Raw genomic sequence first — 57671 nt, 5'->3', positions numbered from 1 at the left:
GCACCAGCGCCGGGCCGGGCGCTGCGCACGCACGACGCCCCGGCGCAGGGAGCGCTGCCGCGTCACACGGCCACGCCCCGGTGGACCTCGATGATCCGGGCGACCGCGGCCCTGCAGCCGCCGCAGCCGGTGGAGGCTCGGGTGGCGCAGCCGACCTCCTCGACCGTGGACGCGCCGCCGTCCACGGCGTCGGCGATGCGGCCCATCGTCACGCCGGCGCAGTGGCACACGGTCGCCTCGGGGCTCGGCTGCGCCGGCTCGTTGCCGGCGTCCGGGCCGTCCAGGCGCAGCAGCACGCTCGGGTCCAGCGGCACCGGCTCGCCGCGGTCGTGGAGCAGGCCGATCCCGGCGGCCGCCCGAGGCAGGCCCAGGACGATGTAGCCCTCCAGGGAGCGGTCCGGGCCGAGCACGAGCTTGGCGTAAGTCCCGGCCGAGCCGTCGGCCCACTGCACCACGGACCCCCCGTCCGGGCGGGGCTCCCACGGTGCTCCCCCGACCGCGCCGGCGCAGGCGAGCTCCACCTGGTGGGCCTTGAGCCGCACCGCTCCGGCCGGCCCGCTCGTCAGCGGCGCCAGCACCGCCGTCCCACCCTCGGCAACGGCCTCCAGCTCGGCGCGGAAGCGGGCGGCGAGCCACTCCGCCTGCCGCCAGCCGGGCCCCACGAGACCGGACGGTCCCAGTCCTTCCCGGCCCGGGCAGACCTGGCAGGAGGGGTCCTTGCACAGCACCTCGGCGCAGTCCCCGATCGCGAACACGCGCTGCTCGACGTCGGCCTCGAGCTCGTGGTCGACCACGATCCCGCGGGCCGTGCGCAGTCCCGCCCCCTCGGCGAGGCCGGTGCGCGCGGTGACGCCGATCGACAGCAGCAGCAGCTCGCCCGGCACCGTCCGGCCGTCCTCGAGGAGCAGGCCCCGGAAGGCGAGGTCGTCGTCCAGGAGGACCTCGCGGGCCGGCACCCCGGAGATCACGCCCACGCCGGCGGACGCGAGCGCCCGCCCGACCAGCGCGCCGCCGGCGGCGTCGAGGGAGCGGGTCATCACCCAGGGGGCGTGGTGGACCACGGTCACGGGGCAGCCCGTCTCGCTCGCGGCGAGGGCGGCCTCGAGGCCGAGCACGCCGCCGCCCAGCACCACCACGCGGCCGCGGCGCTCGACGACCTCGCGCACGGCCTGCGCGTCGCGTAGGTCCCGCAGGGCCGTGACGCCGGCCGGGAGGTGCTCGTAGGCGTCGGGGTCCGGGTTGATCCCGCGCAGCACGGGCAGGTTGGGGCGGGCACCGGTGGCGAGGACTAGGCGGTCGTAGCCGAGTTCCTGGACGGCTCCGCCGGCGCGCTGCGTGAGGCGCAGGCGCCGGCGGGAGCGGTCGATGCGGGTGACCTCGGTGCCGAGCAGCACGTCGATCCCGGCGCCGGCCAGGGCCGCGGGGTCGGCCAGGGTCATCCCGTCGAGCTCGGCCCGGCCCATCGCGTGCTCGCCCACGAGCACCCGGTTGTAGGCGGGCTCGGTCTCCGCGCCGACGACGGTGAGGCGGATCGTGCCGTCGGCGGCGAGGTCGGCGACGTCGTCGACGAAGCGGGCGGCCACGGGGCCGAACCCGATCACGACCACGTGCTCGCCGGGGCGCATCGGGGTCCCGGTCGAGCGGGGCGGGCGGTGCACGGTCATCGGGTCGTCTCCTCGGGGTCGATCGCGCGGACGGTCACGGCGCCCGCCTTGAACTCGGGCATGGACGAGATCGGGTCCACGGCGGTGGAGGACACCAGCTTGTTGGCGGTCTGCTCACCGGCGTAGTGGAAGGGCAGGAAGACGGTGTCGGGGCGGATGTCGGAGGTCAGCTGGGCGAGCGCCAGGGCGCGGCTGCGGGCGCTGGTGAGCTCCACCGCGGCCCCGTCCCGGATGCCGAGCGAGGCGGCGGTGGCGGGGTGGATCTGCATCATGGCCTCGGGTCGGGCCGCGTGCAGCGAGGGCACCCGGCGGGTCTGGTTGCCGGACTGGTAGTGCTCCAGGTACCGCCCGGTGATGAGGGTCAGGGTGCCGGGCGCGTGCAGCCGCTCGCGACGGTTCGCCCGCGGGCTCGGGTCCACGGCCCGGCCGGCGGCGCGCGGGGTGACCGGGACGAGCACGGCGCGCCCGTCCGTGTGGCCGAAGCGGTCGAGGAAGACCCGGGGGGTGCCCGTGGCCGCGCCGGCCGGATACGGCCAGTAGCACGGCTCGTCCGCGTCCAGGGCGGCATAGCTGATGCCCGAGTAGTCCGCCTTGCCCCCGGCGGAGGCGGCTTGCAGCTCCTCGAAGACCTCCTGCGGGTCGGGGCTGAACGTCCCGGGGGCTTCGAGCCGGCGGGCGAGCTCGGCCATGATCCACAGCTCGTCGCGGGCCCCGGGCGGCGGGTCGACCGCGCGGCGGCGGCGCAGCACCCGGCCCTCGAGGTTGGTCATGGTGCCCTCCTCCTCGGCCCACTGCAGGACCGGCAGCACGAGGTCGGCGTACTCGGCGGTCTCGGAGAAGAAGAAGTCGCACACCACCAGGAAGTCCAGCGCCTGCAGCCCGCGGGTCACGGCGTCGGCGTCCGGGGCGCCGATCACCACGTTGGAGCCGTTGACCCACAGGCAGCGGACCCCGTGCTCGGTGCCGAGGGTGGTCAGCAGCTCCACGGCGGTCAGCCCGGCGCCGGGCAGGTCGGCCGGGTCCACGCCCCACACGGCGGCGACGTGCGCGCGCGCGGCCGGGTCCGTGATGGTGCGGTAGCCGGGCAGCTGGTCGGCCTTCTGCCCGTGCTCGCGCCCGCCCTGCCCGTTGCCCTGGCCGGTCAGGGTCCCCCAGCCGGAGCCGGCGACGCCGGGCAGCCCCAGGAGCAGGGCCAGGTTGATCGCCGCGGTCGCGGTGTCCGTGCCGTCGACGTGCTGCTCCACGCCCCGGCCGGTCAGCACGTAGGTGCCCCGGCGCTGCTGGGCGAGCAGGCGGGCGGCGCGGCGGATCTGCTCCGCGGGCACGCCCGTGACCTGCTCGACCCGCTCGGGCCACCAGGCGTTGACGCTCGGGACGAAGGACTCCAGGCCCCGGGTGCGCCGGGCGAGGTAGTCCCGGTCGGCGAGGCCCTCGTGCAGGACCACGTGGGCCAGGCCCAGGAGCAGCACGAGGTCCGAGCCGGGGGTGGGCTGCAGGTGCAGCCCGCCCCCGTCCTCGGTCATCCGTGCCGTGGCGGAGCGGCGGGGGTCCACGACGACCAGGCCCCCGTGCTCCTGCGCGTGCTGGAGGTGCTGGACGAACGGGGGCATGGTCTCGGCGGGGTTCGTGCCCAGCAGCAGCACGGTGTGGGCGTCGTCGAGGTCGGTGACGGGGAAGGGCAGGCCGCGGTCCAGGCCCAGCGAGCGGTTGGCGGCGGCCGCGGCGGAGGACATGCAGAACCGCCCGTTGTAGTCGATCCGCGAGGTGCGCAGGGCGACCCGGGCGAACTTCCCGAGCTGGTAGGCCTTCTCGTTGGTCAGCGACCCCCCGCCGAAGATGCCCACCCCGTCGCGGCCGTAGCGCTGCTGGGCCGCCCGGAACTGTCCGGCCATCCGGTCCAGGGCCGCGTCCCAGGGGACCTCCTGGAAGGCCCCGTCCGGGCCCCGCAGCAGCGGCGCGGTGAGCCGGGACGGGCTGGCCAGCAGCTCCGACGACGTCCACCCCTTCCGGCACATCCCGCCCCGGTTGACCGGGAACTGCCGGGCCCGGACCTCCGGGAAGCCCTGCTCGGCGGCGGTCCGCGAGCCCGTGTCCAGGGTCATGGCGCACTGCAGGGCGCAGTAGGGGCAGTGGGTCGCCGTCGTCGCAGCCATGGGTCTGCTCCTTCCGGGGAAGTGGGGTGGGCGGGTGTGTCAGATGTGGCTGTCGCCCATCTCGGTGCCCCTGCGCAGGTAGCAGAACCAGGTCACGAGCAGGGCCGCCACGTAGAACGCCACGAAGCCGTAGAAGGCCGCGCTGTAGGCGCCCGTGGTGGTGTTGGAGAGGTTCAGCGCCTGCGGGATGAGGAATCCGCCGTACGCGCCGACCGCGCCGATCAGGCCGAGGGCCGCTGAGGCTTTGCGCTCGGTGGAGACCGCGGCGTCCTGCTGGTGGCGCAGCCCCAGCACCCGGTAGATCGAGGGGATCATCCGGTACGTGGAGCCGTTGCCCATGCCCGCGGCGGTGAACAGCAGCAGGAACAGGCCGAGGAACAGCCAGAAGTTCGCCAGGGGCAGGGTCAGCACCACGGCGAGCGCGAGCAGGGCCATGACCGCGAAGACGGTGACCGTCATCGGGGCGCCGCCGAAGCGGTCGGCGAGCTTGCCGCCGTAGGGGCGGGCCACCGATCCGACCAGCGGGCCCAGGAACGCCAGGGACAGCGCCGCGGCACCCACGCTGAAGGAGGAGAACTCCGGGAAGGTGTCCTGGATGAGCTTCGGGAACACGCTCGAGAAGCCGATGAAGGAGCCGAAGGTGCCCACGTAGAGGAAGGACATCACCCAGAAGTGCGGTTCCTTCACCGTGGCCAGGGACCCCGTGACGTCCCCCTTGGCGTGGGAGAGGTTGTGCATGTGCTTCCGGGCGCCCCAGGCGGCGAGGAGGATGAACGGCACCCAGATCCACCCGGCGAGGGGCAGGTCCAGCGCCCCGGCGGCGAGCACGGTGATGGCGATCGGGACCACGAGCTGGGCCACGGCGGTGCCGAGGTTGCCGCCCGCCGCGTTGAGCCCGAGCGCGTAGCCCTTCTCCCGCACCGGGTAGAAGAAGGTGATGTTGGCCATCGAAGAGGCGAAGTTGCCGCCGCCGAAGCCGGCCGTGGCCGCCAGGAGCAGCATCACCCAGAACGGGGTGGCGGGGTCGGCGACCGCGAGCGCGAGGCCCACCGTGGGCACCAGCAGCAGCAGGGCCGAGACGACGGTCCAGTTCCGGCCGCCGAAGCGCCCGACCATGAAGGTGTAGGGGATCCGCAGCGTGGCCCCGACCAGGGACGGGATGGAGATCAGCCAGAAGATCTGGGAGCTGCTGAAGGTGAACCCCGCGGCCGGCAGGAAGACGACGGTGATGGCCCACAGCTGCCAGACGGCGAAGCCGAGGAACTCCGCGAAGATGGACCACGTGAGGTTGGTGCGGGCGATCGGGCGCCCGGTGCTCTCCCAGAACGCGGGGTCCTCGGGGCGGTAGCCGTTCAGCCAGCGGCCGGGGCGCTCACGCAGGGCGAGCGGCGGGGTCGTCGCCGAGACCGTCCGGGACGGGTCGGGAAGCAGTTCTGAACTCACGGGTGACCTCCTGCTGGCGGGGTGGTGCACGGCGACGACGGCGTGCGATGCGCTCAGCGTAGGAAGCCCGTGTTTCGCGTCCTGACGGCGGGGGTAACGGCTCGGTGCACTTCCGCTCACACCCCCGGGCTGGAGCTGTGAGGGTTTTCCCGGCGGCCCTGGTGCGCCGACGCCCCACCCACCGGCCGCCTTGGTGCGCCGACTCCCCAGGGTGCTCGCGATCCCCCACGCATGATCGTGGGGGAACGGCGCCGCTGTGGGGACTCGGCGGGACGGGGTGGACGCGGGACGGTGCGGAGGCGGGGTGGGGTGGACGCGGTGCGCCCGGCGGGTCAGGCCGCGGAGCGGTAGCGGGCGACGATCACGTCCACGAGCTCGGCGGGCACCTCGCCCTCCGGCACGACCAGCGGGTCCGTGTCCACGTCCGCGCCCGCCCGGTGGGACAGGTCCAGGAAGTACCCCGGCGCCAGCAGGTAGTTGGCCACGACCACGCGCCCGCCCTCGGCCAGCCCGGCCCGGGCGGCGGAGACCGCCTCGGGCACCCGCGGCCGCACCGCGGCGAGGTAGGAGACGGTCACCGGCCGGCCCAGCTCCTGGGCGAGCTGCTCGGCAACCACGGCGCAGTCGGCCACAGCCCGCTGGTCCGAGGACCCGGCGGTGGCCAGCACCACGGCGTCGCGCTCCCCCAGCGGCGCCCCGGAGCGCTCGCACGCCTCGTGCACCCGCCGGGCCAGCAGCCGGGCCAGCGCCGGGTCGGGACCGAGCGCGGGCGTGGCGGAATGCTCCTCGTCCGCGGCGGCCGCCCGCGCGACGTCCACGTAGACGTGGTAGCCGGCGGAGAGCAGCAGCGGCACGACCACGGCCGGCCGCCCGGCGAACTGCTCGGTGCGCTCCACGAGGTCCGGGGTCTGGACGTCCACCCACGTGGGCACCACCTCGGTGCCCGGCAGCCGCGCCGCGACCGCCTCGACGAGCCGGGCCACGGCCGTGCGCCCGGCCGGTGAACGGGTGCCGTGGGCGCAGGCGAGCAGGACGGGGGCCTCGGGTGCGATCATGGGCACTACCCTACGATCGTGTCGCCGCGCGACGTCACCACGTCACGCGGCGTCATCGGGCAACCGACCGGAAACACCGGTGCCCCACCCTGGAAACGGCGACGCCCGACCCCGTGCGCCACCCGCCCCGTACGCCCCCCTGGAGGACCGCATGTACCTGACCGCCGATCTGACCGACGTCCCGGTGCTGGTGCTCGGCGATCCGCACGGTGCCCGGCGCGCGCTGCGCCGGTACGCGGCGGCCGGGGCGAGCGTGCGCTCCGTGCCCGCCCCCGAGCAGCTGGGCCCGGACGACGTCCGCGGGGCCGCGCTGGCCGTCGTGGTCGGGGACGGCGCCCGCCGGTGGCGGGAGGTCCTGCACGACCTCGGCGCCCGCGTGCCCGTGGCGTTCGAGCCCGCCGCGCAGGACGTGGGCCGGGTGACGCTCGTGGGCGGGGGCCCGGGCGCCGACGACCTGCTCACGGTGCGCGCCGTGCAGGCCCTGCAGGGGGCCGACGTGGTCCTCGTGGACCGGCTGGCCCCGGCCGGGGCCGTGGCGGCCGCCGCCCCGGGCGCCCACATCATCCCCGTCGGCAAGACCCCCGGCCACCACCCGGTCCCGCAGTCGCGGATCCAGGAGGCCATGGTCGAGCACGCCCTGGAGGGCCGGTCCGTGGTCCGGCTCAAGGGCGGGGACCCCTACGTCTTCGGCCGCGGCGGGGAGGAGCTCGCGGCGTGCGCCGCCCACGGCATCCCGGTCGACGTGGTCCCCGGCGTGACCAGCGCCGTCTCCGTCCCGGGCGCCGCCGGCATCCCCGTGACCTTCCGCGAGGTGAGCCGGATGTTCACCGTCGCCTCCGGGCACGTCCCGTTCTCCGAGCAGGAGCTCGCGCACTTCGCGGGTCTGGGTGCCGCGGGCGGGACCCTCGTCGTGCTCATGGGCATGAACACCCTCCCCCACCTGGTCGCTGGCCTCGTGCGCGCCGGGGCCGACCCCGCCACGCCCCTGGCCGTGGTGGAGAAGGGCTTCACCGACCAGCAGCGCTCGACCGTCACCACGCTCGCGGACGCGGTGGCCGACATCACCGCGGCGGGCTGCGGCTCCCCCGCCGTCGTCGTCGTGGGGCCGGTGGTGCGCCTGGCGTCCGCGGAGCGGGACGCGTTCCTCGCCGAGGTGACCGCCCATGGCTGCTGAGGACCTGCCCCTGGCGGGCCGCGTCGTGGGCGTCACCGCCCACCGCCGCTCCGAGGACCAGATCGCGGTCCTGCAGCGCCGCGGGGCTACCGTGATCCACGCCCCGGCGCTGAAGGTCGAGCCGGTCGGCGAGGACGCTCCGCTCGCCGCCGCCTCGCGCGCCCTGTTCGACGCCCGCCCCGACCTCGTGCTCATCACCACCGGCTACGGCCTGCGCCGCTGGCACGACGCCGCCGAGGCCCAGGGCTTCGACGGGGACCTGCTGCTGTGCCTGCGCGAGGCCGCCGTGTACGTGCGCGGCCCCAAGGGGCGCGGCGCCGTGCGCGGTCTGGGTCTCGAGGACGCCGGCATGGCCGCCGACGAGACCACCCAGGGCCTGGTGGACCTCGTGCTCGCCGAGCACGGCGGGGACCTCACCGGCCGCACGGTCGGGCTGCAGCTGCACGGCATCGCCGACGTCGCCCAGCGGCGCCGGCTCACCGACGCCGGGGCGACGGTGCTCACCGTGACGCCCTACCGGTGGGCTCCGGCCGACGACGCCGGTCAGGTCCCCGTGCTGGTGCGCGAGGCCGCCGCCGGACGCGTGGACGCCATCACGTTCACCGCCGCCCCGGCCGTCGACGCGCTGTTCAGCACCGCGGAAGAGCTCGGCCTGCACGAGCAGCTCCTGGAGGCGTTCCGCCGCGGGATGCTCGCCGCCACCGTCGGCCCCGTCACGGCCGCGCCCCTGCAGGAGTTGGGAATCGAGCCGCTGGTGCCCGAGCGCTTCCGGATGGGCGCGATGCTCAAACAGCTCACCGACGCCCTGTCCTGATCCACCGACGTCCTCACGGCCCCGCGGCGGGAACGCTGCGGGGCCGTGCTGCTGTGGGCGCTCCTGTGCAAGTTAGCTTTCGCAACAGAACGTCACCCTCGCCCAGAAGGGCCCGGAACCTGTCCGCAGACGGGGGGACAGCGCCGCCCGAAGCTGTCCCCACTTTTCTCGACGCATTTCACAACAGCACATCCGCGGCTTGGGAGTCTTGTCACGAAGTCGCGTCCTGACCTGCGCGGATGCATGCAGGATGTTCTTCCACCCCCATTCAGCGGAAGGGCCGCCCCACTGTGAGCAATTGCAAATTCCTGGGAGCATTCAAGTACTTGGCCGTTCCCGGGGGGGAACCGCCAAGCCGGCCCGTCGGGGGGATGGGCCGCCTGCTGTTCTAGGAGCGACAACGATGCACGCCATCACTTTGTCCACTGAACTTGCCATGTCCGCCGGTTCCGCGCAGCTCGCGCTGCAGCACGGAGGCCGCACGCTGCTGATGATCTCCATGGCACTGTTCTTGTCTTATCTGCTGTTCATGATCGGGGCCGTCACGGTCTCGGGTGTGATGAGCTCGGTGCGGTCGCGGCGCGCCCGCACCCGCACCCGCGAGGCCCTTAGCGGTGCGACCGCGGCACCCGCCCGTCCGGGGCCGGCGTGGAGCGCCGAAAGGGCTCCGGAGCTGCGCGACGTGCGGGTGTAGGGGGCGGGACCATGATCATCCTCTTCAACCAGCGCATCGATCTCATACTCATCCTCGCCCTGTCCCTGGTCGTGGTGAGCGTGCTCTACAGCATCACCATGCTGATCCTGTCCCGCCGGAGGCCGGCCGCCGCGCGACGCGTCGCGCGGTCGCGCCTCTTCGCAGGGGCCGAGAGCACTCAGAAGGACGTCGTCTTCGTGATTCCCTGCCTGAACGAGGAACGGGTGATCCGTGCCAGCCTCGACCGGCTGGTGGAGCTTGATTACCCCCGGCTGCACGTGCTGGTAATCGACGACGGCTCCGACGACGACACCGCGGCCATCGTCAACGCCTACCCGGACCCTCGGGTCAGCCTCCTGCGGCGCGTGCTGCCCGAGGCGCGGCAGGGCAAGGGCGAGGCCCTCAACGCCGCGGTCCGCCATATCAAGTCCGGAGCCGTCGTGCAATGGACGGACCCCGACGACGTCGTGGTGTGCGTGGTGGACGCCGACGGCCGGCTGGAGCCGCAGGTGCTCGACGACGTGCTGCCGATGTTCGACGACCCGCAGCTGGGCGCGGTACAGATCGGCGTGCGGATCAACAACCGGCAGCAGAGCCTGCTGGCGCGCATGCAAGACGCAGAGTTCGTGCTCTACACCGAGGTGTTCCAGCGCGGCCGGCGTCACCTGGGCAGCGTGTGCCTGGGCGGCAACGGCCAGTTCGCCCGCTTCTCGGCGCTGTTGGGCCTCGGTCGCTCACCCTGGTCGCGCAGCCTGTCGGAGGACCTGGACCTGGGCGTCCGGTTGCTGCTGGACGGCTGGACCACGGATTTCTGCCCTACCTCGTCGGTGCACCAGCAGGGGCTCGTGGACTTCCGCCGGTGGGTCAAGCAGCGCACCCGCTGGTTCCAGGGGCACCTGCAGTCGTGGGGGCTGGTCCCCTGGGTGCTGCGCGATCTCTCCGGGACCCGCCGGGTCGACCTCCTGTACCACCTCACGAGCCCCTACCTCCTGTTAGTCACGTCGTTTCTCAGTGCCGCGTTCCTCCTGTGGATCGCCGCCGTCGCCCTGGGGGTGGCCACCGGCACCGCGACGTTCTCCGCCTGGTGGGTCTCGGCCTACCTCATCGCCTTCGGCCCGGCGCTCATGTTCGGGGTTGTCTACTGGAGGCGTGAGCGCGAGAACGGCCAGAGGCTGTGGTCCGCGCTGGCCATGATGCACCTCTACGTGGGCTACACGGTCCTGTGGTACATCGCCGGCTGGCGGGCCACTGTCCGTGCCCTGCTCGGGCGCAACTCCTGGGCCAAGACCGACCGCACCACCGACGACCTGGATCTGGAGGCTGCCCAGAAGGAGCAGACCGCCGGATCCGCCGGGTGAGGGGAACCCTGGTGGGGAAGGGACTGGTGATCAGGGGCATGGTCGGGCTGGCCCTCGTGCTGGTGCTCTTCCACTTCCTCACCAACGTCCTACAGGGGCCGGACGGCGAACCCCGGGAACAAACCTGGCAGGACGGGCAGTCGTACGGCCCGTGGTCGGTCGTCTTCACCGGATGGGGAGAGGCTCGAGGACACGAGGGCGTGGTCGTCCTGGAACCACGGGCCGCCACCAACGCGAAGGACACGCACGGCGGGCTGGTCGTGACCACTGAGACTTACCTGGATCCGTCCTTCGAGGTCACCGTGCGCACGGAGAAGCAGGTGCGCCTGGGCACGCCGAACCCGTGGGAGGTGGGCTGGGTGCTGTGGAACCTGGAGGACAACGACCACTTCTACGCCGTGGCGCTCAAGCCCAACGGGTGGGAGATCTCCAAGCAGGATCCTGCCTATCCCGGCAGCCAGCGCTTCATCGTGAGCGGCACCGACCGCACGTTCCCGATCGGCGAGGACTACCGGGTGAAGGTCGAGCACGACTGGCCCCGGATGACGGTCAGCGTCGACGGCCAGGAACTGGCCACCTTCACCGACGACGAGCGGCCCTACCGCGGCGGGGCCATTGGTCTTTACACCGAGGACGCCAGGGTCCGGTTCACGGACCTGGACGTGCTCGACACCGCGGACAACTGACCGGGCGGGCTGCGCCCGGCGAACACCACACACAAGGAGTCACAATGTTTTCCACACCCCCCACCACGCCCATCACCGTCATGGCCGTCTACGGCACCCGGCCCGAGGCCATCAAGATGGCGCCCCTGGTCCTGGCCCTCCAGCAGGACTCCCGCTTCCGGGTGGAGGTAGTCGTGACCGGGCAGCACCGCGAGATGCTGGACCAGGTCAACGAGAACTTCGGCATCGTCCCCGACCGGGACCTCAACATCCACACCCCCGGTCAGACCCTGACCGGAATCACCACCCGCACGCTGGAGGGGCTCTCGGCGGTCCTGGACGAGGTCCGACCGGACGCGGTGCTCGTCCAGGGGGACACCAGCACCACCTTCGTAGCCTCCCTGGCCGCGTTCTACGCGGGGGTCGCCGTGGTGCACACCGAGGCCGGCCTGCGCACCGGCGATGCGTACTCGCCCTTCCCCGAGGAGATCAACCGCCGGCTCACCAGCCAGGTGGCGACCCTGCACCTGGCGCCCACCTCGGAGAGCCGCGAGAACCTGCTGCGGGAGAACATCAGCTCCGACTCCATCGTGGTCACCGGCAACTCCGTCATCGACGCCCTGCTGCTCACCGTGGCCTCGCGCCCGGAGATCGAGGACAAGGACCTGGCGGGACGCCTGTCCCAGGGCCGGCCGGTCGTGCTCGTCACGGCCCACCGCCGCGAGTCGTGGGGCGAGCCCCTCCGCCAGGTTGGCCGAGCCATCGCCCGGCTGGCCGCGGCCCACCCGGACCACGACTTCGTCTTCCCCGCCCACCGCAACCCGCTGGTCCGCGAGGCCATCGTGCCTGCCGTCGAGCACTGCTCCAACGTCGTGGTCACCGAGCCGCTGCCCTACGCCCAGTTCTGCGCCCTGATGGAGCGCTCGAGCATCATCCTCACCGACAGCGGCGGGGTGCAGGAGGAGGGACCGTCCCTCGGCAAGCCCGTGCTGGTGATGCGCGACACCACGGAGCGGCCCGAGGCGGTGGCGGCGGGCACCGTGGAGCTGATCGGTACCGATGAGCAGGCGATCGTGGACGCCGTCACGACCCTCATCGTCGACGACGAGGCGTATGACCGGATGGCGCGGGCGCTGAATCCCTACGGTGACGGCCGCGCAGCGCAGCGCACGGTGCAGGCCCTGGCCCGGCACTACGGCTTCGCCACCACCGTCGAAGAGTTCCAGTACCAGGCGCCGCAGCCGGCGGCGCCCTGAGCCAGCCCTCGACCGGTACCCCGTCCACGACGCAGTGACGATCCGTACGCGAAGGAACATCATGACCAACCAGTACAAGCTTTCGACCCGGGGCCGCGTGGGCTGGGGCGCCGCCCTGCTGACCCTGCCGCTGTTCTCCGTCGGCGCCGTCTTCGGCCTGACCGACGACTCCATCGTCAAGGGGCAGGGCTCCAAGTACGTGGAGCAGTTCGCCTCCCCCGTGGACTCCATCACTGCCGGGGCCTCCGGCGGAACGCCTGACTTCCCCTCCCGGTGGGGCAAGCCCGGCGGCACCTCCACGCTGGTGCTCTACGACGCCGACGGGGAGTACCCCGAGGACGCGGAACTCTACGCCATCGCCACCGCGAACCTCGCCACGCACTTCGGGGAAGCCGAGGTCAAGGACGTGGCCGACTACACCGCCGACACCATGGACATCTTCGACGCGGTCATCTACGTCGCCAGCGAGCAGGGGACCACTCCGCCGAAGGCCTTCCTCGACGACGTGCGCGAGGGAATGGTCCCCGTGCTGTGGGCGGACCAGAACATCGACGACCTCGCCAGGAGCAACTCCCCCGACCCGGCGGACTTCATCGCCCAGTACGGGTGGGACCCTACCCAGCCGCTCACCGTGCAGAGCGAGCAGGTGAAGTCCGTCACATATAAGGACCGCAGGATGCAGCGCCATACGGGGGGCACCGACGAGGTCAACGCACCCCGGATCGTGGACCCCTCGGCCGTGCAGGTGCTCGCCAGCGGCATCTGCGGGGACCCGGCCGAGCCCACGGACTGCGTCGGGGGCGACCCCGCGCACCCGGGCACCGAGTTGCCGTGGGTGATCCGCTCGGGCAACCTCACCTACATCGCCGAGCTACCGCTGAACTACACGGACCAGAACGAGATGTACCTGGTCTTCTCCGACCTGTACTACGACCTGCTGGCCCCGGGCACCGCGCCCAGGCGGCAGGCGGCCGTGCGACTCGAGGACGTCGGCCCGGAGGCCAACCCGAGCCAGCTGCGGGCCGTGGCCGACTACTTCCACGCGCAGGGCGTGCCCTTCCAGGTGGCCGTCATGCCCGTGCAGATCGACCGCACCAAGGACAAGGAGGACTGGTACGGGCTCAGCCTCAAGGAGACCCCGGAGGTGGTTGAGGCGCTGAAGTACATGCAGGAGCGCGGCGGAACCCTCATCCAGCACGGCACCACGCATCAGTACGGCAACATCGACAACCCCTACAGCGGTCGCTCCGGGGACGACTACGAGTTCTACCACTACGGGTGCAGCGCCACGGACCTGCCGCCGTACGAGTTCGAGACGTGCGAGAACGACTCGTACGTCCGCAAGATCGGGCCCCTGCCGCAGGACAGCGTCGAGGACCACAAGGAGCGCATCGCCCAGGGGCGCCAGATCATGATCGACGCAGGTCTCGGAGAGCCCAAGATCTTCGAGACTCCGCACTACACGGCCTCGATCAACGCCTACGTGGCCATGTCGGAGCTCTACGACGCCCGCTACGAGCAAACCGAGTACTACGCCGGCATGCTCTCCGGCCGGGAGATCTCCCCGGAGCACGACTTCGGCCAGTTCTTCCCGTACACGGTCCAGGACATCTACGGCACCACGGTGTACCCGGAGAACCTGGAGAACATTACGCTCAAGGAGCAGAACAACCACCCCGCCCGCTCCCCCGAGGTGCTGCTGGAACGCGCCGAGGCCAACCTCGCGGTGCGGGAGTCCACCGCCAGCTTCTACTTCCACCCCTTCCTTGACCTGAAGTACCTCGACGAGGTCGTGACAGGGCTCAAGGACATGGGCTACACCTTCGTGCCGGTCACGGAACTGTAGCAGTGGCGGAGGCGGTGTGCGGACGTCCCATGGCTCGTCCGCACACCGCCTCCTCCCCCGCGAGGTCGCCGACGCTGACTATGCGCAGATCCCCGCTGGGTTCGCCGCCGCGAGGCCGCCGTGATCCACACCCCGGCGCTGAAGGTCGATCCGGTCAGCGAGGACGCCCCGCCGGCCACAGCCCCGCGTATTCCCTTCGGCGTCGGCCCCGACCTCGTGCTCATCACGACCGGCCACGGCCTGCGCCGCTGGCACAACGCCGACGAGCCGCCCCAGCACCGTGTGGCCCTCATGTGCACACCAACCCTTCGACCCCGTCAGGTCCACACCTCCTCAAGAGCACACCCTCTATCCACGTTTGCCCCAGCACAACCGCAGGAGCCGCTGCGTAAGCGGCTTACCGACCCCCTGTCCTACCCCGGCCCCTCCCCGCTCCATCCTTCGATGGAGGCTTCAAACCTGTAATGGCAACGGATACTCCTGGGATGAGGAGACACGACCGCTACGAAACAGTTCGTCACTCGAAAATCAATGCACCGATATGCAACTGCCCTAATTGGGGACAGAACATGCGACGCCTGTCCCCCATTCGACCCACGATAGAAGTTGACACTTCACAAACCCGCTAGTCAGAGACACGAAAACTAGATGTATATGTTCCAAAAAATCTATTTGCATCACTGCTCATCAATTTTTGCATGAATTTGCAGTTAACCGCCGAGCCTTCGCGTTTGTCATACTCCCTGATGTCGAAACCGTCCGGGGGGACGGGCGACCGATCCGTCGGGGGGACGGGTCGACTGCGCTTCGAGGAGCTACGCCAATGCACCTGCTCGCTGTGTCCATGGGGGTCTCTGCGTCAGCAGAGGCTGCGCAGACCACTCTGCAGGGCTGGGGTCGCCTATTGCTCATGTTCGCCATGGTTCTCTTCCTGTCCTACATGCTGTTCATCCTCGGGGCCGTGCTGCTCTCCGCCGGCGCTGACCGGGCCAAGGGTCTAGGGCAGCGCATCCGCCAGAGGCGCAGCGTCACGCTTGCCTCGACCCTGCGCCCTGGGCAGGCCGGTGGCGCGCAACCGGCCGGTGACATGCAGGATGCTTGGGCCTGAGGATCCTCATGATTATCCTTTTCAATCAGCGATTCGATCTGATCCTCATCCTGGCTCTCTCCCTGGTGGCGGTCAGTGTCCTGTATGGGCTCGCCATGCTGATCTTGTCCCGCCGGGAACCGTCACGGGGCACACACGCGAGCGGTACCGGGCGGGACGACACGGTCCTGCGCACAGACAAAGACGTCATCTTCGTGATCCCGTGCCTCAACGAAGAACGGGTCATCGCGGCCAGCCTGGACCGGCTGGTGGAGCTCGACTATCCGCGCATGCACGTGCTGGTAATCGATGACGGCTCCGACGACGACACCGCCGCTATCGTCAAAAACCACCCCGACGTCCGGGTGAAGCTGCTGCAACGAACGTTGCCGCATGCCCGCCAAGGCAAGGGCGAGGCTCTGAATGCCGCAGTCCGTCACATCCGGTCGGGAGCGGTAGTTCCGTGGACCGATGCCGACGACGTCATCGTGTGCGTCGTCGACGCTGACGGTCGGCTTGAACCTCACGTCCTCGACGAGGTGCTGCCCGTCTTCGATGATCGCCAGCTCGGCGCCGCGCAGATCGGGGTGCGAATTAACAATCGTCACCAGAACCTGCTCGCGCGCATGCAGGACATCGAGTTCGTGCTCTACACCGAGGTCTTCCAGCGCGGGCGCCGTCACCTTGGGAGCGTGTGCCTCGGCGGCAACGGCCAGTTCGTCCGGCTCTCCGCCCTGCTGAGCCTGGGAGACGCACCGTGGTCACGCAGCCTGTCCGAGGACCTGGACCTCGGGGTGCGGTTGCTGCTCCAAGGGTGGACGACGGAGTTCTGCCCGCAAGTGTCCGTCCATCAGCAGGGCCTGGTGCATCTGCGCCGCTGGGTGCGTCAGCGCACTCGATGGTTCCAAGGACATCTGCAGGCGTGGACCCTCGTTCCGTGGGTGCTCCGGCACCTCTCCGGTACCCGTCGGGTCGATTTGCTCTATCATCTCACCAGCCCGTATCTCCTGCTGGTGACATCCTTCCTCAGCACGGCATTCCTGCTGTGGATCGCTGCGGTGACGATCGGCATCTTCACCGGTACTGCAGGATTCTCCCTGTGGTGGCTATCGGCCTACCTGATTGCCTTTGGGCCGACGCTACTGTTCGGGGTCATCTACTGGAAGCAGGAGCGCGCAACGGGCCTGCGCATTAGCAGTGCCGTGGTGCTGATGCACGGATACGTCGCCTACTGCGTCTTGTGGTACATCTCCGGTTGGCGCGCAACGGTGCGGTCCCTGCTGGGCGACGACTCGTGGGCGAAGACCGACCGCACCAACGATGACCAGCAGGCAGAGACCAGCGAGGATGAGCGGGCCGCCGGGGCGGCTCGGTGACCTCGGTCGCCGGCTCACCCCATAGACCCAGCTCATCCAGTCCCCGACGTGGCCGGGGGTCAGGGATCAAGGGGATGCTCGTGCTTGCCTTAATTGCGGCGATAGGTGTCGCACTGTTCTTCAGCGCCCGTGCGGGCCCCGAAATGGAATCGTGGTCCGACGGCCAGGTGGATGGGCGCTGGCGCACGGTTTTCACCGGCTACGGAGCAGCTAGTGGCAACGGGTCCACGGTGGTGCTTAAACCCCGGGCCGCAACCGTGTCCACCAGCACCCACGGCGCACTCGTCGTCACCACCGACAGCCACTGCGATCCGGAGTTCGAGGTGAAGGTGCGCACTGAGAAACAGCTGCGCCAGGGTTCCCCCGCCAATCCGTGGGAGGTCGGTTGGGTGCTGTGGAACTACCGCGACAACAACCACTTCTACGCGGCAGCGCTCAAGCCCAATGGCTGGGAGATCTCCAAACAGGACCCGGCCTACCCCGGCAACCAGCGCTTCCTCGCTTCCGGCACCGCACAGCGGTTCCCAGTCGGCGGCGAGTACCGGCTCCACGTTGGGCACACCGACAATCGGACGACGGTCAGTGTCGACGGCCGGGAGCTGGCCACCATCGTCGATGAAGAGCGGCCATACCATGCAGGGGCAATCGGCCTGTACACCGAGGACGCCCGCGTCCGGTTCACGGACCTGAACATACTCGGCAGCACGGACTGTCAGTGACGACGAACCATCGACCAGCCGATGGGCTTACGCGCCCGACGGCATCACACCACAGGAGCTGAGCATGACCACCCAACACCCCGAACGACCCATTGCCGTCATGGCGGTCTACGGCACGCGCCCGGAAGCGATCAAGATGGCCCCTCTTGTCCTTGCGCTGCATCAGGATCCCCGATTCCGTGTCCGGGTCGTCGTAACTGGCCAGCACCGAGAGATGCTGGATCAGGTCAATCACAGCTTCGGCATCGTGCCAGACCATGACCTTGACATTCACTCCCCCGGTCAAACCCTCACGCAAATCAGTAACCGGACATTGGATGGTCTTTCGACTCTCTTCGAGACGGACCGACCCGACGCCGTGCTGGTGCAGGGCGACACCACCACCACCTTCGCCGCCGCCCTCGCCGCCTTCTACGCTGGAGTCGACGTCGTCCACACCGAGGCGGGCCTGCGGACCGGCAACCGGCACTCCCCGTTCCCGGAGGAGATCAACCGCCGGCTCACCAGCCACCTGGCCACGCTGCATTTGTCTCCGACCGCGCAGAGCCGCGAGAATCTCCTCCGCGAGAACATCGATCCGGCCACTGTGGTAGTGACGGGTAACTCGGTCATCGACGCGTTGCTGCTCACAGTGGCGTCACGGCCTCGAATCGAAGACACCGAGCTGGCCACCCGCCTTGCCACGGGTCGGCCTGTCGTCCTCGTGACCGCCCACCGACGCGAATCGTGGGGTGAGCCGCTGCGCCAGGTCGGGCGCGCTTTAGGACGCCTTGCCGACGCCTACCCCGACTACGAATTCGTGTTCCCGGCCCATCGCAATCCGCTGGTGCGCGAGGCCATCGTGCCGCAGGTCCATGACCGTTCCAATGTCATCGTCACCGAACCGCTGCCCTACGCCCAATTCTGCGCGCTGATGGAGCGCTCCAGCATCATCCTTACGGATAGTGGAGGGGTGCAGGAGGAGGGGCCCTCCCTGGGCAAGCCCGTCCTCGTCATGCGAGACACCACTGAGCGTCCGGAGGCCGTGACTGCGGGGACCGTGCGGCTCGTCGGCACCGATGAACAAGACATCGTCGAAGCCGTTTCCACGCTCATCGAGGACCCGGAGGTCTACGAGCAGATGGCCTGCGCACTCAATCCTTACGGCGATGGACGGGCTGCGGAGCGCACCCTTCAGGCACTGGCCCGGCATTACGGCCTGGGCGGCACCGTGGAGGAGTTCGATGAGCAGGCAACGCCTGTCGCCCTCGCCTGAGTCCTCGCTGAACCGTAATTATTTCTCACCTGAAGGACGACCATGACCAACCCGTACAGGATTTCCGCTTGGGGGCGCGCGGGCTGGGCGACAGCGCTGGTATCCCTGCCGGTGATCGCCACAACCGCCGTCTTCGGGCTCACCGACGATAGGATCGTCGAGCACCAGGGATCCAAGCTCGCGGAGCAGTACACCGAGCAAACGGAGACCGTGGACTACGGCTCCGCAGAGGAAACGCCGGACTTCCCCACTCGCTACGGCGTTCCCGGGCGGGCGACCACCCTGGTTCTGTACGACGCGGCCAGTGAGTACGCCGAGGATGCGGAGATGTATGCCATCGCTGCGGCGAACCTCGCGACGCACTTCGGTGAGGTTCAAATCATGGAGATGGCGGAGTACACCGCTGGTGCCATGGATCGCTACGACGCCGTCATCTATCTCGGCACCGACGAGAAGGTGACGCCTTCACCGGCGTTTCTCCTGGACGTCCGTGAAGGCGCGAAACCTGTTATGTGGGCGGAGCAGAACATCGACGACCTCGCGAAGGTTGCCGGTCCTGAGGGAACCGACTTCGTCTCGCAGTACGGCTGGAATCCAGAAAATCCCGTCACGGTGGACAGTGAGCCAGTGCAGAATGCGCGCTACAAGGAGCGCGTCGTTCAGCGCAACACCCTCAGTTCAGAGGATGTAGATCTACCCCGGATCGTGGACCCTGCGGCCGTGGAGGTGCTCGCCAGCGGCATCTGCGGCGACGACCCCGCCTCCCCGGTACCCTGCGAGACCGACGACCCGGCAATTCGCGACACTGAGTTACCGTGGATTGTCCGTTCGGGCAACCTCACCTACCTGTCCGAGCTGCCGCTCAATTACACGGACGAGAATGAAATGTACCTGGTCTTCGCTGACCTCTACTACGATTTGTTGGCTGCCGACACCCCGGCTGTCCGCCAGGCGGCCGTCCGTTTCGAGGACGTCGGGCCGGAGGCAGATCCCGAAGATTTGCGGCGGGTCGCCGATTACCTTCACTCCAAGGGCATCCCGTTCCAAGTCGCCGTTGTCCCCACTCAGATCGATCGGGCTCCGGACGGGGAGGGGTGGTACGGCCTGAGTCTGCTCGACTCCCCCGATGTCGTCGAGGCCCTGAAGTACATGCAGTCGCGCGGCGGCACCTTGATCCAGCACGGAACGACTCATCAGTACGGCAACCTCAACAACCCTTACAGCGGACGCAGCGGGGAGGACTATGAGTTCTACCAGTACGGGTGCAGTGCAACTGATCTTCCGCCCTACGAGTGGGAGGAGTGCGAGGTGGACTCCTACGTCCGCAAAATCGGCCCCGTCGCAGAGGACAGCGTGAGCGAGCACATGACCCGGATGGACCACGGCCGTCAAATCATGATTGATGCAGGCCTCGGCGAACCAAAAATCTTTGAAACGCCCCACTACACTGGCTCGGTCAATGCGTACACCGCCATGGCCCAGAAATATGAAGCACGGTACGAGCAGGTCGAGTACTTCGCCGGAATGATTTCCGACAAAGAAATTACCCCGGGCTTTGTCTACGGCCAGTTCTTCCCCTACAAGGTGAAGGACATCTACGGCTCCACGGTCTACCCGGAGAACCTTGAGAACATCACAGAGCGTGAACAGAACAACCACGCAATACGTACACCGCAGACTTTGATCAACCGTGCCGAAGCGAACCTTGTCGTACGGGAGTCGACGGCGAGCTTCTTCTTCCACCCATATCTGAACATCGACTACCTGAAGGAGACGGTGGAGGGCATCGAGAAGCTCGGCTACGAATTCGTGCCAGTGACCGAGCTCATATGACGTGAGTCCCGCCTCGCGTGGGCGGGCCCCGCCGAGGGGCGCCGGGTGACTCCCGCATGGAGATTACGCGGCGCCCTTCCATCATGCCCCGGCCGTGCTGCCCGGTAGGCTGAGGGGATCCCAGCAACCCGTCGAAAGGCACCCCTCCTGTGACCACTCCTGCCCAGCTCGCTCCCTACATCGACCACACCCTGCTCAAGCCGGAAGCCTCCCGGGAGCAGATTGCAACCCTGTGCGAGGAGGCCCGCCAGTACGGTTTCGCCTCTGTGTGCACCAACCCGCTGTGGGCCGGGTTCGTCCGCGAGCGCCTCGCAGGCAGCGACGTGAAAACCTGTGTCGTCGTCGGCTTCCCTCTGGGGGCCTCCGCCACGGAGGTGAAGGCCTTCGAGACCGCTACGGCCGTCACCGAAGGAGCTCAGGAGATCGACATGGTCATCGACATCGCCGCCGCCCGCGCCGGTGAACGCGAGACCTTGGAGCGCGACGTGCGCGCGGTCGCCGGAGCCGCCCACGCGGGAGGGGCGCTGCTGAAGGTCATCATCGAGACGGCCCTGCTCACCGACGAGCAGAAGGTCTTGGCGTGCGAGGCCGCCGTGGCCGCCGGCGCGGACTACGTCAAGACCTCCACCGGCTTCTCGACCGCCGGGGCCACCGTGGAGGACGTGCGGCTGATGCGCGCGACCGTGGGCCCGGACATCGGGGTGAAGGCCTCCGGCGGGATCCGCACTCGCGAAGACGCTCTGGCGATGATCGAGGCCGGGGCCTCCCGCATCGGGGCCAGCAGCGGCCCCGCACTCGTGGGCTGAGCCGGGACGGACCTGCCGTCCTCACCCCGCCCGACCCACTAGACTGGGTGGGACTGCTTCCGCGGCCGCATCCGACGTGCCGCCCCACACCGCCAGAAGGGTTGGAATCCATGGCCAGAAGAGCTCAATCGTCCACCAGCGTGTCCGCGGACGCGTCCACCGGCGATCGCGACGGCAGCACCGTCCGCTCGTACTCGGGCCAGGGCCGGACCGTCAACAACCTCCTCTTCCTTTCCGCGTGCCTGCTGATCATGCTCGGCAGCTTCTGGGCGTTCGCGAGCTACCCCGACAGCCCGCTGGTGTGGATCGTCGGCCTGGGCCTGTACACCCTCGCGTTGCTGATCCCCGTGGGTCTGCTTAGCAACAGCACCACGAAGCACACCGTCGGCGGGCGCGCGGTGCAGATGGACGTCCCCCCGACGACCGAGGTCGCCGGTGACGCCCCCAAGGCCGCTGAGTTCGGTCAGTACGCGCGCAACATCGCCGAACGCGACGCGAAGACCCACGCCGAGCACCGCGACGACCCCTTCGCCCGCAAGGACCACTAGCAGGACCGCCGGCGGACCAGCCGGCGCCTCCAGCACGACGCAGGCCCCCTCCCGTCGGGAGGGGGCCTGCGTCGTGCTGCGGGCCGGGTCAGGCGGCGGCGGGCTCCTTGGTGAAGATCGACTCGACGACGCCGCGCGCCCACTCGAGTACGGCTGCGTCCACGAGGTCCTTGCCGCCGATCCGGGCGGTCTTCGGCTTGGGGATCAGTACCTGGGCAGCGTCCGTGCCCAGCACCGCCTTCACCTGCGCTCCCGGGTACAGGCGGGCCAGGCGCATCTGGCGGGACTCGGGCAGGTCCGCCGGGGCGAAGCGGACCATGCTGCCCTGCGACGCGACGTCCGTGAGGCCCGCGGCGCGGGCGAGCACCCGGAAACGGGCGACCGCCAGCAGGTTCTGCACCGGTTCGGGCATCTCCCCGTAGCGGTCCACGAGCTCGTCGGCGGCCTCCTGGATCGCCTCCTCCGTGGCTGCGTTAGCGAGGTTGCGGTAGGCCTCCAGGCGCAGCCGCTCCCCCGGGACGTAGTCGTGCGGCAGGTACGCGTTGACCGGCAGCTCGATTTTCATCTCGGTGGGCCGTTCCTCCTCCTCGCCGCGGTACTCGGCGACGGCCTCGCCCACCAGCCGCAGGTACATGTCGAAGCCCACCCCGGCGATGTGCCCGGACTGCTCCCCGCCCAGCAGGTTGCCCGCGCCGCGGATCTCGAGGTCCTTCATGGCCAGCTGCATGCCGGCACCGAGCTCGTTGTGCGCAGCTACGGCCTTGAGCCGCTCCAGGGCGGTCTCCGACAGCGGCTTCTCCGCCGGGTAGAGGAAGTAGGCGTAGGCCCGCTCCCGGCCGCGGCCCACCCGCCCGCGCAGCTGGTGCAGCTGGGAGAGCCCGTAGCGGTCGGCGCCGTCGACGATCAGGGTGTTGGCGTTGGCGATGTCCAGACCGGTCTCGACGATCGTGGTGCACACGAGCACGTCGAACTTCTTCTCCCAGAAGTCCACGATGATCTGCTCCAGCCGGGACTCCGACATCTGCCCGTGGGCCACGGCGATCCGCGCCTCGGGCACCAGGTCGGCGAGCTCCTTGGCCTTGCGCTCGATCGAGGAGACCCGGTTGTGGATGTAGAACACCTGGCCTTCGCGCATGAGCTCGCGCCGGACCGCGGCCGAGACCTGCTTGTCGGTGTAGGCCCCCACGTAGGTGAGCACGGGGTGGCGCTCCTCCGGCGGGGTGGCCAGGGTCGAGGTCTCCCGGATGCCGGTCAGGGACATCTCCAGGGTGCGCGGGATGGGGGTGGCGGACATCGCCAACACGTCCACGTTGGTGCGCATCGACTTGAGCTTCTCCTTGTGCTCCACGCCGAAGCGCTGCTCCTCGTCGACGACCACCAGGCCCAGGTCCTTGAACTGGACCTCCGAGGACAGCAGCCGGTGCGTGCCGATCACCACGTCGATCGACCCGTCCTTCAGCCCGGCCAGGGCCGCCTTCGTCTCCTTGGCGGTCTGGAACCGGGAGAGGGTCGCCAGGCGGACGGGGAAGCCGGAGAAGCGCTCGGCGAAGGTCTCGGCGTGCTGCTGGGCCAGCAGGGTGGTGGGCACGAGCACCGCGACCTGCTTGCCGTCCTGGACGGCCTTGAACGCGGCCCGCACGGCGACCTCGGTCTTGCCGTAGCCGACGTCCCCGGAGACGAGCCGGTCCATGGGAACCTCGCGCTCCATGTCCGCCTTGACCTCGTTGATGGTCGTCAGCTGGTCGGGGGTCTCGATGTACGGGAACGCCTCCTCCAGCTCGCGCTGCCACGGGGTGTCGGGGCCGTAGGCGTGCCCGCGCGAAGCCATCCTCGCCGAGTACAGGCGGATCAGCTCGTTGGCGATGTCTTTCACGGCCCGCTTGGCGGCGCGCTTGGTCTTGTTCCAGTCCGCCCCGCCCATCTTCGACAGCGTCGGGGTCTCCCCGCCCACGTAGTTGGTGACCTGGTCGAGCTGATCGGTGGGCACGAACAGGCGGTCGCGCGGGCCGTTGCGCTTGGACGGCGCGTACTCGAGCACCAGGTACTCCCGCACCGGCTTGGGCTGGCCGGGCTTGACCATGGCCCCGGCGACGGGCCGCTGGATGAGCTCCACGAACTGGCCGATGCCGTGCTGCTCGTGCACCACGAAGTCGCCCTTGGCCAGGGCCAGCGGGTCCACGCCGTTGCGCTTGCGCCGCACGGGCAGCCGGCGCATGTCCTTGGTGGTGTACGGGCTGGCCTTGCCCAGCAGGTCCGCCTCGGTGAGCAGCGCGATCCGCGGCCCGTCGAGGGCGAAGCCCTTCCCCGCCACGGCCGTGGTGAGCTCCACGACGCCCGGCTGCGGCGCCTCCTCGAGGGACTCGCGGCGGACGGCGGGGATCCCGGCGTCGTACAGCAGCTCCGCGATGCGGGCCAGCGGGCCGGGCCCCTCGGTGACGGCGACGATCCGCCAGCCGTCGGCCACCCGCCCGCCGAGGAAGGAGAGCATCTGCTCGACGTCGCCGGCGAAGGTGCGGGGCTCGCGCGCAGCGACGGTGAGGGTGTCGGCGTCGGAGTCGATGAAGGCGATCTCGTCCTCGGGGGTGTCGGCGTCGACGTCGGTGGCCGCGGCGAGGCTGAGGTTCAGCGCCGTGACCGCCCACCAGCCCAGGCCGGCGTCCAGCGCGGTGGCGCGGGCCTCGGCGAGGCTCTGGAAGGAGCCGGCGGCCAGCGTGCGACCCTCGCCGTCGCCCGTGGACTCCGCCGCGGTGATGTCCAGGGGCGCGGCCTGCCCGTCCGAGGCGGAGTCCCAGGCCGCGAGGAGGAACTCCTCGTTGGTGGCCACGAGGTCGTGCGCGCGGGCGCGGACCTTCTCGGGTTCCATCATGACGACGATCGACCCGGCCGGCAGCAGCGACAGCACCGGGACCAGCCCGTCCACGAGCAGGGGCGCGAGGGACTCCATGCCCTCCACGTAGATGCCCCCGGCGATGCGCTCGAGCATCGACTCGGCGCCGGGCAGCGTGTTTTTCAGCTTCGCTGCGCGGGACATCACCGAGGCGGTGATGAGCACCTCCCGGCACGGCGGGGCCACGAGCACGTCCGGGTGGTCCTTGGTCGCCAGGGTGCGCTGGTCGGCGACGGCGAACCAGCGCAGCTCGTCGACCTCGTCGCCGAAGAACTCGATGCGCATGGGGTGGTCCTCCACCGGGGAGAACACGTCGATGAGCCCGCCGCGCACGGCGAACTCTCCGCGCTTGGTGACCATGTCCACCCGGGCGTAGGCGGCCTGGGCCAGCGCCGTGACGGCCTCGTCGAAGTCCAGCTCCGCCCCGCGGGCGAAGCGCACCGGCTCCATCTCACCCAGGCCCGCCACGATGGGCTGGAGCACGGAGCGCACCGGGGCGGTGAGCACCCGCAGCGGCCGGCCGGCCTCGGGGTGGGCGAGCCGGCGCAGCACGTCCAGGCGGCGCCCCACGGTGTCCGAGCGCGGCGAGAGCCGCTCGTGCGGCAGGGTCTCCCAGGCGGGGAATTCCGCGACTTCCTCGGCCGGCACGAACGCGGACAGGGCGGCGGCGAGATCCTCGGCCTCCCGCCCGGTGGCGGTCACGGCCAGCACCACGGGCGCCCGGCCGTCCTCGGCTGCACCGGCCTCGTCGAGTGCGGCGCGCAGCTGGGCGGTGAGTACCGGGCGCATCCCGTCCGGGGCGCTGATGACGGTCTCTGCGCTGCGCTCCCCCGGTGGGAGGGCGGCCTGGGTGCGGATGTTCGCGAAGGAGCGCTCCGCCCCGAGGGCGGCGAGCAGTCCGGACAAGGTCATGGGTGAGCAGTCTCCTGGTGAGCAGGGAGAGAACAACGGGCTGTAGAGACCAACGATCGCGGCCCCTAGCTTACTCCCGGGCCCCGACACCGCCCCTGCCGGGATCCTGGCTCCGCTCCAGGACAGCACGCTTACCATGGGGTGGGGCAACCGCCCCTGTCCTAGACCCCTACCGAGGAGATCCCATGGCCGTCACCGCGTCCACCACCGTCCCGGCGCCCGTCGAGCGCGTCGTCGCCACCTTCTCCGACGAGGCGTTCATCCGCCACGTGACCCAGCGCGGCGGCGCTGAGCTGGAGTCCGTGCAGGTTGACGGGGACACGGCGTCCGCGTTCACCGTCACCACGGTCCGTGCCATGAGCGCGGACCGGCTGCCCGAGGCCGCCAAGAAGTTCGTGGGCGTCTCGATCCGCATCACCCAGACGGACGCCTACGAGGCCCCGGCCGCGGACGGCTCACGCACCGTGCGCAGCGACATCAAGGTCGCCTCGCTGCCCGTCTCCGGCACCGCCACCCAGACGCTGGCCGCCCAGGGGGATGCCACGCAGGTGGACGTCGACTGCGTCGTCCAGGCCAACATCCCCTTCGTGGGCAAGAAGATTGCCGAGGCCGCCGAGCCCTACGTCGGCAAGGCGCTGTCCCTGCAGGCCCGCGAGGCGCAGACCTGGCTGGCCCAGAGCTAAGCCCCGGCGCCGGACGGCACCTGCAGCACAGGTGGCACGACTACGGGTCCGCCCTCATCGGACGGACCCGTAGTCGTGCGTCCGGTAACGGGCTATTGCCCTGCCTGCTCCATCGCCTGGTCCCACGCTTCACCGAATTGAGGTGCGGCGGTGCGGGCGTAGTCCTGGCTGACGTGGTCGGTGTCCTCGTACACCCAGACATTGCCGATCGCAGGCGGGCACTTTCCCTTCGGGCACAGCACCTCGGTCATGTCCATCGACCCGAAACGCTCTACCGTGCGCTCGAGCTCCTGCGCTGGATTGGTCTTTGAACCGAGGGCGCCACCCAGCTCACGGGAGCACGACGGGTCGTCGGCGCCCTTGTCGATAGCGCACTCGGTGTGGTCCATATCCCACCGCGGGTTGTCGCGGATACCGATGACCGTCGACCCTCGTTCTGTCCAGTAAGCCGTCTCCGCCTCGTAGCCGACGAGGTATTCCTCATCGCCGTCTGCGGCCTGGTCGTACGTAGCCTGGGTGAAGAGCACCTCGGGCTGCCTTTCCTCCACCAAGGCACGGGTGTCCGAGTACCACGACACGCAGTCGACGTACTGGTCGTCGTTGATGTGCTCGGCCGTGAAAAAACATCCCGGCTGAACGATCGCGACGAGCGTCCAGTCACGCTCCTCCGCAAGTGTCTGGAGCGCTGGCATCCACTGCTCGACGTGCGAGTTCCCGACGGCCCAGACCACAGTGCTGTCCGGCCCGCCCTCCCGCACCACACGGCACCCGCTGTCCCCGGTGTAGCCGCTCGTCCAGTCGCTCGGGCAGTCCTCTCCCAGAGGCTCGAAGCCCTCGTAGAGCACCTCCGGCAACGGAATCGTAGGCGCCTCCGGGTTTGCCTGGAAGCGGGCGCCTGGTTCCAGCACGGCGGCGCCGGGGTTGGCCACCTCCTGCATGTTCTGTGGCTGACCGTTCACCCCTCCGGCGGCCTCCATGGAGGCGGCGTTTCTCCCCTGCTGTACGACGCCGAGCTGGTGCCACACCGTGAGGGGGGTCATGACCACACCCAGGCATACGGCGATGGCAACGACCGGGCGCAGAAGGCCTGCTTGGATTTCGTCCCACTGCTGCAGCGGTTTTTCCACGAACTTCGTGATGAGTAGAGCCAGGAAGATGGAGCCGAGCACGATTGCTGAGCCCGCCGCGAGGCCAGGCATGGGCCGGTCGGTGACAATGGCGTAGGTCACCAACAAGGGCCAGTGCACCAGGTAGAGCGCGTAGGCGGCGTCACCGAGGCGCACGAGGGTGGGCGAAGCCAGGATCTTATCCACTCCCCGCTCCGACCCCGTGTTGCCGGCCACGATGATGGCGCCTGCAGAGAGCAGGGGCCACAGCGCGAGCCATCCCGGGAAAGCACCCTGTACGTTGATAAGAACACCCACCGAGAGCATGCTGACGGCGCCCACCCAGCCGAGCACCACGCGCATCCTGCGGGGTAGCCGGACGAACGGCAGGGCCAAAGCCAGTAACGATCCCAGGGCGAACTCCCACAGCCGGGCACGGGTGTCGAAGTAGGCGAACGTCTGATTAGCAGCGGTCGACTGGATGGACCACACGAGCGAAGCGACGAAAATCGTGCCGAAGAGCATGAACAGCACCGGCACCGGCTTCCAGCGGCCCCTGCGAGTGAGCAGCCAGGCGAGGCCGAACACCAGCGGCCACAGGACGTACACCTGCCCCTGCACCGACAACGACCAGAAGTGCTGGAACGGCGAGGCCGCCGAACGATCGGCAGCATAGTAATCCACAGCATTGAGCGCGAGCGCCCAGTTTTCTACGTAGAACAGGGACGCCCATGCTTCCGTCCGACTGCGCAGACTTTCCAGCGGCGAGTAGAACACCGCGACGAGCGCCAACGTACCGGCGATGGTGAGCGCGGCGAGCGGCAACAGGCGCTGGAAAACGTGCACCCAGTAGCGAGGAATTGCCAACGGGCGGCCCGACTCGAGCTTGCGGGTGAACGAGCGTGTCAGAAAGAAAGCGGTGATCAGCAGGAAGATGTCGACGCCTCCGGACACTCGTCCTAGGAAGACGTGATATATGACCACCATCAGCACCGCAACGGCCCGCAGTCCCTGGACTTCGGGCCGGAATCCGCCGTACCTGTCAGCACGGCGCCCTGGTGGTCGTCCATGGGACGGTCGTTCCGCCGTCGCGACCGGCGTCTCCACAGTCTTAAGCAAAGAAGTCCCCCTTCAAAGAGCACGCGCAACCCCCGTGGCGCGTGCAGTGGTCCGTTGCCAACGGACATCCAAGGGAACGTTAGCGAGATCCACGACCACCACCGAGTCCGAAGTCATTATTACGAGTGCTTCACTACAGATACGTTGTCTCCACGACCCGTGCCGGCCGCACTCGGAATGCGACGAAAGCGGTGGTCTCGCTAGGGAAGGCACCTAGGGTGACGCTAGGGTGGCGCTAGGGGCCGGGCGGTGGGGACCGTCCGGCGCCATCAGCCAGGACTCGCGTCTGGACTGATCTCAATACACCTGTCAGCGCACCAGCATCTCAGGCGGCTCTTTCGTCGGTCTCGGTTGCCGGTGCCCGATGAAGGGGGCAGCCATCTTCAGGTGGCACACGAGACGGGGTCGTCCGACACGGGACGACGCCCTCCGCAGTGGCTTATGGGCTCTGTTCGTGGTCATGGTCCTGGTCCTGGCCGGTTGCACGCCGGCACCGGGGGTCCAAGAAGGCCCCCGTGCGGGGAACAGCACTCAAGGATACGTCACTGCTGCCGGGCGGGGTCTGGAGGTCGAGGGGGAGCCAGTACAGCTCAAGGCGGTCAACTTCACCAACCGCTTCGACCTGGACATCAAGACAGCGGACCTGCTGACGTCGGCGCACCACACCGAGCAGGATTTCGTGCGCGTGCGGGAGCTGGGATTCAACAGTGTCCGGTTCGTGATGCGTGGAGACTGGCATGACGAGGACCCGAAGATTTTTTGGGAATGGCTGGATCGGAATGTGTCCTGGGCACGCGAGCACGGGGTTTGGCTCATCCTCGACCTGCACATCCCCCTTGGGGGCAACTGGCTGGACCCGGGCAGCAATGACACGGACTTCAGCGTGTGGTCCAACCCCGAGGTCCGCAATCAAAACGTCGAACTGTGGCGCGAAATCGCAACTCGATACCGGAACGAACCCGCCATCGGAGCGTACGACCTGATGAACGAGCCGGTGACGACGGACTCGACCGGGCGCCAATGGCAGAGCCTCGCTCAGCAACTGACGGATACGATCCGTTCGGTGGGCGACCAGCACCTCATTATCGCGGGCGGCGTCTACGGGGTGGATGGCCAGTTCGATCCCGAGGGCCAGGAGCGGCATTTCTTGATCGACGATGAGAACGTTATGTACGACTTCCACTTCTACGAGCCATACTCGTTCACCCACCAGTACGCATCCTGGGTGGACCCGGATCGGGACGGTGGTCACTACCCCGATCCAGATCACCTGGTGGCGACGTCTGATCCGTCGAGTCTGCCCGAGGAGTCGATCACCACTCCACCTTTGCCCGAGGGCACGTCCGGCTGGAGACCCTATGACAGCGGGCGGGTGACGATTGAGAGCCCGTCCGCGGCGGCAGCCATGCCCCAGTTCATCGTGGAAGGAGGCATGACGGGAAAGGTCCAGTTCGACCGCGTCGTAGTAACCGAGTACGGGCCGGACGGAACCGAACTGCGCCAGGTTCTCGAGGATCAGCTAACGAGCAGCAGCACATCTTCCTGGTACTCGTGGGGAGACCGCAACGGAACGGATCCTTCTGCCCAGCTCATCAGAGAAGGGTCGGGGCACCAGGACGAGGCAAGCCTCTCGATCGGCGGTACGGTGGAGTCCGGGGCCGGGTGGAACAACAGCGAGCATCTGTTCAAAGTCGTACCTGGCCACCAATACCGCGTTCAGGGGTACATGCGAGGAGAAGATGTGGCCCTCACCGACGACCACTCCCGGATCGCGCTCGAGCTGGCGGTGTACGGTGAGGATCCCAATGCCCCTGGTGGAGGATTCTTCGGTCGCGACAAGGAGTACCTCGCCTACGTCATGGATCAGCATCTACAGTTCGGGGCGCAGCACAACGTCCCCATGTCCATCATGGAGTTCGGGGCCGTTCGGCACACCTTTGAAAGGAACAACAAGGGCGGGGACCGGTGGGTCGCCGACATGCTGGCTCTGCTGAAGGAAAAAGATCTCAGCTTCGCCTACTGGGAGTACCACGACCCCGAGATGGGCATCTATGTACACAAGTCCGGGCAACCGAGTCAATCGAACTCACCCCTGGAAGAAGTCTTGCGCCGGGAGCTGCGAGAGGACGGCTCCTAACTAGGCGCTGGCGACCGTCGTGAGCGGGCCAAGCCCCGAAAGGCGCGGGCCCTAGACTGGCCGGGACCCCAACCGACGACGAAGAGGACTCCGCCGTGACCGAAGCCCCGCCAGCCACACCGTTCCACCGTCTGGGGACCTTCCTCCGGAGGGACCTCGTGGGCGGGATGCTGCTGCTCACCGCGATGCTGAGCGCGCTGGTGATCGCCAACTCGCCGTGGGCGGAGGGCTACTTCGCGCTCCGGGACACCCACATCGGCATCGACTTCCCCGGCCTGGACCACACCGTGGGCGAGTGGGCATCGGAGGGACTGCTAGCGATCTTCTTCTTCCTGGTCGGCCTCGAACTTAAGACCGAGTTCGTCGACGGCGAACTGCGCAACATCCGCAAGGCCATGCTGCCCGTCGTTGCGGCGTTCGGCGGCGTGCTGATGCCCGCTCTGATCTACACGGCGATCAACCTCGTCGACGACGGGGACCCGTCCACCCTCACCGGGTGGGCGATCCCCACCGCCACCGACATCGCCTTCGCGGTCTCCGTGCTCGCCGTGGTCGGCTCGGCCCTGCCCATCGCCATGCGCACGTTCCTGCTGACCCTGGCCGTGGTGGACGACCTCATCGCGATCGTCATCATCGCGTTCGTCTACACGGGCGATCTGAAGGCCCTGTACCTGCTGCTGGCACTGATCCCGCTTGGCCTCTACTGGGCGCTCACTCATAGCTTCCGCGACTTCTTCATGGAGCACCACTGGGCCGCGTGGGTGATCCTGCTGCCCATCGGCGTGGTCACCTGGCTCTTCGTCCTCGAGGCCGGCATCCACGCCACCATCGCTGGCGTGCTGCTGGGCTTCAGCACCCCAGTGAAAAAGGTGGTCCCCCGGGTGATCCACCACGAGGACCCGGAGCTGGGTCTGGCCCCGGCGCTCGAGCACCGCTTCCGGCCGCTGACCAACGGCCTGGCCATCCCGGTATTCGCCTTCTTCTCCGCCGGTGTGGCCATCGGCGGGTGGACCGGGATCACCGAGTCCCTGACGGACCCCGTGGCCATCGGCATCATCCTCGGCTTGCTGCTGGGCAAGATGATCGGCATCTTCGGCTCGTCCTGGCTCATGGACCGCTTCACCCCCGCGGCGAAGGACGACGACTACACCTGGCTGGACCTGGGTGGGATGTCGGTGGTCGCCGGCATCGGCTTCACCGTCTCCCTGCTCGTCGCGGAGCTGAGCTTCGGCATCGGCAGCCCGCACAACGACCACGCGAAGGTCGGCATCCTTACCGGCTCTGCCATCGCCGCCGCCGTCGGCGGCGCCCTGCTGGCCATGCGCAACAGCCACTACAGGCGCCTGAGGAGCGCGGGGGTGGAGGTCGACACCTACGACACCACCCCATAGACCGCGCTTCACCCTGATGGGTCAGGTCCGGGTGCTCACCTCACAGGACTCAGCGATCTCCCCGGGCGGACGGCACCGACGGCATGTGCGAACCGTCGGGCCACAGCCGGGGGCGGCGCCGCGCCGCGATGTCCTCCACCCATCCGACGGCAAGAATCATGACGCCGATCATCAACCAGGTCAGGAAGAAAGCGGTCCACTGCGTCTCCAGCAACCAGGGAACCCGCTCCGCGAGCGACTCGTTGTCCCATAGCTTGCTGATGACCGCCGCAGCGACCACGATCAACAAGTTGTGCCACAGGTAGATCGTCATTGCCCTGTTGTTCACCAGCGTGACCAAGCGGTCCATCAGGTGCAGGGGACGGGGCAAGGTGTGCCAGACGGGAGATATCCGCAGAAGCACGGCGGTGAAGCCGAGCGACCACAGGGCCTGGGCGAGCGCGGTGTTGTTGAGATCCCAGCCGGTTTCTTCCACGTGTGTGGCAAGCTGCCACAGCCCGAGCGCCATGAGGGCAGCCCCGGCGGCGAAGACGATCCAGCCGCGGGTTCTCCGCAGTTGCCCACTGCTGTGGGCGAAGCCCAGGAGCCAGCATGAACCGTAGGTGGCGAAGTCCCAGACCTGCGTCTCTGCCCACACAGGCACGGAAAGGGGAAGGAACTCCAGGCACGCCACCAGGGCCAGCGGCATCAGCAGGGTCACCCGAGGAAACCTGCGAAAGGCCATGAGCATCAGTGGCGATAGCAGCATGAACCAGAAGTAGGCCCTGATATACCAGAGAATTATCCCGGCTTCCGCCGCCCAGCTGGAGTCGATCGGGCCGGTTCCGTCGCCGATGCTCTCGGGGAGGACCGGGTCGCCGATAGGCAGGAACCACACGACGAGGTCCCACCAGGATCCGTCCTCCTCCTGGGTCGGCGTCCACCCCTGCACGAGCAGCAACACCAGAAGCGTGGCGCTGAAAGCAGCCAGCGGCAGCAACAGGCGCCGCGCCCGCGACCGGATCACAGTGGGTGCCGGGCGGACCAGGGAGCGGGCCATCAGCGATCCGGCCAGGGCAAACATCACCCCCAGGGACGGGAACACCAGGGTCAGTGCTGCGGTCCCGAAGGTGTGGTACAGGACGATGCGGAACAGCGCGAGAGCTCTGAGGAGATCGAGATATCGGTCTCGGCCTCCGGCGCGCTCCGGTGCGACAGGGGGCCCGGATGGCTCGACATCTGCGGGGAGAACAGCCGCGCCGGCCGAGGAACGGGCGGTGGAGGGAGCGCTGGAAGCTGATGGGTTCACTACACCAGCCTGCCCGATCACTTTTGTGAAGTATGTAGGCAGTAGTGAGGACGGCGGTGGGGGCTACGGCCGTGAGTGGCGCTTCTGTTCCGCTTCGAACAGGTCCTGCTCCACGAACTCTCGACGTCAGCGGCGGCGGCGACCAAGGCAAGCGCGGTCGGCTTATGCCCCCATGAGCGGAACCGGGCGCGCAGTCAGTCAGGATGAAAGGAAGGCTGCGGCGGCGGCCGGCGGCGCCTGCCTGAGCACTCTCCACAACAAACCGTCATGACCGGCCTGTCACGGCGGGGCAACGCGAAGGAGATGGACCACATCATGTTTGGGCCGACGCGAAGTCCACTGGGATGCACCACGTGGGCCATCACCGACATGCGGTCGACCGTCCCAACCGTCCCGACCCTGACGGCTGCCACCGCCCTTCACGGCGAGGTCTTCGTCATCACGGACATCCATTGCCTGCACCGCTGTCAGCGGGGCCAGCAGGGCAAGCGCGGCACGCCTGGGTGAAATAGCGCTACAGAACGCGTAGATGGGTCCTCCGTGCGCTTGCGCATCCCACTGGACGACCACGGGGGGGGGTCGCAGAGGGAGGACGCTCAGTGCTTGCTGGCTCACCAGTCCCGCAGGTTCCGCACTCGGCACCAGGCGGGGTATGTGCTGATCGAGGTGAACCGAAGTACAGAAGATGCTGCGCCCGGCACCCGAACACACGGCGCACGAGTTAGCGACCCCGCCGCACACATGGGATCTGTACGTTCCCTACCAGAAATGGACACCATGAACCACAACATCTCCCCCAACCCCGCGCGGGGACGCCACAGCATCGCCAAGAACACGGTCTTTAACACCTCCCTCTACGGAGCTTCCACCGCGGTCGGCCTCACGATCCTGGCCGCCGAGCAGCTGCATGCTCGCCATGTGGATCCGACGGGCGACGCCCTGGAGCTGATGGCGCAGGTGCTGCGCAAGGTCCTGCGCCGGGTGGAGCACCAGGGCGCTACGGACATCAGTTCGGTGCTGAGCGAGCGGACCGACCTGATGGCGCTGCTGCACACCCGTCTGGAGCGGGAACCGGTACCGTTGGACACCCACGACGCCGATGTCGCTGGCATCCAGGAGTGGGTGGATAAGACCGTCTCCTGGATGCTGCACATGGTGCGCGTCTCCCAGGGGGTGGCTCTGGAGGCCCTGCGGGGCCCGCAGACCGCTGACCCGGAGTTCTACCTGGCCCATGTCGTCTCTGGGGTCGACCCCCGTGCCGACGACGATGCCTAGGTTCACGCTGTCGGAACCGTCATGAACACCGCCACGTGAGTTGAGAACACGAGGACCTCCCAAGTCGGAAGGCCTACCACAGGTTTTTCACCCGAGGAGGTCCTCGTGTTCTTTCATGCGGCACGTCGTGCCACCGACACCGCACGCCAGGAATTCGCCTGTCATGACCGTGGGACGGGCGCGGCGTCGAGTGCTGGTCAGAATTCAGCAACCAGTCCGGACACCGTGACAAGCCTTCCGCCCATGCCTGCACCGCCAGCACGTGGTTGCTCAGTCAGCACCGAGTCGCCGCCAGAACAGTGCGATCGCCCCAAGGCCTCATTGATCGCTCCAGCGCAGGGAGGCTACGCGGCGGGATGTCACGGCCGGCGATCTCCGAAGTTCGCTCGCTCGTCACCTCAGGTGCTGGGGTGGCATGGGCGGAGACGGGCAGGTCGGCCGGCACGGTGGTGAAGGGCCGGTCCGGCTCCCCACTCATTGGGCTCAAGCACGACACGAGGACATTGACCGTCGCGCCCTCCTGGCGAAGTTGATCTCGCAGTGCATCGCGGTCATCGATGATCGTCGCCACGTCGAGCTCAACTTGGGCCAAGGAGTTGATAGGGCCTCTGTGTCAAGAAAGGGCCGGTTTGTCGGCTATCAGGTCCTTGACCATGGTGCGGTAGATGACGTTGCTCAACCGGCGTTTGAGGGCCCTGCGGGCCTCACGAGGCGTCTTGCCCTCGTGGATCTTCTTCAGGTAGTAGTCCCGGCCGGGGCCTGCGTGGCTGATCTGGCACACGGCCATCACGTGCAGTACCGAGTTCAGCTGGCGATTGCCGCCAGGGTTCAGGCGTTGCCGCAGGTTGTCCCCGCTGGAGGTGTCGAGGGGCGCAGCCCCGGTGTAGCTGGCGAAGTGCACGGCTGATGGGAACCGGCGCACGTCGCCGACCTCGCCCAGGATCTTTCCGGCCAGGATGGTGCTGATGCCCGGAAACTTCATCAAAGAGGTACCGGTGGCCTGGAACTCCTCAGCGATGCGCTGTTCGTCGTCGCCCATCAGTTTCTCCAGGCGCGCCACCTCACCGAGCAGATCACGGGCCAAATCGCGCCGGCACTGGTCGATGGCCGTGGCCGGGCGCACCGTGCGCAACGCCGACCGCGCCTTGGTGAGGTTCAGGCCCCGCGGCACACCACCGGGGATCAGGTCCCGCAGCAGCTCGTGCAACCAACTCAGAGCTCGGGTCCGCTCACCCTTGAGCGCATCGCGTTGATGCGTAAGCAGGTCCAGGATCTCGGTGTGGTCCTCGGCCACCACACGCCGCACGCCCTGATGGTGCTGGGCGGCCCATCCCACGGCCCCGGCGTCGGCGACATCGGTCTTGCGGCCGCCGCCGGTGTGCAGCACTCGTGCCTTCATCGACAGGGTCGAGGGAACGTCGAGGACCTCGTGACCGTGGCTGACGAGGTATTGGGCGATGCCCCGGCCCAGGCCTTTGGCGCCTTCAACAGCGAACAACGCCTGGTCGAACTGGGAGGCCCAGGCCACCACGGCGGGGCCGGTGCCCATGGTCACGGCGAAGCGCCGCGTGGCACGGGTAGTTCCATCAGCCTCAAGGGCTACGGCGGTGAGGGAGGATTTGTACGGATCGATCCCGATGATCGTCATGGCAGAGGCGCTTCCACCGGCAGGGATGTGAAGCTCCCTCGGTGGGCACTCTGACTTCAATCCACCTGCACGCCTGCCTCGAACCACGCCCAGGGCAGGTGGCGATCGGCCGGGCACCCTATCAATAAGCCAGCCTCATTTCAGGGGCGGCAAGAAGCTAGCGAACCAGCGCCGACCGCCACTCTCAACACTACGAAGCTGCAGACTCCCCAGTGCCGGCCACCACCCATTCAAGACAAGTCAGTGGTGAGCCGGGCGCGGGACCTGCTCCGCAGAGCCTCGAGGGAATGGGTTGTCATCCGTGGAGCGACGGCTTCCATCGCGGCGTCGGTCGTGTCGGTGACGATCACGGGGTCCTTCCGGTTGGTGCTCGGTGTTCCTGGGCCCCGTGTATGCTGCACTGCCTCCGTCCCTCTCCAATTAACGACCTATATGCTGTGGACCATTGCAAGGCCGTTCGGCCGGGAACCCTTCGACGGGTCACGAGTGTCATGGTGCCCGCGGGCAGCCTGTGCCCGCGGGCAGCCTGTCCCGCCTGGACCCTGTATTGATGTGTCAGAGCCTGGCTCGGTGTGCCGGATACAGGGACGTAAGCGTGGGCGCTTCTGGGGACAGAGGGCAGTCGCCAGGAGCGGTGGGGTGCGGTGGGCACGGCTATGTGCGGTCCTTGCAATCCAGACCAGGAAGAGGGACACGGTGGTGGCCGACTATCGCACGGACAGGCGCATCTTTGCGGCAGCGGCCTTGGCGATCACCTGGGCGTTGGTCGTATCGTCCACCGTGATGATCCGGTCCCCCTCGTAGGGGATGCGGATGCTGAATGTGCCGTCGGCGTTGTCGGTCAGCAGTCTGGCCGCGGCCACTGACAGCGGCTCCCGTAGGGCCGCAGAGCCGGAGCCCTGGGAGGGCGCGGTTTTGGTGTGCGCGCTGGTCTGGTGCAGGACCACGAGCATCGTGACCAGCAGCGCCAGCGGGCCGATCAGGCCCACGATCGCCCCGGTTGCCTCCAGCCACAGCATCGTCTCGCGGTGCACGGTGTCCCTCCCCTGCTTCACTGCTGGTCATCATGATCGCACCCTCCCGGCGGGTTCTGCCGATGCGGGAGGCTGACGATCGCGAGCAGAAGCTCCACCCACTTACGGTCCTGGCGCGGGATGCCGCGGGTTCGGCTGAGCTCGGCAAGGGCTGCCCGGCCCCGTTCCCGCTCTGGGCCCGAGTCGCCGGCGGCGGCCCTCAGGGCTGCGTCGACGCGCTGGTTCCACCGGGTCAAACGCTGCAGGTACAGGAGGAACAGCGTCGTCCCGGCCCAGGACAGCCCCGTCACCGCCCACAGCAGCTCGGAATACCGCCCCAGGTGGTCCACGCCCTCCCAGAAGGCATCCAAGGCGGAGACCGCCCACGGCACCCCCGCCAGGTACAGACCCGTGGGCACCACCACCCAACCCAGCACAGTGAGCAGGACGGGAGTACAGCGGGGCGCCGGAGTGGACTTGCGTTGCGAGGAGGGGATCATGGTGGGCCTTCCGGTGCAGGTGGTGGAACCGCCGACCCCACCCCATCCCCGTCAGACGGGGCGGAAGCGGCGGCGGTGCTGGTCGCGCCTTCCATGTGTGCGGCGCCCACCCAGCGTGCACACCGCTGCTGGCGGACCGGCTGACCCGGCACCGCACCGAGACCCCGGTTGCCCGCAACATGTCCTGCGGTGGTGAGCAGGTGCCGTGGCGCCCTCGCCATCTGCGCGTCAAGGGCGGCGCAAGATGCGATGACCAGGACCAGCGCGTCGTAGAAGTCCTCGGCGACGCCGGAGTCGGGCGCGTTGCGGGAGGCTGGCATGGTGAGATTGGTGGCCTCGCCCACGGCGGCGGACCCGCGAACCAGGGTGGTGACCTCCCCCGCAAAGCGCTTCAGAAAGTTGTCGAGGACGTCGCCGTCGAAGGGGTGGCGGGAGTCGTAGCGGAGGAGCGCTCCCCACGGCTGTCCGACAGCCGGCACCAGAAGATCGGTTACCTGGACGGTGTGCCCGACCCGGACTTGGGTCATGGCGGGGTCGGACAGTTGGGCGCATGCTCTTCCCGAGGCCCTACCCGCCCCAAGGGCCCTGCAACCGCTTCGGCGACTGGCTAGGATCGTGTCGCCACTGGCTCGCCGAACCCGTTGTCCGACCGGCTACAGGCAGGGAAAGGGCCCGCCGCGCATGGTGCGCGACGGGCCCTTTGGCTTCCCTTTCGAGGTGCCCAGTCAGCTCTTATCGTCGTCCACCTTCTCCGGGCCGGTGGACTCGTTGCCGGCGTCGTCGATGTTCATCAGGGTCTTCAGCAGCACCGGCACGCCGGTCTCCTGCTTGTCCCCCATGCGCACCCGGCAGGTGTACTCGATGTTGCCGTTGCGCTTGCGCCGCTTCTTCTTCGGCGCCGCCAGCCCCTCGTCCCACACCGAGGTCCACGACGAGGACGCGGACTGCCCCGGCGGGATGAGCCGCGGGTAGCGCTTGGACGCCTCGTCGAAGGCCGGGTTGTGGAAGAACTGGATGAGCCAGTCCCCCTCTGCCTCATCCCACTTCGCCACGCCGATGCGCGGACCGGGGGCCTCGTACTCGTTCTTGTCCTTGGCCCGCCAGCCGAGGTCGACGTTGTGGATGGCCACGTTCGCCCCCTCCTTGCCGTGGTCGGAGGAGTTCACCAGCGGCGGCCGGCCCGGGTCCTCGGCCGAGGCCACGTGGGCGCCCTGGGTGCGCAGCAGGTCGCGGATCGCCTTCAGCAGCGACACCCCGGGGGTGACGGTGCGGCTCTCGGCGTGGGCGGCGGCCATGTGATCCACCAGCAGCTCGATCAGCCCGTCCTCGACGTCGAAGCGATGGATGAAGTCCAGGTCCATGCCCAGCTCCGTGGCCATCTGGGAGAGCACCAGGTAGGTCAGCGACATGTCGGCGGCCAGCTTCGCGACACGCTGGACACTGGAGAGCGGGAACCCGCGGTCGGCCATCATCTGGGCGATGGAGTTGCGCAGGCCGGTGCGGTGCTCGGTGAGGCTGTCCAGGTAGGGCTCCCAGCCGCCGAACACGTTCGCGGCGTGGCGGATGTAGGAGATCAGGTGCGCGGTGAACCGGCCCTGGACCCCGTCGTTGGTGTGCAGCTTGTTGAGCGCGTCGGTCTTCGTCTTGTCCGCGGACAGGGAGCCGTGGCCGATGTGGATCGGCACCAGGCGCTGGCGCACCGACGGGGTGTTGAACGGGTTCTCGGCGGTGATCACCAGCTGGGCGATCGGGAGGTTAACCTTCTGCGCCACCATGGAGGAGTTCATGCGTCCGCGGGAGGCGTTGTTGAAGATGTTGCGGGTCAGGGTTTCGAGCTTCGACTGCTCCCGCTCCGCCTCCGAGGCCGACTGGGACGGGGCCATGTCGTCGACCACGTAGAACGGCACGCGGGAGACCCGGTGCTCGAGCACCGCGGCGGTGTCCTTGGCCGAGCCCGGCAGCGTCCCGTCGTTCCAGCACTGGGAGCTGGCCGCCCAGAAGTACATCTGGGTGGAGGCGGACCAGGACTTGCCCTTGCCGGGAGGCCCGTAGATGAACATCGTCGTCTCCGGGCGCAGCGGCACCGCCGGGCGCAGGGCGGTCGCCAGGATCGCCGCCGCCACGGCCGGGTCCGTCCAGGCCCCGGAGGTGATGTAGTGGTCGATGATCGTCTGGAAGTCCGCGCGCACGAGCTCGCGGTCGGCGTCGTGGGTCCAGTCGACATCGGCGTGGTCGCCGACGCCGTACTTGGCCGCCCCGGGCACCACGCCGTCGTCGACGGCCGAGTACACCGAGTCCAGGTGCTCGTCGTCGCCGATCACGCGGTTGCCCACGGTGAAGGCCGGCACCCCACCGTCCTCGACCGGCACCCAGCCCATCTGGTCCCAGCGCTGCTTGATCATCACCTCGTCGTGGCGGTGCTTCTTCACCGCCGAGAGCCACTTCATGCCCTCGTTGCCGTAGATCGGCCAGTGCGGGTGGCGCAGCAGCGTGCCGGGGATCTTCGCGCCCTTCTTGTCCCACTCCGCCGGGGAGTAGTTCAGGATCCGGGAGGGCCCGGTGATCGTGGCGGTCTGGATGCCCTCGTCGGACTCCCACGTGACCTCGATCGCCACGATCGAGGAATCGGAGTTGTCAGAGGAGGCGGACGAGTCGGTGGTGCCGGTGCGCAGCTCCTCGTCGGTGGGACGGCGCGAGGACTCCATGGAGGCGATCCGCCCGCCCAGCTTCCAGGACTGCTTCCAGCCGTACTGGTTGCCCAGGCCCGGGTCGGAGGAGATGACCTTGTACTCCTCCGCGGAGGTGCCGTCGTCGGTGATCTGCCAGTCCCCGGGGTCCCACCGCTGGTCCACCGGCGGGGCCAGCGGGATCCGGTCCACGACGTGGCGCTCCAGTTCGGCCCAGGTGTGGCGGGCCAGGTAGTCGTCCACACCGGCCTTCTCCCCGTCCTCGCCGTCCATGTGCGGGATCAGCCACTCGATGCGCTTGACCTTCTGCTTGTTCAGCAGCATCTGCTCCAGGGTGTACCCGGCGCGCCAGACGTTGATGTTCTTGCCGAGGTCCGCGTCGAAGGCGATTCGCACGGTGCGCCCGGCGAAGGAGATGTTCCGCCAGTCCATGGGGTTCTGCATGATGTTGTTCACCCCGGCGATGGTGGTGAACAGGATCCGGTCCTCGGCCGGCACCTCGTTCATCAGCTCGCGCAGACGGGCCATCGGGTCCTCCGGCACGTCCAGGAGGTCCTCGCGGGCGATCCCGGCGTCCAGCAGCCAGCCGGTCAGCGCCGAGTCGCCCTTGAGCAGGCCTTCGGTGACCATCACCAGCGGGGTGTGGTCGATCCACTCCACCGGGGTGGCCGGGTGGATGTCCAGCGGGGTCTTCGCCTTGGCGGGGAACATGTACTTCTCGAACTTCGGCTTCTCCGGGGTGGAGGCCTCCCGCTCCTGCGGGTGGGAGGGCCGGACCTGCCACTCGTCGGCCTTCAGAACAGCACCCGGGGCGCCGCGGCCGACGGTGTGGACGGTGGTGACGGAGAACCAGGGCATGGCCATGCCGTCGTGGCCGGTAACGTTCATGACCCGGTCCCACTTCTTGTAGGTGCCGGAGTTCTTGCGCTGGCCCATCTCCTTCATCCTCGCCTCGAAGTTCTCCGGGGTGATGTCGAAGTAGCCGCGCGCGGCCGCCACCAGCGGGGCGACGGCGGAGTCGGCGAGCTTGGCCGCACCCGAGCCGGTCAGGAACGGGGCGTAGTCGGCCGCGGTGAACTGCGCGGCCGGGGCCAGGGACGCGAAGCGGGCCAGCTCCTCGTCGGTGACGGTGCCGATCTCGTCCGGGTCGGTGCAGCGGAACAGCAGCGACTCGTCCTCCCCGCGCACCGGGCGGCGGGTGCGCTTCGGCGCCGGCTCGGGATCCGGCTCATAAGACTGCTCAGGCTCGTCGTCGAAGCCGTCCTCGTCGGTGATGAAGTCCTCGGGGCCGAACTCGTCGTCGTCGAAGCCGTCCTCGTCGGTGACGAAGTCCTCGGGACCGAACTCGTCGTCGTCGATGTCGGAGTTGAAGGCGATGTTGTAGTGAGTGCTCATGGGTAGACCTTTCGTGGTCGATGGAATTTGCAGAAGCGGTACACACGTCATGTGTGCGGCGGGCAGGTCACAGGTTGCAGCCGCCCACTGGAGCGGCGTCCACCATGTGTGCGGCGGGGACGTCACTCTATGCATCAGCCCGCCGGAGCCCCTGGCAGGGAGTTGATGGGGTAAGACTGGCTTCCGCCGACTTCGAGAGTGCGCGGCTGACCGGAGCAGCTGCCCATGGCGTCCGCCTATGTCGCGAAGGCTTGGTTGTCGCGCATGTGGGAGCCTTCAATCTGTCGTTGGCCGATTTGGGCGGTGAAGCGAAGGCGTGTCCGGTGGATCGGGTTAGCAGCGGGATGGACGGTGAGCCGGTGGCGCCCGCGGACGGGTTCACAACATCGCTTGGGAGGTTGGGCCACAGTGCCGTGGCGGAATGGCCGCTCGGATCGGCCAAGGCTGTCTTAAGGCAGGCGAAGGCTGGAACGACAGCGGTGACATGGTGTCCGAGTCGCTCGACGGCGCGTCGGCCGGTCATGAACCCGAGTTCCCATCGGAGCCCCGATGATGACAGACCAGTATGTGGTGCATCGGCCCGTGGCAATAGAGACGGGCTGTCCGGTGCCTGAGTCGGAGCTAGCGGTGTTGTTCAGCTGGAACTCAAGCACGTTCACAGCCGCGACGCGGAGGCAGGACTGCGCGGGAACCAGCACGTCGTCACCGGTGGTGTGCACAGTGAGGACGTAAGCATTCCGGCGTGAGCAGTAGAGGGTCATCTCTTATGGTCATCGCGCCCGCAACCATCGAATCCGACATATCCCCACGTCAAACCCCGAACAGTTACTTTCTCTTATTCTTAAGAATCTTAAATAATTAATGATCTGGTGATGGGGTGAGGACGTGAGGACATTGATGCGGCCCCCTATACGGGCAGGGCAGTGTCTCAGGGAGGTGCATAAACATCGGGGAGGTTCTATCTAGAGAGGTGCGCTGAGAATGTCCTCGCTGATCTCAGGGCTCGCTTTAGACCACCAACCCCGTTCTCACATGGGCATACAGGATTGGTACTGCTCCTCAAGGGTGTGCGCCCTGCGGTCACAGCGTGCACAACGGCAACCGGCGGAACGCACGGATAAGGTCTGCGTTCCGCCGCGGTCGGCAGGGCGCTCCCTTGAACACGCCTCGTTCAGTAGCGCTAAAGGCAGCATCTGCCGCTCCTCCATGTCCTGCCCAGCGGTTACGTCTGGGTTTGAACGCTGATGGCGCCTACTGCCCGCGTTCTGAGCACCATGATGGTGATCCGCTCCCACAGCAAGAACCTTCAATGGCGTGCCCTCATCATAGAGGATGTGCATTCGCTTGAGATAATCACCGGCGCTGTCCGCTTCATGGACACAAGGGTCCGTTGCTGGACGGCCGAACCACCGCCCGGGTGCTCGACAGCCACCGCGGCTCCGTCCCGCGAGCTTCGCCAGGCGCGCCTGATATCGATGCCCGGTGACGTCCGCGAGGATTGTGGGCGGATGCGGTCGCTGAACCTCTCCCATGGTTTTCACCTTGACGCCCATGCCTAGCATGGCCGTGCTCACTCACCGGGTGTCGACGCCGGACGAATTCTGAGCAGATGCGACGGGGTGCTTTCTCGTCATGGTCGCAACACCTGACCGAAAGTTAGGCCATGACAGCACCACTGAGAGGACATGATCACCGGGTCGGGCGGCGTCCGATGTCGGCCAAGCGCGAGCAGTTCCTGAAGATGATCGGGCAGGGCTGGGCCGTGGCCGCCGCGGCCCGTGAACTGGGGGTGAGCCGCAGCTCGGCGAACAACTGGAAGAACGGCTACCGGGTGGCCCGCCCCGACGGCACCGTGGTCGTCTTCGAGGCGCTCACCCCCACTCCACAGCCGGTCTCCGCCCGGTTCCTCTCGTAGGAGGAGCGGTTGGTGATCGCCGATGAGCTCCGAGCCGGCACCAGCCTGCGGGGTATCGCCGCGCTGCTGGGCCGGGCCCCCTCGACGATCTCACGCGAGGTGCGCCGCAACCGCGGCGGGCTCACCGCCTACCGACCCTTCACCGCCGAACACCTCGCACGCCACCGCCGGCGGCGCCACCATCGGCTCAAGGTCGAAACCGACGCCCAGCTGGGAGGCTGGGTCGCCGCGCGGCTGGCCGAGTACTGGAGCCCCTCCCAGATCGCCCGGGCCCTGCCGGCTACCTTTCCGGGCCAGCCAGCACGCCATCTGGCGCACGAGACGATCTACCGCGCCGTCTACCGCCACCAGCTCCCCACCCTGGCGCGGGGACAGCGGTCCTGCCTACGCACCGGGCGCACCTACCGCAAGGCCCATCGCCACCCGTCCCGGCGCCGGGCCCGGTTCGGGCTGCCGCTGCAGATGATCAGCGACCGCCCCGCCCACGTGCTCGAACGCCTCGAGCCCGGGCACTGGGAATCTCAATGCTGTTGTCAACCAGCGAGCAGTGCTGAGGTGGGGGCTGGTTCTCGGTATGGGGTGTGGTCGCGGAGCATGGCCCAAATGACGTTGAGACGGCGGCGTGCCAGGGCGATGAGTGCTTGTTTGTGGGACTTTCCCTCGCCTCTTTTCCGGTCATAGAAGGCCCGCGATGCTGGGCTGTTCTTCAGACTCGAGAGGGCGGCGAGGTAGCAGGTGCGCAAGAGCCGGCGGTTGAAGCGGCAAGGTCGGTGGAGGTTGCCGTGGATGCGTCCGGAGTCGCGTGGGACAGGGGCGAGCCCAGCCACACAGGCGAGCCGGTCGACGGTGTCGAACCCGTCGAGGTTGCCGCCGATGTTGGCGAGGAAGGTCGCCGCCAGCACGGGCCCGAAGCCGGGCACACTCAGCAAGACCTCGGCGGCCTCGTGCTGGTGGAATCGGTCGGTGATCTGCCGGTCGAGCTCGGCGAGGTCGGCATCGATCGTGGTGATCTCCGCGGCCAGTTTCGCCACGAGGGCTGATCCCACCGACTGGGTCGGCAGGCTCGTGTGCTGGGCAGCTGCGGCATCGACGGCTGCCTGGGCGACCGAGGCACTGTTGCGGCAACCGCGATTCTTCAGCCATGCGGTGAGCCGGGAAACACCGATGCGCCGTATCTCCTGTGGGGTCTGAAAGCCCGACAGTAGGGTGAGTGCCGCTTTGCTCTTGGAGTAGTCGAAGGCCCGCTCCAGGGCCGGGAAGTACTCCAGCATGGTGGCCCGGAGCCGGTTGATGGCCCGGACCCGGTCGCAGATCAGGTCGGTGCGCCGGGAAGTGAGAAGACGCAGGTCGACGCTGATTTGATCGGCCCCGCGCACCGGTTGCAGGTCGGTGCGCATCCGGGCCTGGTCGGCGATGATCCGGGCGTCTTTGGCGTCGGTCTTGCCATCACCACGGTAGGTCGCGGCAGCATGGTGGATGGTTCTTCCCGGGATGTAGAGCAGCTGTTGATCATGGGCGGCCAGCAGCGCGATCACCAGTGCGGCACCACCGGCGTTGAGATCCGTAGCCCAGCACACGGTGTCACCGTCGGCGCGATCCAGCACGCGGCCGATGAGCTCGAGCAGCGCGGTCTCGTCGTTGTCCACCCGGTGGGAGATCAGCACCGTTCCGGCCTGGTCGATCACCACGCAGTGATGGGCGCGTTTCCCCGCATCGATTCCTGCCCACACGGTCGCCATCGTCTTCATCCTTCCGCCCGGTCGCTTGTGAACGCCCTGTCGATGACCGTGCCGGCACGTCCTTACCCAGCGATCGATGTCGCAATTCTCAATCAGCGGTCGGGTCATCGGTGGGCAGCGGGCGGCCATTCCCAGTAAGCCGTCCACGCGGCAGAGCGATCTCAGCCATACCCGCCACCCAAGGGTGATCGAGACACTACGACAGCCCCGACATCACCCACCACAACACCGTAAGGAAGGCGACCTCATCGCCGGGCCCGGCCACCGTTCCAACATCGCCACGCTGGTGGAGCGTGCCACCCGCTTCACCGTCCTGGTCCCCGTGCCCGGATCCCGCCATGCCGAACTCGTCCACCGCGGCCTGGTCGCTGCCCTGGGCACCCTGCCGCCGGAATTGCGGCGCTCGATCACCTGGGACCAGGGCATCGAGATGTCCCGGCACCGGGAGGTCAGTGCGGATTTGGGGTGCCCGGTGTTCTTCTGTGAGAAGGGCAAGCCCTGGCAGCGCGGCTCGAACGAGAACACCAATGGCTTGCTGCGCCAGTTCTTTCCCAAGGGCACCGACCTGTCGGTTCATGCCCCGGAACACCTGCAGACGGTCGCTCACCAGCTCAACCATCGGCCCCGAGCAGTGCTCGGTGGCCGGACGCCGGCAGAGCTGTTCGCCGCCTTGCTACCCTTCCCGAACCATCCACTGTTGCGACCATGACGAGAAAGCACCCCGTCGCTACTGCTCACTTTTCGACCGTCGTTGACACCGGGCCAACTCAGGGAAAAGGCTCACGGCCAGAAGACCATTGCCCAGCAGCCCCGAAGCTGTCCTGAGCTGCGGCCAGGGGCATGTCGGGGGTTTGCAGGTGGTGCGCAGACTGGTCTGGCTCATTGCAGCAGGCTGTAGAAGTGCACCGCCGCATCATCATGAGCTCCTCGTCAGGCGACCCGTCGTCTCCTGCCGAAGCCAGCAGGCCCTCGATGACCGGCAACACCGGGCGGTGGCGTAGATCGAGCCGGCACCTTCGAGGCGGACATGAACGCCAGCCGGTGCAGCGTTCTTGCCAATATGCTCACCGTCCCCACGGCTGCGACGTTCTCCTTCACCCTCCGGGTGGCCGAGAGGGACGGCAAGATTCGCGACTGGCTCGTCCTCGACGACATGGCTGTTCTCGACAACCTGCACGTCACGTTCTTCACCCCGGATCTGGATTGACAGCACCGAGCGTCGATGACCGACCAAGTGCGCCGAGGTGTTGCTCCGCCTTACGCCGTGATTGCGCCTCATCTGCGCCGTTCACGGAGTTCAGTGCCGCCGCACAACATGTCAGAGCCCAGGGGCCGGTTCGAACACGTCCTCACCGTCTACCGTCGTGGCCTGCGCCTGCTGCTCGGTGACCATCGCGGTCAGCGCTGCGACGGTGTCCGGACCGACTTCCCCGAAGCGGGGCAGGCCGAAGGCGCGCACGGTCTCCGGGTTAATCTCGGTGGTGGCAGCCTTGCGGCCGGTGTTCACCGCCGCGACTGCCGTGGTCAGAGAGCCACCGTAGGCGTCGAGCACGATCTCCCCCGGCAGCGTGGAGGCCAGGATGATCGTCTCGATCAGCCCCACCGGCTTCGGGGTGGCGAAGCCGGTCTCAGCACGGGCAACCTCATTAGTGGGTGTGCCGTTGATCTTGTTGGACAACAGCGTGGTCATCGGCTTGCCCTTGACCTGCTGGGCCAGGTAGTTCGGGCGCAGGGGCAGGCGGGGGCAGTGGAAGATCCCGCCGTCGGCGGCCAGGGAGTCGATCGTGGTCTGGGTGTAGCGGAAGGGCCCGGTCATCACCATCGCGGTGATGTTGACCCCGCTGGCGAACTCGCAGTCGGCGTCCAGGGTGGAGGCGATCGCCTGGGTGTCGTGGCGGCCGGCCGGGATGACGCTCGCCTCGAAGCCGATGGTCACCGAGCCGGGCGGGAAGATCAGGGTGGCGATCTTGTTCTGGCGGTGATGAACCGGGTAGCGCTTGCCCTGGGTAGTCTGTCCGACGGTGAGCTGGCGCGGGGTGCCTGTGCCGGCGTAGACGAGGATGTAGTCCAGCACATTGGCGATGACCGGGTGGGTGTAGGACGGGCGGTCCTTCTTCTTCCACACGACGGTGGAGATGTAGCGGCCGGGCCCGTAGACCTCGTCGGCGACGTTCTTGCCGGCGTAGACGGAGACCTCGTCGAGATGGATCCAGATCGTGGCGTGGCCGGCGAGCACCGGCTCGATAGCCCGCAGCGTGGAGGCCAGCTCCTCGGCCCAGCGGGCACCGACGAGCGGGTCGGCGTAGTGGCCGAAGTGCCTGCCGGTGCCATACGGCGGGTCCAGATACGCCATGGACACCGAGCCCGGGTCGGCCACCTCCGCGATCATGTGCGCGGCGGGGCCAACCCCGATCGTGACGTCGGGGTGGGGGGTGATGAGCATCTGCAGGGTGTCCTGATGGCGTGATGGGCGGGTCTTTGTCGGTGGGGCGTTCGGGGCGAAAAGCGGTTGTCCCCGCGCGTTGTGGCGGCAGCTTCATGGGCTCGCGCGATGAGGAGGCGGCCCGAACCTCGTCACGGTGATGAGAGCAGGAACAATGAGTGTTGATACTTGGTTGCCAGCACGTACTTGCACATTTCACCACGGTGCAGTGAGCCCTCGAATGATTGCCACACCGTCCAGGCGAGGGCCGACCCACGCGGATGCACATGAAATGCCCGTCGTGGCGGATCGTTTCCCCGCCCTGCAACCCTTTTCAGGGCACTGGCTCAACAGCACCCCGGGTGTACCTCATCAGCACATGACCACGGTCTCGTCACGAGGAAAGGTCCTGAAGTGGGCGGCGGGAGTGGCCACCCCCACGGTGACGACTCAGCGCGAGTGGTACTTCTGCTGCGCCTCGAGCAGGCCCTGCTCCACGAGGGCCTCGACGGCGTCGGCGGCGTCGTCGAGGAGAAAGGGCAGCTCCTTGGCCTCGGTCGTGGCGAAGGGCTTGAGGACGTAGGTCGCGGCGTCCATCCGGCCGGGCGGGCGGCCCACGCCCACGCGCACGCGGTGGTAGTCCTTGGTGCCGAGGGCCTTGGACATGTCCCGCAGGCCGTTGTGGCCGCCCTCTCCCCCGCCGATCTTCAGCTTGAGGGCGCCGAACGGGATGTCGATCTCGTCGTGGACGGCGATGACCTTCTCGGCGGGGATGTCGTAGAACTTCGCCAGCCCGGAGACGGGTCCGCCGGAGGTGTTCATGTAGGTCATCGGCTTGGCCAGCACCAGGCGGGGACCGCCGGGGCGGAGCCGGGTCTCGAGGACCTGGGCGCGGGCTTTGTGGGCTTTGTAGTTCCCGTTCGCACGGTGGGCGAGCTCGTCGAGGACCATCTGTCCCACGTTGTGCCGGGTGCGGGCGTACTCGGGGCCGGGGTTGCCCAGACCCACGACCAGCCAGGCGTCGGACATCGGTGCCTCCTTCAGGGGCTCACCAACAAGCTGTCAACAACAGTGCTGTCATGGGAAGTGCGGGGCGGCTGGGAAGCCGCCCCGCACTTGTGGTACCACAGGGATCCTACGAGACGCAGGCTCAGGCCTCGTTCTCGGGGACGACGTCGCCGGTGGCCTGGTCCCCGGTCGCGGAGCCTTCGCCGAGGTCCTCGTTGGTGGGCTCGGAGATGTTGACGACGATCAGCTCGGCGTCGGAGACGAGCGAGACGCCCTCGGGCAGCTCGACGTCGCCGGCGTGCACGTGCTGACCCGCGGCGCGGCCCTCGATGTCGATGGTGATCGCCTCGGGGACGTGCAGGGCTTCGGCCTCGACGACGAGGACGTTCTCCTCGACGTTCTGCACGGCGTCGCCGGCGACCTCGCCCTCGACGTGCACGGGCACCTCGACCTGGACCTTCTCGCCGCGGCGGACGGCCAGCAGGTCGATGTGCAGGATCTCCGGGCGGGTGGCGTGACGCTGGACGTCCTTGACCATGACCAACTGGGTGCTGCCCTCGACGTCGAGCTCGAGCACGGCGTTGGAGTTGCGCACCGCCAGCATGGTCTCGTGGCCGGGGATGACCACGTGCTGGGGCTCGGCGCCGTGGCCGTAGACGACCGCGGGGATCTGGTCGTTGGCGCGGATGCGGCGGGCGTAGCCCTTGCCGAAGTCGCTGCGGGAGGTGGCGGGGATGCGGATGGTGTCGACCATGGGAACTCCTCGGAATCGGGTCTGTACGTGCTCTCTGACGCAGATCGGCCAGGCGATACCGGCCGCAGACCCTCCCCGCGTCACGGAGGACGCCGCGCGATGCGCCTCGAGGGGCGCCGCCACACGTGTGGGGACGGGAACGTTCAACCAGCCGTCGTCGATCACGGGACCCCGGAGGGTCCCCTCGCCTTGGCAACCGCACAAGGGTAGCACGCCCGCGCCCGGGACCCCGGGACGGGCCTGGGAACGAGCACCCTGCTGTCCCCTCTTCAGCTCCTGTTTCCATCGATGTGCATCTGTAAATTCAATGACTACGGGGGACCGGAACCACGCCGGGGGGCGAGAGGGAGAGTTCCGGCCCCCCTCACGACTTCGGGGGGAGTTGCACCGTGCTCAAGAGGAACATCTGGATCAGCCCCGCAGCCTGGCGGGAGGACCACATCGCCCGGCTGCGCCGGGCGGACGCCGCCGCACTGGCCGCGGCACTGCTGCTGACGCAACTCCTGCGCTTCGGCACCGACCACGGCCGGCTGGCCCTCGGCGGGCTCACCGTCACCTACTGGCTCGTGGGGGCCGTGCTCGGCGTGGCCTGGTGGACCTGGCTGGAACTGCGGGGAGCCCGGGACGTGCGCCTGACCGGCCACGGGATCGAGGAGCACCGGCAGGTGCTCAGCGCGACCCTCGTGCTGTTCGCGGCGATGGTGATCTCCTTCTACGTCCTGGGCCTGCCGATGGAGCGCGGCTACATCGTGCTGGCCCTGCTGCTGGGCACGACCCTGCTGCTGGTGGGCCGCAGCGCAGCGGCGCACGGGCTGACCCGGCACCGGCTCGCCGGGGCCGCGATGACCCGCACCCTCGTGGTGGGGCGCGAGCCGGGCGTGGTGGAGCTGGTCCAGCAGCTGCAACGGCACCCCGCGTCCGGATTCGACCCGGTGGCGGTCTACGCGCCCACCGGCGCCCGGATCCTGCCGCGCTCGCTGGCCGCCGTGCAGATGCCGCCGAACACGCTGGCCGACGGGCACGAGCCCAGCGTGGAGGGCATCGTGACCGCGTGCCGGCGCTACCGCATCGAGGCCCTCGTGCTCGCCGCCAGCACGCCGCTGAGCGCGGAGGGGATCCGGCGACTGAGCTGGCGCCTGGCCGACGAGCGGATCCGCCTGGTCCTCGCCCCCGAGCTCACCGACGTCGCCGGGCCCCGCATCCACATCCAGCACCTGGCCGGACTGCCGCTGGTCCACGTCTCCACGCCGCGGATGAGCCGGTGGCGGATGCTGCTGAAGTGACTGGTCGACGTCGTCGGCGCCGCCTGCGCCCTGCTGGCCCTCTCCCCCGTTCTGGCCGTGCTGGCGCTCATCGTGAAGCGGCACGACGGCGGTCCGGTGCTCACCGCGCAGGAGCGGACCGGCCTGGACGGGTTGCCCTTCACGATGCTGAACTTCCGCTCCGTGGCGCCGGACGTCGAGGAGTGCAGGGCCGCGCTCCGGGCGCGCAGCGCCTCCCAGGAAAGGGCGCTCCTCCTCATGCGGAGCGGCCCGCGCGTCACCGGGCCGGGCACGTGGATGCGCCGGCACGGCCTCGACCAGCTGCCCCAGCTCGTGAACGTCCTCAGGGGGGAGATGTCCCTGGTGGGCCCGCGCCCGCCGCTGCCCTCGGAGGAGATCCGGTACGACGAGCACGTCCGCCGCCGGCTGCGGCTCAGGCCGGGCATCACCGGGCCGTGGCAGGTTCCGGGCCTCGACGACTCCGACCGGGAGCAGGCCGTGCGCCTGGACCTTCACTACGTGGAGACCTGGTCCCCGGTGCAGGACCTCCTCATCCTGCTGCGCACAGTCAAGGCCATGGTCGCCAGGGAGGGCGCGTACTGACCACGTGCGTCCGGGAGTTCTTCCCGCGCGGCGTGGTCGGTCCCGCATGGTCCCGCGTCCGTGCTCAGGAGAGGGGACAGCGGCTGGCACTCGACATCCAACCGACGACATCAGAGTGCTCTGCCACGCCCAGAAGTCCAGGCTCCAGAGCGCCGGTCCTGGGGGTGCGCAGAGCCCCTTTGCGTCCCCCCATCAGGGGACAGACGATCGTCATCTGCGCAGGTCAGCGCGATCCACATCACAAATGATGGATGCGTCAGCAACTTGAGGCCGCCGTTCCTCTCTCCCTCGGGCCCATGTGACATTGCAGATGTAAACATCCGGGGTCATATAGCCGAGTGCATCTATTTGCTGGCCTAAACTCGTCCCCGGAAGAGTTGCAGCGCGTCCTCCACCGTCTCCCTCTGGGCTGAGCGAGACATCCCCAGGTGGCGGCGCGCTTTTCGGGGAGGGGCAGACCTATGCTCAAGGTTCAGCAGAACGGCAGTGCGGCCGCCGAGTGGTCGGGGGCGGGCGCTGCGGCAACGCGCACACCCACCGGGTCCACGCGCGCCAACGTCGACGGTCGTCCGCATGCCGCCACCGGCTGGCGCAAGCGGTACGTGGCCAGGATGCGCTGGATGGACGCCCTCACGCTCGTGACCGCCCTGGTCGGCACCCAGCTGATCCGCTTCCAGCTCGAACACGCCGGCCTGAGCCTCGGGCCGGTCTCGGTGCCGTACTGGATCGTGGGCGTGGCCCTGGCCGTGCTCTGGTGGGCCTTCCTCGAGCTGCGCGGGGCGCGCGACGTGCGGCTCATCGGCTACGGCCTCGAGGAGACCCGCCAGGTGGTCACCTCGACGCTCGTGCTGTTCGGGGCGATCGCCATCATCTCGTTCGGCTTCGAGATCCCGACCGCCCGCAGCTACGTGCTCATCGCCCTGCCCCTGGGTCTGGGCCTGCTCATCCTGGGCCGCTTCGTCCTGCGCGACCGGCTGGCGAAGCAGCGCGCCACCGGCAGGTCCCTCTCCCGCACGCTCGTGGTCGGGCGCCTGGGCGGCGTCACGGAGCTCCACCAGTCCCTGCAGCAGCACGCCATGGCTGGCTTCGACACAGCCGCCATCTACGCTCCCACGACCAAGCGGCCGTTGCCCCCGGATCTGCAGCGGGTGGAACTGCCACCCAACGCCCTGCCCGCGGGCCAAGCCCCCTCCGTGGAGGGAATCATGGCCGCCTGCCGCCGCCTGGGGATCGAGACCGTGATCGTCTCCTCAAACGTGCCCCTCAGCACGCGGGAGATCCGCCACCTCAGCTGGCAGCTCGCGGACGAGCGCATCCGCCTGGTCATGGAGACAGGCCTCACCGATATCGCCGGCCCCCGCATCCACATGCAGCAGGTGGCCAACCTCCCCCTCATCCACGTGGCCACCCCGAAGCTCAGCCGCAGCATGGCCATGACCAAGCGCCTCATGGACGTCGCCCTCTCCGGCCTCGCACTGGTCGGCCTCTCCCCCGTCCTGCTCACCCTCGCCCTGATCGTCAAGGCGCACGACGGCGGACCGGCACTGTTCGCGCAGGAGCGCGTGGGCCAGGACGGCACCCGATTCAAGATGCTGAAGTTCCGCAGCATGCGCACCAACGCCGAGCAGGTCCTGCAGCGACTCAAAGATCAGAACGAGGGCGCCGGCCTGCTGTTCAAGATAAAGGATGACCCCCGCGTGACTCGGCCTGGCAAGTGGCTGCGCAAGTACAGCCTCGACGAGCTGCCGCAGCTGATCAACGTCCTCAGGGGCGACATGTCCCTCGTGGGCCCCCGCCCTCCCCTGCCCTCAGAAGTCGAGCAGTACGAAGAGTACGTGCACCGCCGGATGCGCGTGAAGCCCGGCATCACCGGTCTCTGGCAAGTCTCAGGCCGATCGAACCTCGACTGGGACCAGTCGGTGCGCCTAGACCTCTACTACGTGGAGAACTGGTCGCCGGTGCAGGACATGTTGATCCTCGCACGGACGTTCAAGGCCGTCATTGCGAAAGAGGGGGCGTACTGAAGCCATACTTCAGTGCTTTTATCCCAACAGCGCCGTTATGCCAGTTAAACGTCAGCTGAGGACGAAGCAGTCGACAATCATGGCCACCTGAATAGGTGGCGGAACACAACGTCGAACAAGGAGGCAGCATAGTCACCTCACCTATTCGCAACTCACGAACCAGAAAGCCTACACGCGAACTGCAGCCGCACTTTTCCCGCGCTAAACGGCACGTCTGAGGTCTAACGATGTAAGAACTCGAACAAGTATGATTAAGGAGGAAAGTGTGCCATCGGGCAAAAAAGGTGTTGCAATCTCGGCTTTGGGAAATCTAATACCACCGGTTGTCGGACTCTCAACGGCGCCGATGCTAGCCTCGGCCTTGGGCCCGACCGGACGCGGAGAGTTGGCCGCAGCAACGACTGTACTTGTCTTATTCGTGAGCGTGAGCACGCTCGGGCTTCCACAAGCGCTTATCTACTACACAGCGCGCAAAGGCAAAAACCATCACACACTAGTCCTAAAAATAACATTATTGCTCGGATGCTTCGGAATACTATCCAGCGCATGCATTTTCATTCTATCCGAAATCCTAAGTGACGGAAACGCTCACTTGGCCAAGCTCATCTGTTTTGCCGGTCTCGCAATCTCCCCTGCCCTAATTTTGGCCAGCCTACGCGGCATAGCTTCCGGAGTGCAGGCCTGGATATTGGTTGCATCGGAAAAATTTATAAGCAATGCTCTCCGACTGAGTGCAATTCTGCTCGCATATACATCCGATCGCCTGACACTCGAGACCGCAACGCTCATTATTGCCATTACTACATTCATAGGCATACTGGCCTATGCTCCACTCCCACGATTTACACGCGCATACGAACCCATATCTAGCCTAGAGCCGCACTGGCAAGAGATTCTCCCATTCAGTATCAAGCTATGGGCAGGCGTCTTAACAGGGGCCCTTCTCGCGCGCCTAGACCAAGTCATTATGCTGCCTCTGGCGGGAGCAACACAATTAGGCATCTACGCCGTGGCCGTCAGCATAGGCGAAATGGCACTACTCTTTAACTATGCTGTAAATGCTGTTATGAACGCACGCGAGGCTCACAACCCCAGCACTGAGAGCCTTGCCATGGCGGCACGCATTTCCAGCTTAGTTACTGCTCTCGGCTGTGTAGCCATAGCTCTTCTTTCAGTTTGGGCCGTGCCCTTAGTGTTCGGGAATGAGTTTTCAAGTGTTGTCCCTGTCATCTGGATACTTCTCACAGGAATCGCTCTCGGGAATGCTGGGTCAGTAGTGGGTTCGGGATTGAACGGCCGAGGACGCCCCGGGATGCGCAGTGCATCCTCCGCTATTGCTTTGGTAGTAAATGTGGTAAGTCTTATAATCTTGGCTCCAAGCTTCGGGGCCATTGGGGCGGCGATAGCCACAACAGTTGCCACAATAGCTCTTGGGGCAATTAACCTCGCGATATTCAAGCGTATATATGGAGTAAAAATAAGAAGATTCATTGGCGTAAGACGTAGCGATCTGGAATTCCTTTTGACGGCTATGCGAGCCTCAAGGGCAGAGCAGCCGACTCGGCGACTCTCGTGAACTAAAACTGAGGTCCTACAAGGGCATACTGTGGCGTTCACTAACACCAGCAAGGATGACTGACAACCAATGCCCAAGTACACAATCATAATGCCGGCCAAAAACGCCGAAAGTACCATTACAAGGTCCATCACTTCCACGCTAAAGGCCTTCCCCAGAGATACCCACATCGCCATTTGGGATGACGCCAGTGAAGACAGAACCGCCGAATTCGCTCAAAGAGTAGATACAAGGCGCGTGTTGCTTACAACGTCATGCAAATCAGTCGGATCTGGGCTCGCCCGGCAGCGATTGATTGATTCTACAGACAGTGAATTTGTTGTCATCCAAGATGCAGATGATATTTCATTGCCGTGGAGGCATCGGCTCCAATCTCAGCAGCTCTCCGATGCCGACTTCTCTTTTGCAGCTGCCCAACGATTCTCCGACACGAAACATATTTATAGACCCTCCCTCCCCTTCCACTACAACCCTACTGATACTTCAATTTCTCTTGTCTTTCACAACCCTCTTGCACATTCGACAATGATTGCAAGAAGGGACGCGTTAGCAGATATTGGCGGTTACAGCGCCTCGCGCGTGGCACAAGATTACGAGCTATTGCTTAGGGCGGCCACGGCTGGCAAACGAATTAGTCGCATAGGTATCCCCACGGTTCTGTACAGAATTAGCTCGACACAAATTTCGAGCCAACGAGAGTATGCATCCCGAATAGTGGGCAGTACAGAAATCTGCTCTGCATATGGGCGCCACTTGGAGCACCTTCTTCCCGAGGCAAAGTTCAAGTTTGAAGCACCGACCTCCCTGCCCGAACTTAAGAATAAAATAAGTTATAAGCAGGTAGAACCTCTAGTTGCCAAGTTGCGCCCGCATCTTCGCCCCTATTACCGCCATCTTTTATCCAACCATCGATTTGGCCACTTGGCGGCTGAAGTACTCTCATAATTCTTGAATCAACTACGGCATATATGAGCGTTGGGCTAACGGCGACTTCTAAACCACACGCTATCATTCAATGCGCATAGCTTGCTTAATGTAAACTAGGGATAGGACATAATTACGAAACGTGGCGGAATTAGGTAGCCAATTCTTATTTAGAGAGCGAGATTAGTTCAAGGACATGGCTATAGCCATGGTCGCCTTAAATAGATTCTATTCCAACAAAAGCCCTGCTGGCTAACAGCGCCCAAAAAATATCCTGGGAACCAAGGTCCTTTCCGCGACCAAAGGGCAATGACCGTCCGGACTGAACTGGTCGGTACATCGGTGCATAGACGACCATCTAGTGGCCCGTCTTTGAAGTCATTTGGCGGTTGGCTTTCTTGAGGATCTCGGTGCTGCTCTTGGTCCACACGAACGGGTGGCAGCGGTCGTTCCAGCCGGTGACGAAGGCGCGGAGCTTTTTACTGAGCTCGGCGACGGAGGCGACGTCGGTACGGTGCAGGGCTTGGCGTTCGATGATGGAGAACCATACCTCCATGAGGTTCAGCCAGGATGCCGACGTCGGCGTGAAGTGCACCTGGAACCGTGGATTGGCCGCCAGCCACTCCTTCACCTCAGGGGTCTTGTGGGTGGCGTAGTTGTCCATCACCAGGTGCAACCGCCCCTCCGGGTAGGCCCGGGCGACCTGCTTCAGGAAGGCCAGGAACTCCTGGCGCCGGTGTCTCGGTTTGCAGGCGGCGGTGACGTGGCCGGTGGCGATCTCCAAAGCCGCGAACAGTGTGGAGGTCCCATGCCTGACGTAGTCATGGGTGGCCCGGGCCGGCTTCCCGAGCTGCATCGGCAGCGAAGGTGCCGTGCGTTCCGAGACTTGGATCTGGAACTCCTCATCCACGCACAACACCACCGCATTCTCCGGCGGGGTCAGGTATGGCCCAAGCACATCGACGACCTTGGCCACCATCTGAAGGATCGGTGAAGAACTTGAACGTGCCAGCTCGCCACGGATGCACCCCGTACTCCCGCCAGGCCTTGGCCACCGTGGTGTGATCAAGCCCCAGCCGCCCCGCCAGCAGTCGCGAGGACCAATGCGTGACCCCAAGTTTTTTCGGCGGCGATCTCAACGTGGCTGCCACGATCGCCCGGTGGTCGATCCGCCGCGGCCAGCCCGACCGATCGGCATCGGCTAGCCCCTCGATCCCGGCCTGCGCGTAGCGGGCCCGCCACGCGATCACCGTGTTCCGGGTGGTCCCCACCTTCTCAGCGATCGCGGTGTTCGAAATGCCCTCGGCGACCAGCTGCACGATCCGAGCCCGCTGCGCCAGACCGGCCCGTACCGAAGTCGATCGGGCCAGCCGGGTGAGTTGCTCACGATCGCCCTGGCGTCACAGCAGCGGGGCCGCAGGATGATTCGCCATAACCCATGGTCCTACCCAACAACCGCTGAAGAACTTCAACCCCCTCGGCACTAGTGGCGCGTGTGGTTAGTTGCTTGACGCTTCAGTGGGGATGACTATGGAGTATGGCGAATCATCCGGCGCCGGCGTTGCTGTTGCGCCACGGAGATCGGGCGGAGCTGACTCGGCTGGTGCGGTCCTCCTCGGTGCGAGCCGGGCTGGTGCAGCGGGCGCGCATTGTGCTG

The 57671-nt window shown here is 67.4% G+C and carries 41 protein-coding genes and 2 pseudogenes; 26 read left to right on the top strand and 17 right to left on the bottom strand.

Features of this window, described 5'->3' with window-relative positions; translation table 11 throughout:
* Positions 1–62 precede the first annotated feature (62 nt).
* The 4 genes from M3185_RS07570 to M3185_RS07555 all read right to left on the bottom strand — a co-directional run bounded on the left by M3185_RS07570 (position 63) and on the right by M3185_RS07555 (position 6315).
* Positions 63–1664 carry an FAD-dependent oxidoreductase gene (locus M3185_RS07570; RefSeq protein WP_251333056.1) on the bottom strand — a complete coding sequence of 534 codons (1602 nt, stop codon included), beginning with the start codon at positions 1662–1664 and terminating at the stop codon, positions 63–65.
* Positions 1661–3817 (bottom strand): molybdopterin oxidoreductase family protein, encoded by a 2157-nt coding sequence (locus tag M3185_RS07565; RefSeq protein ID WP_251333055.1) that lies wholly within the window; start codon positions 3815–3817, stop codon positions 1661–1663. The genes M3185_RS07570 and M3185_RS07565 overlap by 4 nt, the downstream gene beginning before the upstream one ends.
* Before the next feature lie 39 nt (positions 3818–3856).
* A complete protein-coding gene (locus tag M3185_RS07560) occupies positions 3857–5260 on the bottom strand; it encodes an MFS transporter (RefSeq protein ID WP_251333054.1) in 1404 nt (467 codons plus the stop codon).
* A gap of 332 nt (positions 5261–5592) precedes the next feature.
* A complete protein-coding gene (locus M3185_RS07555) occupies positions 5593–6315 on the bottom strand; it encodes a sirohydrochlorin chelatase (protein ID WP_251333053.1) in 723 nt (240 codons plus the stop codon).
* Between the two features lie 151 nt (positions 6316–6466).
* Here M3185_RS07555 and cobA point away from each other — a divergent pair, with 151 nt between their 5' ends.
* The 14 genes from cobA (at position 6467) to M3185_RS07485 (ending at position 21746) form a co-directional block, all read left to right on the top strand.
* The gene (cobA, locus tag M3185_RS07550) at positions 6467–7489 is read left to right on the top strand and encodes a uroporphyrinogen-III C-methyltransferase (protein ID WP_251333052.1); all 1023 of its coding nucleotides are present in this window, start codon (positions 6467–6469) and stop codon (positions 7487–7489) included.
* Positions 7479–8303 carry a uroporphyrinogen-III synthase gene (locus M3185_RS07545; protein ID WP_251333051.1) on the top strand — a complete coding sequence of 275 codons (825 nt, stop codon included), beginning with the start codon at positions 7479–7481 and terminating at the stop codon, positions 8301–8303. The genes cobA and M3185_RS07545 overlap by 11 nt, the downstream gene beginning before the upstream one ends.
* Before the next feature lie 403 nt (positions 8304–8706).
* Positions 8707–8997 (top strand): hypothetical protein, encoded by a 291-nt coding sequence (locus M3185_RS07540; RefSeq protein WP_251333050.1) that lies wholly within the window; start codon positions 8707–8709, stop codon positions 8995–8997.
* A gap of 11 nt (positions 8998–9008) precedes the next feature.
* A complete protein-coding gene (locus M3185_RS07535; RefSeq protein WP_251333049.1) occupies positions 9009–10355 on the top strand; it encodes a glycosyltransferase family 2 protein in 1347 nt (448 codons plus the stop codon).
* Between the two features lie 11 nt (positions 10356–10366).
* Entirely contained in the window at positions 10367–11041 is a 675-nt protein-coding gene (locus tag M3185_RS07530) for a family 16 glycoside hydrolase (protein WP_251333048.1), read from the top strand.
* A 44-nt stretch (positions 11042–11085) separates the two neighbouring features.
* The gene (wecB, locus tag M3185_RS07525) at positions 11086–12276 is read left to right on the top strand and encodes a non-hydrolyzing UDP-N-acetylglucosamine 2-epimerase (RefSeq protein WP_251333047.1); all 1191 of its coding nucleotides are present in this window, start codon (positions 11086–11088) and stop codon (positions 12274–12276) included.
* Between the two features lie 61 nt (positions 12277–12337).
* On the top strand, positions 12338–14122 hold the full coding sequence (locus M3185_RS07520; RefSeq protein ID WP_251333046.1) for a DUF2334 domain-containing protein: 1785 nt from the start codon (positions 12338–12340) through the stop codon (positions 14120–14122).
* An 823-nt stretch (positions 14123–14945) separates the two neighbouring features.
* Positions 14946–15230 (top strand): hypothetical protein, encoded by a 285-nt coding sequence (locus M3185_RS07515; RefSeq protein WP_251333045.1) that lies wholly within the window; start codon positions 14946–14948, stop codon positions 15228–15230.
* 8 nt (positions 15231–15238) lie between these two features.
* Positions 15239–16585: a glycosyltransferase family 2 protein gene (locus M3185_RS07510; protein WP_251333044.1), complete on the top strand. Its 1347-nt coding sequence runs from the start codon at positions 15239–15241 to the stop codon at positions 16583–16585.
* Positions 16586–16659: 74 nt separating this feature from the next.
* Positions 16660–17304 carry a calcium-binding protein gene (locus M3185_RS07505; protein WP_251333043.1) on the top strand — a complete coding sequence of 215 codons (645 nt, stop codon included), beginning with the start codon at positions 16660–16662 and terminating at the stop codon, positions 17302–17304.
* Between the two features lie 64 nt (positions 17305–17368).
* Positions 17369–18559 (top strand): non-hydrolyzing UDP-N-acetylglucosamine 2-epimerase, encoded by a 1191-nt coding sequence (gene wecB, locus M3185_RS07500; protein ID WP_251333042.1) that lies wholly within the window; start codon positions 17369–17371, stop codon positions 18557–18559.
* A 42-nt stretch (positions 18560–18601) separates the two neighbouring features.
* Positions 18602–20392, top strand: a complete 1791-nt coding sequence (locus M3185_RS07495; RefSeq protein WP_251333041.1) for a DUF2334 domain-containing protein — start codon at positions 18602–18604, stop codon at positions 20390–20392.
* A gap of 149 nt (positions 20393–20541) precedes the next feature.
* Complete coding sequence (gene deoC / locus M3185_RS07490) at positions 20542–21198, top strand: deoxyribose-phosphate aldolase (protein ID WP_251333040.1); 657 nt, start codon at positions 20542–20544, stop codon at positions 21196–21198.
* A gap of 140 nt (positions 21199–21338) precedes the next feature.
* A complete protein-coding gene (locus tag M3185_RS07485) occupies positions 21339–21746 on the top strand; it encodes a hypothetical protein (RefSeq protein ID WP_251333039.1) in 408 nt (135 codons plus the stop codon).
* 88 nt (positions 21747–21834) lie between these two features.
* Here the strand turns inward: M3185_RS07485 and mfd are convergent, their stop codons facing one another.
* Complete coding sequence (mfd, locus tag M3185_RS07480) at positions 21835–25545, bottom strand: transcription-repair coupling factor (RefSeq protein WP_251333038.1); 3711 nt, start codon at positions 25543–25545, stop codon at positions 21835–21837.
* Positions 25546–25730: 185 nt separating this feature from the next.
* Here mfd and M3185_RS07475 point away from each other — a divergent pair, with 185 nt between their 5' ends.
* Positions 25731–26228, top strand: a complete 498-nt coding sequence (locus M3185_RS07475) for a DUF2505 domain-containing protein (protein ID WP_251333037.1) — start codon at positions 25731–25733, stop codon at positions 26226–26228.
* Between the two features lie 92 nt (positions 26229–26320).
* Here the strand turns inward: M3185_RS07475 and M3185_RS07470 are convergent, their stop codons facing one another.
* Positions 26321–28441 carry an acyltransferase family protein gene (locus M3185_RS07470; RefSeq protein WP_374238479.1) on the bottom strand — a complete coding sequence of 707 codons (2121 nt, stop codon included), beginning with the start codon at positions 28439–28441 and terminating at the stop codon, positions 26321–26323.
* A gap of 472 nt (positions 28442–28913) precedes the next feature.
* On the opposite strand from M3185_RS07470, the gene M3185_RS07465 reads away from it, so the two are divergent.
* Together M3185_RS07465 and nhaA are read left to right on the top strand one after the other, a co-directional pair.
* The gene (locus M3185_RS07465; RefSeq protein ID WP_251333139.1) at positions 28914–30590 is read left to right on the top strand and encodes a glycoside hydrolase family 5 protein; all 1677 of its coding nucleotides are present in this window, start codon (positions 28914–28916) and stop codon (positions 30588–30590) included.
* A 95-nt stretch (positions 30591–30685) separates the two neighbouring features.
* On the top strand, positions 30686–31981 hold the full coding sequence (gene nhaA / locus M3185_RS07460) for a Na+/H+ antiporter NhaA (protein WP_251333036.1): 1296 nt from the start codon (positions 30686–30688) through the stop codon (positions 31979–31981).
* 49 nt (positions 31982–32030) lie between these two features.
* On the opposite strand, the gene M3185_RS07455 is transcribed toward nhaA, so the two are convergent.
* The gene (locus tag M3185_RS07455; protein ID WP_251333035.1) at positions 32031–33269 is read right to left on the bottom strand and encodes an acyltransferase family protein; all 1239 of its coding nucleotides are present in this window, start codon (positions 33267–33269) and stop codon (positions 32031–32033) included.
* Between the two features lie 777 nt (positions 33270–34046).
* Here M3185_RS07455 and M3185_RS07450 point away from each other — a divergent pair.
* Complete coding sequence (locus tag M3185_RS07450; RefSeq protein ID WP_251333034.1) at positions 34047–34544, top strand: hypothetical protein; 498 nt, start codon at positions 34047–34049, stop codon at positions 34542–34544.
* Between the two features lie 613 nt (positions 34545–35157).
* Here the strand turns inward: M3185_RS07450 and M3185_RS07445 are convergent.
* The 5 genes from M3185_RS07445 to M3185_RS07425 form a co-directional block, all read right to left on the bottom strand.
* Positions 35158–36192, bottom strand: a complete 1035-nt coding sequence (locus M3185_RS07445) for a transposase (RefSeq protein WP_251333033.1) — start codon at positions 36190–36192, stop codon at positions 35158–35160.
* A 707-nt stretch (positions 36193–36899) separates the two neighbouring features.
* Complete coding sequence (locus tag M3185_RS07440) at positions 36900–37226, bottom strand: hypothetical protein (RefSeq protein ID WP_251333032.1); 327 nt, start codon at positions 37224–37226, stop codon at positions 36900–36902.
* Positions 37227–37243: 17 nt separating this feature from the next.
* Positions 37244–37705, bottom strand: a complete 462-nt coding sequence (locus M3185_RS07435; RefSeq protein WP_251333031.1) for a hypothetical protein — start codon at positions 37703–37705, stop codon at positions 37244–37246.
* Complete coding sequence (locus M3185_RS07430; protein ID WP_251333030.1) at positions 37702–38232, bottom strand: hypothetical protein; 531 nt, start codon at positions 38230–38232, stop codon at positions 37702–37704. Before M3185_RS07430 ends, M3185_RS07435 begins: the two co-directional genes overlap by 4 nt.
* Before the next feature lie 198 nt (positions 38233–38430).
* Positions 38431–41787, bottom strand: coding sequence for a DUF3854 domain-containing protein (locus M3185_RS07425; protein ID WP_251333029.1), 3357 nt, complete (start codon positions 41785–41787; stop codon positions 38431–38433).
* 1663 nt (positions 41788–43450) lie between these two features.
* On the opposite strand from M3185_RS07425, the pseudogene M3185_RS17610 reads away from it, so the two are divergent.
* Positions 43451–44260, top strand: a pseudogene (locus M3185_RS17610) (IS30 family transposase); the annotation flags it as partial.
* Here the strand turns inward: M3185_RS17610 and M3185_RS07415 are convergent.
* Positions 44236–45441, bottom strand: coding sequence for an IS110 family transposase (locus M3185_RS07415; RefSeq protein WP_251333027.1), 1206 nt, complete (start codon positions 45439–45441; stop codon positions 44236–44238). The pseudogene M3185_RS17610 and the gene M3185_RS07415 sit on opposite strands and share 25 nt — an antisense overlap.
* Positions 45442–45517: 76 nt before the next feature.
* Here M3185_RS07415 and M3185_RS07410 point away from each other — a divergent pair, with 76 nt between their 5' ends.
* A complete protein-coding gene (locus tag M3185_RS07410; protein ID WP_374238478.1) occupies positions 45518–46150 on the top strand; it encodes an IS30 family transposase in 633 nt (210 codons plus the stop codon).
* 318 nt (positions 46151–46468) lie between these two features.
* Entirely contained in the window at positions 46469–46648 is a 180-nt protein-coding gene (locus M3185_RS07405; protein WP_251333026.1) for a hypothetical protein, read from the top strand.
* A gap of 111 nt (positions 46649–46759) precedes the next feature.
* On the opposite strand, the gene M3185_RS07400 is transcribed toward M3185_RS07405, so the two are convergent.
* From M3185_RS07400 to M3185_RS07390, 3 genes are all read right to left on the bottom strand, one after another.
* Entirely contained in the window at positions 46760–47884 is a 1125-nt protein-coding gene (locus tag M3185_RS07400) for a DNA methyltransferase (RefSeq protein ID WP_251333025.1), read from the bottom strand.
* Between the two features lie 429 nt (positions 47885–48313).
* On the bottom strand, positions 48314–48892 hold the full coding sequence (pth, locus tag M3185_RS07395) for an aminoacyl-tRNA hydrolase (RefSeq protein WP_251333024.1): 579 nt from the start codon (positions 48890–48892) through the stop codon (positions 48314–48316).
* A 121-nt stretch (positions 48893–49013) separates the two neighbouring features.
* A complete protein-coding gene (locus M3185_RS07390) occupies positions 49014–49625 on the bottom strand; it encodes a 50S ribosomal protein L25/general stress protein Ctc (protein ID WP_251333023.1) in 612 nt (203 codons plus the stop codon).
* A 389-nt stretch (positions 49626–50014) separates the two neighbouring features.
* Here M3185_RS07390 and M3185_RS07385 point away from each other — a divergent pair, with 389 nt between their 5' ends.
* The 5 genes from M3185_RS07385 (at position 50015) to M3185_RS07365 (ending at position 56035) form a co-directional block, all read left to right on the top strand.
* Positions 50015–50908 (top strand): nucleoside-diphosphate sugar epimerase/dehydratase, encoded by an 894-nt coding sequence (locus M3185_RS07385; protein WP_251333022.1) that lies wholly within the window; start codon positions 50015–50017, stop codon positions 50906–50908.
* Entirely contained in the window at positions 50909–51490 is a 582-nt protein-coding gene (locus M3185_RS07380) for a sugar transferase (protein ID WP_285859616.1), read from the top strand. It begins immediately after the preceding gene.
* A gap of 620 nt (positions 51491–52110) precedes the next feature.
* Positions 52111–53514, top strand: a complete 1404-nt coding sequence (locus M3185_RS07375; RefSeq protein ID WP_251333020.1) for a sugar transferase — start codon at positions 52111–52113, stop codon at positions 53512–53514.
* A gap of 247 nt (positions 53515–53761) precedes the next feature.
* A complete protein-coding gene (locus M3185_RS07370) occupies positions 53762–55090 on the top strand; it encodes an oligosaccharide flippase family protein (protein ID WP_251333019.1) in 1329 nt (442 codons plus the stop codon).
* 69 nt (positions 55091–55159) lie between these two features.
* Positions 55160–56035, top strand: a complete 876-nt coding sequence (locus M3185_RS07365) for a glycosyltransferase family 2 protein (RefSeq protein WP_251333018.1) — start codon at positions 55160–55162, stop codon at positions 56033–56035.
* A gap of 337 nt (positions 56036–56372) precedes the next feature.
* On the opposite strand, the pseudogene M3185_RS07360 reads toward M3185_RS07365, so the two are convergent.
* A pseudogene (locus M3185_RS07360) lies at positions 56373–57384 on the bottom strand (IS630 family transposase).
* Positions 57385–57671: the final 287 nt, after the last annotated feature.

Origin of the sequence: Kocuria rosea, assembly GCF_023715525.1 — a bacterium.
GTDB classification, from domain to species: domain Bacteria; phylum Actinomycetota; class Actinomycetes; order Actinomycetales; family Micrococcaceae; genus Kocuria; species Kocuria rosea_A.
The sequence above is the reverse complement of the archived record's forward strand: the minus strand, read 5'-3'. Positions and strand labels throughout refer to the sequence as shown.

Coding starts and splice junctions, on each gene's coding strand:
- M3185_RS07570 (WP_251333056.1), bottom strand. CDS start 1,664: ATGACCGTGCACCGCCCGCCCCGCTCGACCGGGACCCCGATGCGCCCC.
- M3185_RS07565 (WP_251333055.1), bottom strand. CDS start 3,817: ATGGCTGCGACGACGGCGACCCACTGCCCCTACTGCGCCCTGCAGTGC.
- M3185_RS07555 (WP_251333053.1), bottom strand. CDS start 6,315: ATGATCGCACCCGAGGCCCCCGTCCTGCTCGCCTGCGCCCACGGCACC.
- cobA (WP_251333052.1), top strand. CDS start 6,467: ATGTACCTGACCGCCGATCTGACCGACGTCCCGGTGCTGGTGCTCGGC.
- M3185_RS07545 (WP_251333051.1), top strand. CDS start 7,479: ATGGCTGCTGAGGACCTGCCCCTGGCGGGCCGCGTCGTGGGCGTCACC.
- M3185_RS07540 (WP_251333050.1), top strand. CDS start 8,707: ATGCACGCCATCACTTTGTCCACTGAACTTGCCATGTCCGCCGGTTCC.
- M3185_RS07535 (WP_251333049.1), top strand. CDS start 9,009: ATGATCATCCTCTTCAACCAGCGCATCGATCTCATACTCATCCTCGCC.
- wecB (WP_251333047.1), top strand. CDS start 11,086: ATGTTTTCCACACCCCCCACCACGCCCATCACCGTCATGGCCGTCTAC.
- M3185_RS07520 (WP_251333046.1), top strand. CDS start 12,338: ATGACCAACCAGTACAAGCTTTCGACCCGGGGCCGCGTGGGCTGGGGC.
- M3185_RS07515 (WP_251333045.1), top strand. CDS start 14,946: ATGCACCTGCTCGCTGTGTCCATGGGGGTCTCTGCGTCAGCAGAGGCT.
- M3185_RS07510 (WP_251333044.1), top strand. CDS start 15,239: ATGATTATCCTTTTCAATCAGCGATTCGATCTGATCCTCATCCTGGCT.
- M3185_RS07505 (WP_251333043.1), top strand. CDS start 16,660: ATGCTCGTGCTTGCCTTAATTGCGGCGATAGGTGTCGCACTGTTCTTC.
- wecB (WP_251333042.1), top strand. CDS start 17,369: ATGACCACCCAACACCCCGAACGACCCATTGCCGTCATGGCGGTCTAC.
- M3185_RS07495 (WP_251333041.1), top strand. CDS start 18,602: ATGACCAACCCGTACAGGATTTCCGCTTGGGGGCGCGCGGGCTGGGCG.
- mfd (WP_251333038.1), bottom strand. CDS start 25,545: ATGACCTTGTCCGGACTGCTCGCCGCCCTCGGGGCGGAGCGCTCCTTC.
- M3185_RS07475 (WP_251333037.1), top strand. CDS start 25,731: ATGGCCGTCACCGCGTCCACCACCGTCCCGGCGCCCGTCGAGCGCGTC.
- M3185_RS07465 (WP_251333139.1), top strand. CDS start 28,914: ATGGTCCTGGTCCTGGCCGGTTGCACGCCGGCACCGGGGGTCCAAGAA.
- M3185_RS07450 (WP_251333034.1), top strand. CDS start 34,047: ATGAACCACAACATCTCCCCCAACCCCGCGCGGGGACGCCACAGCATC.
- M3185_RS07445 (WP_251333033.1), bottom strand. CDS start 36,192: ATGACGATCATCGGGATCGATCCGTACAAATCCTCCCTCACCGCCGTA.
- M3185_RS07435 (WP_251333031.1), bottom strand. CDS start 37,705: ATGATCCCCTCCTCGCAACGCAAGTCCACTCCGGCGCCCCGCTGTACT.
- M3185_RS07430 (WP_251333030.1), bottom strand. CDS start 38,232: ATGACCCAAGTCCGGGTCGGGCACACCGTCCAGGTAACCGATCTTCTG.
- M3185_RS07425 (WP_251333029.1), bottom strand. CDS start 41,787: ATGAGCACTCACTACAACATCGCCTTCAACTCCGACATCGACGACGAC.
- M3185_RS07415 (WP_251333027.1), bottom strand. CDS start 45,441: ATGGCGACCGTGTGGGCAGGAATCGATGCGGGGAAACGCGCCCATCAC.
- M3185_RS07410 (WP_374238478.1), top strand. CDS start 45,518: ATGTCGCAATTCTCAATCAGCGGTCGGGTCATCGGTGGGCAGCGGGCG.
- M3185_RS07405 (WP_251333026.1), top strand. CDS start 46,469: ATGAACGCCAGCCGGTGCAGCGTTCTTGCCAATATGCTCACCGTCCCC.
- M3185_RS07400 (WP_251333025.1), bottom strand. CDS start 47,884: ATGCTCATCACCCCCCACCCCGACGTCACGATCGGGGTTGGCCCCGCC.
- pth (WP_251333024.1), bottom strand. CDS start 48,892: ATGTCCGACGCCTGGCTGGTCGTGGGTCTGGGCAACCCCGGCCCCGAG.
- M3185_RS07390 (WP_251333023.1), bottom strand. CDS start 49,625: ATGGTCGACACCATCCGCATCCCCGCCACCTCCCGCAGCGACTTCGGC.
- M3185_RS07375 (WP_251333020.1), top strand. CDS start 52,111: ATGGACGCCCTCACGCTCGTGACCGCCCTGGTCGGCACCCAGCTGATC.
- M3185_RS07370 (WP_251333019.1), top strand. CDS start 53,762: ATGATTAAGGAGGAAAGTGTGCCATCGGGCAAAAAAGGTGTTGCAATC.
- M3185_RS07365 (WP_251333018.1), top strand. CDS start 55,160: ATGCCCAAGTACACAATCATAATGCCGGCCAAAAACGCCGAAAGTACC.